Raw genomic sequence first — 57,671 nt, 5'->3', positions numbered from 1 at the left:
CAGCCCGTCATGTTGTAGGACTTGGAACAACTGTGGAACTCTACTGCTATATCTAATGCCCCTGGCACCTGTAAGACACTGGGGGGTTTGTAACCGTCGTAAGCCATCTCAGCGTAGGCGTGGTCGTGGCAGAGCAAAATTTCATAGCGACGGCAAAAATCTACCAACTCCTGGAAAAATGCCAAATCAGCGATCGCTCCCGTGGGGTTATTGGGATAATTGACCCACAGTAACTTGGCTTTCTGGGCTACTTCTAGGGGAATCCGATCGAGGTTGGGCAAAAAATTATGCTCTGGGAGGAGAGGCATGGTGTAGTATTCTCCCCCCGCAAAGATAGTGGAGGTGCGATAGACAGGGTAGGCGGGGTCAGGAATAAGGACGTAGTCCCCTGGTTCGACAAAAGCGAGAAAAATGTTGTGGATCGCCTCCTTAGAGCCAATGGAGGAAACTATTTGGGTATCGGGGTCTAAGCCTGTAACACCAAACCGCCTTGCCATGAATGCTGCTGCTGCTTCCCGATAGGCTCTTGTCCCTTGGTAGGGGGGATAGTTGTGGGTGCGGGGGTCTTGTACTGCCTTGATCATCGCCTGTACCACATGGTCGGGCGTGGGTTTGTCGGGGTCACCTACCCCCATGTTGATAATGTCTACACCCTTGGCGGTCAGTTCATTCCGCTTCCGATCGAGTTCTGCAAACAGGTAGGGGGGGATTTTGTCGAGGCGCTTGGCAAATTGCATACTCTCATTTTTTCACTAACCCTCCCATCATAACCCAGCCCTTAATTTTCAGTAATTAGCAGATCGATGTCTGGGGGGAACGGGCAATCTGGGGGAAAGTTGACAGAGGGATAGGCTTGTTTAACGATCGATAAAGCTACTTGATAACACTCTAAGATATTTTCTCTAGCAAAATTTCGCAGACTAGGAGAGTCTTGCAACAGAAGATATAGTTTTCTTTGCGTGCGCTTGATAGTTACTCGCCAACCATTACAGCATTCTGGTAGGTCAACGTAGCGGAGTTTGAGGAGATGTTCCAACAGGGTTGTCATGCGGTTGAGTAGTTCCCGTCTATCTCTTTTGCCCAAGGATGCTACCTCTTCGATTAAGTTACCTAGGTCTAGGTGGGAAAAGTCCTGGTTCTGCAGTTTAGCCACAGTGTCTTCTACCCAGAGGGCAAAATCTCTGTCGTAGAGGGTTTGTCTAGTCTCTCCCATGCGGCTTCCTTTACCTCTTTTTCTGGTGTGATAGTTTAGTGCTCCCCATCCCCCAAGACAATAGGGACAGAACTTTACTACCATCATAGAATTGGGGTGGGGTCATACGTAGCAGGATTGAGAAGATTTAGGGGGTCAAACTGTTGCTTAATCTTTGCCATCATTTGTCTAACCTGGGAATTGATAGAATCTCTCACTCTACCTTGCTCTGTGAGAAATCCCCCTAACCTGGTCAGTTGTTGTCGCCAGTAGCTAACTTCTGCCTGATCGGCAAGTAGCAGCAACCCTAGACCGCTACCTAGATGAATTTGCAGGGGATACCGATCGGCAATCTGGGCAAAAACTTCTATGGCTTGAGCACTGGGCACCCCCATCTTACAACGTCCGTTCCTTTCAAATATTTGACTGACCGATCGGTTAAAATCTCCCTCGATTATTTGCCGGGCAATGCCCAAATTGTTGACTATTTCCGTGAGTAGATTACTGGCAAATTCTGTTGCCACACCCGCTAATTCTATACCAATACCCCACTTAGCTGCATAGCCCAATTGTTGCAAGAGATAGGGGGAATATAAATCCAAACTAAGGGGAGTGAGAGGAGAACGGAGTAAGACCGATCGTAATTTTTGCATCTGTTCTGCTTCCCCCTGACAGAGGTAAAAAACACGGGGTGAGGGCAGAGGATAAAGACGAAAACAAACTTCCGTGATGATGCCCAAAGTACCGTAGGAGCCGGTCAGAAGTTTCATCAGGTCGTAACCCGCTACGTTTTTGACTACCCTGCCCCCCGCTTTCACGATTTCACCGTCCGATCGGATAAACTTAATCCCCAAAATTTGATCCCGCACGCTGTTGTAACGCTGTCGCCAGGAACCACTCTCTCCCGTTGCCACTACGCCGCCAATACTACAATGCTCCCTGTAGGGTGGGTCGATGCCCAAACACTGTTGGTACTGTGCCAAAAAAGATTGCAATTCGGCAAATTTGTAGCCCGCTTCTACAGTGATGGTCAAATCCCCCTGGGAGTGGTCGATTAAGCGATGGAGTTTCGCCGTACTCAGCACCAGGTCTGCACCCTGCAAAGAGTTGCCCCAGGCTAACTTGCTCCCCTGCCCTACAATCCCTATCTGCCAGCGCCGATCGTGACAGAGCTTGACTACTGCCGCCATCTGGGTTTGGCTAGGGGGGGTAACCCACAACTTGCTCTCTATTGTTTGGAGATTTTCAGTGCCAACGATCGGGGCTAGCAGTTCATGCATGGTCTTCCAACCAACTGGCTAAACTAGCTTCCAGCGCTTGCAGAGCATCATCGATGGTTTTGTATTTATCCAAATTTTCCCAGACCAGCCCTTCTGCAGCAAAAGCACGGACAAGGGACTCACTGTAGTCAGATTTACCGATCTCCACCCAACCGTAATTTGCTATCCAGCGGGCGATCGTGGGGTAAGTTTCGGCAAAGGATTTCGTCATCGGGGGTATGGAAAAATCGGGCAAATTGGCTTACGATCATCTTACAACTTCACGGCAGAAGCAAGTGCTAGGTACCCTAATTAACGACTTCCAAGTGATTTTTGACCGTGACCCTGCCGCTCGCAATTGGCTAGAGGTCTTGCTGTGCTATCCTGGACTACACGCCATTTGGTTGCATCGCTTTGCCCACTGGCTCCACAAGTTAGGCATTCCCGTTATCCCGCGGCTGATCTCCCAGTTTTCCCGCTTTCTGACAGGGATTGAGATTCACCCTGGGGCAGAGATTGGCAGTGGAGCATTTATTGACCACGGCATGGGCGTAGTTATAGGGGAGACCACAATTATAGGCAAGAATTGTCTTATCTATCAGGGCGTAACCCTAGGTGGTACAGGCAAAGAAACAGGCAAACGTCACCCGACCCTGGGCGATAACGTTGTGGTGGGAGCAGGGGCAAAAGTGTTGGGCAATATCACGATCGGGGACAATGTGCGTATCGGGGCTGGCTCAGTAGTCATCAAAGATGTTCCTTCCAATTGCACAGTTGTGGGTATTCCGGGGCGGATTGTCAAGCAGCGGGAGGAAAAAATCCAACCCCTAGAGCACAACCGTGTACCTGACCCAGAAGGGGAGACAATCAGAAGCCTAATTACCCGCGTGGAGCACCTAGAAAGTCTGATTCAGCGGCTACCGCCTACTACAGTCCTCATAGATGGCTCTCTGTTGGAGGAGGTGCGTCCCAAACATCTGCTGAAAAGTGAAATTGATGTCCCTCCTGAATACGAGGAATACGAAGGCTTTATAGGTGGAGCAGGCATTTAAGCATGGGGGCAATCGGGCTTGGTGGGCGCAGATAGCGGGAGTTTCTCCTCGGGATTTAGTGGATTTTTCGGCTAGCATTAACCCCCTTGGTCCCCCAGCCTCTGCCCTGGTAGCTCTGCAAGCGGCTCTGCCAGAAATAAGTCACTATCCTGACCCCCATTACCCAGAACTACGACAAGCTCTAGCCGATTTCTATGGCGTTGACCCCGCTCGTTTACTCCCTGGCAACGGTGCCGCAGAACTACTAACTTGGATTGCTAGAGATTTGGCAGAATTAGCAACTACAGTCATTTTACGCCCTGCTTTTGCTGATTACGATCGAGCTTTGCAGAGTTGTCATGCTCGGGTAAAAAATATCAGCATTTGGGAGACTGAATTTACAGCCCAGATATTAGGAATTAATCAACCCGATCGGCAGGGTTTGTTACTGAATAATCCCCACAATCCTACGGGTCAGTTGCTAGACAAAAGTTGGATTTTAGAGTGTCTCGATCGGTTTGCTCTGGTTGTAATTGATGAAGCATTTATGGATTTTTTACCCCCTGAGTTAAGTTGTGTGGACTTAGTGGAGAGGTATAGCAATCTGGTCATTCTGCGGTCTCTAACTAAATTTTTCAGCATAGCAGGACTGCGGTTAGGGTGTGTAATTGCCCATCCCGATCGGATTAGAAAATGGCAAGGCTGGCGTGACCCCTGGGCTGTCAACAATTTAGCAGCAGCCGTGGGAATAGCGGTAGTCAAAGATAGAGAATTTCAGGAGCAAACCAGGGCATGGCTAATACCGAGTCGTAGGGATTTAGAGGAGAGGCTATATCAATTTTCTGAATTGTCTCCCTTACCGAGTGTGGCGAATTTCCTGTTAGTCAAGACTGCTATTCCCTCTACACGCTTACAGTCACATCTAGCCAAGGAACACAAAATTTTAATTCGGGATTGTGCCACTTTCCTAGAACTGGGACAGAACTATATTCGTTTAGCAGTTTTGACGGCTAGAGAACACAAACTCTTACAGAATGCTCTACAATCTAGTGTTCATCTTCTACGGGCTTAGCTTATGTTACTGACTGACCTTATCGCTGTTACCCAAGGTACTTTTAATCAAGCAGAAATACCATCACAACCGATCGTTGCTATCAACACCGACAGCCGCACCCTGCAACCAGGGCAGGTATTTGTAGCTTTACGGGGGGCAAGATTTGATGGACATGATTTCGTCCCCCAAGCGATCGATAGGGGTGCAGTTGTGGCTATTGTGGAAAACGATTTACCAGGTTACCCCTGCTTAGTAGTAGAAAATACCCTGCTTGCCTATCAAAGAATTGCCAGGTGGTGGCGACAGAAAAGTAATATTACTGTGATTGGGGTAACGGGTTCGGCGGGCAAAACTACTACCAAAGAGCTAATCAGTAAACTATTAGGTTTTTACTGCCCCCCTGGTAAGACAGTACACTATAGCCATGCCAACTTCAATAATGATATTGGCGTAGCAAAAACTCTGCTGGAAATCAAGCCCGATCGCCATCAATTTGCTGTGATAGAAATGGCAATGCGAGGGCAGGGGGAAATCGATCGGTTATCATCTATTGCTCTACCTGATGTAGCTGTAATTACCAACATTGGCACAGCCCATATTGGTCGCCTAGGCTCCAAGGCAGCCATTGCCAAAGCTAAGTGTGAAATTCTCCAGCACCTGCAGGGTACAGCAGTATTAAATGGGGAAGATGAATTACTATTAAGCACAGCTAAGTCAACTTGGGGAGGAAAAACTATTACCTATGGCATCGATCGGGGAGATATACGGGGAGAAGTGCAGGGAGATTATATCACTGTTGATACCCTCACTTGGAAACTACCCTTACCAGGCAGACACAATGCCTTGAATTTCTTAGCAGGGATTTCTGTACTTTATGCCCTCAATTTAGACCCCCGAATTAGTACGACAGCCCCCCTAGAGTTAACCCTCCCCCAAGGGAGAACTAACCTAATTACTCTGAGCAACGGCATCAAAGTTTTGGATGAAACCTATAATGCTTCTCCTGAAGCAGTGGTTGCCTCCCTCCATCTCTTGCAATCAATACCTGGCAGACATTGGGCAGTCCTAGGCACTATGAAAGAACTAGGGGAATATAGCCCTCAGCTACACAGATGGGTAGGAGAAGAAATCAATAAATTGGGCATTTATGGTCTTGTCATTTTAGCAGATGAAGATACAAAGGAAATTTTCCACGCTGCCACCAACATACCCCAGAAATTTGCCTGCTCCACCCAAACAGAAATTCTTCAACTCCTCCACCAAGAAACTCAGCCAGGGGATGTAATTCTATGTAAGGCATCCCGATCGATCGGGTTAGACCAACTGGTAGCACAACTCCAGCAAAGTATGAATTAAATTAGTTGCCATTTCCCCCCAATTGCTACCTTTGTCCCCACGGGTAGAGGTGCACAGCGATTAGAAACACGGGCAATTAATTCTTGACTAGAGGGCAATTTGACATAGTAAACCCATTCCCTGCCCAGAAACACTCGATCGGTAATCACACAATCAGAATCCTGGTATACCTGCAGACAAATGTCTTCCTGTAGGATCATCAATTGTTTCTCCTTTGCGCCATTCGTAGCTGGTAATTCCTGTAAACCAGCAACCGCTGCAAGGGGCAAGGGCAATAAATTAGCCTGGGAAACAAACTGCGCGACAAAAGGAGTTTTGGGCTGGCAGTAAATCCCCTGGGGTGTATCTAATTGTTCCAACTTGCCCCCCTGCATCACGCCAATCCAATCCGCTACCGCCATTGCCTCTTCTTGGTCGTGGGTGACCCAAATCGAAGTCGTGCCCGCCTGTTGCAAAATCTCCCGCAATTCCCGCCTGAGACTGCTACGCAACTGCACATCAATATTACTAAGGGGTTCATCCAAGAGTACCAAAATAGGATTAGTAACCAAGACTCGCGCCAATGCTACCCGCTGTTGCTGTCCGCCAGAGAGTTGGTGAGGATACTGATCCTTGTAGTCCTGCAATCTCACTCGCTCTAGTACTTCCATCACTGCCCCTGCGGACTGGGAGCGCCGCAACCCAAAAGCCACGTTTTGATACACCGTCATATGGGGAAAGAGGGCAAAATCCTGGAAAACAATACCAATATTGCGCTGTTCTGGGGGAATACACCGATCGGGACTAGACAAAACCTGACCATTAACCACGATCGTGCCTACCTGAGGCAACTCAAACCCTGCAATCAAACGGAGCAAACTAGTCTTCCCACAGCCCGATGGACCTAGCAAAGCTAGAATCTCCCCCTGCTTGAGGCTAAAACTAACCCCATCTACTGCCCTACTTGCCTGCCCTGGATACTGCAGGGATACATCTCTAACCTCTAGTAGTGGCTGCACCTCTCCTTTCCACCAAAAATTACCATTTGTCAGTATAGCATTATTGCTAATATTTCTACTTAGCCAGCAATTTCCTTGGCTAGGATGTAAAGAGCCATAACAGCTACGAACCAACCAAACCCCTTTTTTAACCTTGCCCCAGGAATAAAGTTAGACAAGTAAGAACCAAAGAAAATACCCAAACAAGCAATGAAAGAAAAAGAAATGAGGAGATTCCAGTCAATTGTTTCTGTGGGACTCATTAAGTCACCTATAAAGCCAATGAGGGAATTAGTAGCAATAATAAGTAGGGAAGTACCAACTGCCTTTTTCATTGGTAAATGGGCAAAATTCACCAGCGCAGGAATGATCATAAAACCGCCTCCCGCCCCCACCAAACCAGTCACTCCCCCCACTAGTAAACCTGTAACACCAATTAAAGGCGAGTTCAGGGATAATACCTCCTCCTCCTTGCCATTTTTCCTATCCCTAATCATAGATACAGAGGCAAATATCATCAATAAGGCAAACACCACCATTAAGAAAATATCCTTAGTGAGAATGAAACTCCCTACTCTTAGAACTTCCCTGGGAATAGCTGGTATCAGATACTTGCGTACCACAAAAACAGAGGAAAAAGCGGGCAGAGAGAAAACCACAGCTGCCTGCCAACTGATCAAGCGCTTGCGGCAGTAATCTAATGAGCCCACCAAAGCGGTTATGCCAACAATAAATAGGGAATAGGCAGTAGCACGAGTAGCATTTACGCCCATGACATAGACCAAGACTGGCACCGTTAGGATCGAACCGCCACCGCCAATTAACCCCAGGGATATGCCAATCAGAGAAGCAAGAAAGTAGCCCCCAATCTGTCCCATCATTTACCCAGCAGAGTTTCCTTAGCAATAATATAAACGCCCATTACTGCCACAAACCAACCAAATGCCTGCTTCAACTTTGCTCCTGGGATAAAAGTAGACAGGTATGAGCCTATAAAAATTCCCACACAAGCAATGAAAGAGAAGGAAATCAATAACTCCCAATCGATCGTTAATTCAGGGTTAGTTACATCTCCAATAAAACCAATCAAGGATTTAGCAGCAATGATTAAGAGAGAAGTACCCACCGCCATCTTCATAGGCAGTCTAGCAAACAAAACCAGGGCAGGAATGATCATAAAACCACCCCCTGCTCCCACGAAACCAGTTAATCCTCCCACAACTACCCCCTCACCAAAAATGAGAGGCAAATTAAACTCTGGCTCATGTTCTTCCTCTGTTACTTCTGGTCCCTTACCTTTTTCATCTCTAATCATAGATACAGAAGCAAAGATCATCAAACCCGCAAACACCAACATCAATAGAATATCCCTAGTTAGTGTAAAACCATAAAGACTGAAAATTTCCTTAGGAATAGCAGGAATGACAAATCTACGCACCAAATAAACAGAAGTAAAAGCTGGAATGGAGAAAACAATAGCAGTTTTAATACTAACCAATTTCTTCTGGAAATAAGTGAGAGAACCCACCAAAGCTGTGATGCCCACAATAAAGAGGGAATAGGCTGTAGCCAGGGTAGCATTTACCCCCATTACATAAACCAACACAGGGACGGTTAATATAGACCCCCCTCCGCCGATTAGACCCAAAGAAATGCCAATCAGAGAAGCCAAAACATAACCCAAAATCTGTTGTTGTTCCATAAACTCTGGTTCCCCTAAAGTACAAAACAAGAAAAAGGGGCAATACGCCCCCTACAGCAATTGCACTAAACCTGTAGCAAACAATTTAAGAATTCCACGACTGACCCGCCCTCTGGTTGTAGGGCAATTTGGATAGAAGCATACCCAAAGCACAGGTATCAGTTACCCCTGCAAACACTAGACCTGCTCCCACAAAACCACTGAGGAAGAGGAAGCGGGGATTGACATAAGCGCCCAAAAGCGTGCCAGTTAGGACTAAGGAACCAGCCACAATTTGTACCTGGCGGATCAAACTAATGGGAGCATTGGCATCCTTGTCAATGGGTAAGCCTGCTTGCTTCCAACTGGTAATTCCTCCCTGTAAGTTCGTGACAGAATTCCAACCAGCTGCGAGAAGTTTTTGGGCTGCCATCTCCGATCGTTTGCCACTGCGACAGTAGAGCACCACTTCTTTGTCAGTTGCAGGGATGTGCTTGGGGTCGAATTTAGAAAGAGGGATCAATCTTGCCCCTGGAATTCTCTCAGCGCTAAACTCCCCTGGCTCCCGTACATCGATTAGGAGTACCTGATCTTGGTCAAGTTTTTCCTTTAGTTCTGCGGCTGTGACGAGATTTAAGTTTTGTTGTGTCGTTACCATATTTGTCCTCCTCTAGTTGGTTGTAAAATTAGGCAGCTACTTTACCGCACTGCATGTTAGCAGGCACAGCCTCTGCCATCTTCTTAGGATCAGGCAAATTCAAGTTAGCCATAAACTCAATGAATTGCTCCCTGGTACGTCCCTGGAAACGGGGATTGTACCTCTTTTCTTCCCCGATCGTGCTTACCGTATGCCCGCGATAGTCATGCCCAGGATAGACCAAAGTTTCATCGGGCAGGGTGAACAGGCGTTGCGTTACTACATCGTAGAGAGCACCCGCATCCCCACTTTGGAAATCTGTGCGCCCGCAGCCGCGAATAAACAAGGCATCCCCCGTGAGCAAATGGGTACCATTGACCAGATAAGCTACATGGCTATCCGTGTGACCAGGAGTAGCGATCGTCTCTAGGCGAATCGACCCCATCACCAACACATCCCCATCACCGAGGAAGCGATCGGCACAGGCTACATCCGCTCCCTTGGGCACTACACCCTGACAACCCGTTAACTCCCGCAAGCGCCCCGCCCCTGTAACATGGTCAGCATGAACATGGGTTTCCACTGCATAGCGCAACGTCAAACCTAACTCCTTGATTAGCTGCAAATCCCGATCGACCTGCTCCAATACACTGTCTACCAGCATCGCCTCCTGCGTCTGAGGGTCAGCAATCAAATAGGTATAGGTGTAGGTCTCATAGTCAAACAGCTGCCGGAACAACATCTCTTAACCTCCCATCACTATACTGCTACTCTCACTCAAGCCGTTAATTACTATATAGTAATATAGTGCAACTATCATATCATATGCTTGTCAAGAGGGGTGAGAAAAATTTAAGGATTTCTTTAGAAAGTGGGACAATATAACCATGTGGGAATATGGTACAAGGGGTATTACGTCCTTTAATGAACTAGTTTAGAAATGACCATAACATCAACGATCGAGCAAGCCCAAGCAGGGCAAACTCAGACCGAGACCAACAATCTGCCCCGCTTAAAGCATCAAATTGTCATCGTGGGGGGGGGAGCAGCGGGGATTAGTGCCGCAGCCCAGCTCCTCAAGCGTGACCGCCGTTTGGACATAGCCATCATTGAACCCTCGGACAAGCATTACTATCAGCCAGGTTGGACACTGGTGGGGGGTGGCATTGCCCCGATCGCTAACTTCATCCGCCCCCAAAGGGAAGTGTTGCCCAAGGGAACTAAGTGGATACAGGCACGGGTAGCTAAACTTGACCCCGATCGCAACTGTGTAATTACAGAGGCGGGTCAGGGAATTGAGTATGAATACTTGGTACTATGTCCAGGGATTCAGATTGATTGGCATTTGATCAAGGGGTTGAAGGAAGCGATCGGCAAAGGGGGAGTGACCAGTAACTACTCCAAGGACTATGCTCCCTACACCTGGGAAACCATTCGCCACTTCAAAGGAGGGAATGCCATTTTTACCTACCCTGCTACTCCCATTAAGTGTGGTGGTGCACCCCAAAAGATTATGTACATGGCAGACGACTGGTTCAAAAGCAAGAGTGGTGTGGGTGTAAACACTACCGTCATGTTTTGTACGGCAGGGGCGAGTATGTTTGCTGTTCCTGCTTACTCTGCTGCCTTGGATCGGATAGTAGCTCGGCGGGGCATAAAGGTTAAGTTCAAGCACAACCTCAAGGAGATCAAGGCAGATACCCAGGAAGCTATTTTTGATGTAACCACAGAAAATGGGGTAGAGGAAGTGAGCATCCACTACGACATGATCCATGTCACTCCCCCCATGAGCGCTCCTGATTTTATCAAGGAAAGCCCCTTAGCTGGTCCTGGGGGCTGGGTTGATGTCAATAAGCACACACTGCAACACAACCGCTACCCCAACGTTTTCTCCCTAGGAGATGCCTCCTCTCTACCTACTTCTAAGACTGCTGCTGCTGCCCGCAAACAATCCCCTGTCCTGGCGGAAAACTTACTGGCGGCAATGCGCGGGCGATCCCTACCTGCCCAGTACGATGGTTACACCTGCTGTCCTTTAATTACGGGCTATAACTCGGCGATTATGGCGGAATTCGCCTATGATGGCAAATTATCTCCTTCCTTTCCCCTCGATCCCACCAAGGAACGCTATTCTATGTACCTAGCCAAGGTACATATTTTGCCCTGGCTATATTGGAATCGGATGCTGAAGGGCGCTGCCTTTGAGGCGGACATCTTCAAACCCATTAATCGCCTAGTCCATCGTTACTAGAATCAAATTGGGGGAAAGGTTTCCCCCTGCTAATTTCTTTGTCCTAACTGGGATAATTCCTGCACCTGCTGACTGTGATGTTCTATCTGCAGACTGAGGGCTTTACAAACTAGGTCGCAGAGGTCAAACAAAAATGGGTTAGCAATTCGATAGTAAACACACACTCCCCGCTGTTCCCTGGCAACTATACCTGCTTGGGTAAGAATCTTCAGGTGCTTGGACACGTTCGCCTGTCCTAGCTCTGTCTCCTGCATAATTTCTGTGACGTTTTTTGCGCCGGGTTTGAGGGAACATATAATTTGCAGGCGACTGACTTCTGACAATACTTTGAAAAAGTCTGCCATCAGTCCCAGGGATTCAGGCGTAAGTTTAGATACCACACACTCCTCTGCTAAAGGGGCTGCACTGGACAAAGACCTGGGTTTACCTTCCATCTCAGCTGGTAAGCAATTCTCCTATATTACTATATTATCGATTGGTTCTAAAAGGTAGGGGGGAGTTTGTGTTTTGGCAGAAGCGGTAAAGTCCTGTAATGTTGCATGGGTTCTATGACGGTTCCCTCTGTGACGGTGGCTCCTTCCCTCCGCGAAAGCCTCCAGCGGGGTCACCCTTGGGTCTATCGTAATCATGTTCAGGGGGAAGCTAGTTTCCCTACTGGTACCTGGGTTAGGGTCAAATGTGGTAGCTGGCAGGGGTTTGGACTGTGGGATGAATCTAGCCCCATTGCTCTGCGGATTTTCTCCACCCAGCAGGTACCCGATCGGCAGTGGCTGCACCGCCAAATTGCCGGGGCTTGGTTCCTCAGGGGTGAAATTAGGCAGCAGGCGACTACTGCCTATCGCTGGCTTTACGGTGAGGGGGATGGGCTACCGGGTATTACAGTGGATGTATATGACCGCTATGCTGTGCTCCAAACTTACACGGCAGGCTTTAGGACACTCCAAGCAGATATAGTGGCTATTTTGCCCCAAATTGCTCCTCTGCGGGGTATTCTCTGGCGCGACCACCACCATCCACCCCAACTGCTCTGGGGAGAACTACCCCCTCGGGATTTGCTGGTGACGGAGTACGGTATCAAGTTTTGTGTGGACTTAACGATCGGGCAGAAGACAGGTCTCTTTTTGGACCATAGGGAAAACCGCAGGTATGTGGAAGGTTTGAGTGGGGGGCGGACTGTACTGAATTGTTTTGCCTATACGGGGGGATTTTCCCTCTACGCCCTACGGGGGGGAGCTAAGCACGTTACCAGTGTTGATATAGGGAAGGGGTTAGAGACAGCCATCGCCCAAAATATACAGGTGAACGGACTGGATGCTAAGCGCCATGAATTTGTCGCTGCTGATTGTTTTAGTCTTCTCCCCCACCTGGTCAGCCAGGGCAGGCAATTTGACCTTGTTATACTTGACCCCCCCAGTTTTGCTAAAACTAAACAGCAACGCTTTGCCGCCCTGAGGGCTTATACCAAGTTGAACACGATCGCTTTGCAACTGGTAAAACCAGGGGGTTTTTTGGTCTCTGCGAGTTGCACCAGTCAAGTTAGCCCTGCTGATTTTCAAACTATACTGGCAGATGCCTGTGGTCAAGCCCAGGTTAGGGGAAAGATTATCCATGAGGCGGGTCAGCCCCTTGATCACCCTGTGCCCGTAGGCTTTGTGGAGGGGCGCTATCTCAAATTTGTCGTTTTGCAGGTCACCCCCCTTGCCTAGATGCGACCCCTGAGCATCTGTGCCATTTCGTTAGGTTTGGGGGAGTGCTCGATCGCTGTTTCCTCAGTAATTCTCCCCTCTTCGTAGAGGCGGAATAGGGATTGGTTCATAGAGCACATCCCATCGAAGGAGCTGCGGGGAATAATTGCTTCGATTTCATCTACTGCTCCCCGTTTGATATAGTCCCGCACTGCATCCGTGTTGACCATGATTTCGTGGGCAGCTGTCCGTTTGCCGTCGGTGGTCCGCACCAGGGTTTGGGCAATTACTGCCACGAGGGTTTCTGCCAGCTGGTCCCGCATCGGTCCCTGTTGGTCCGGTTCGTAGAGGTTGAGGATACGTTCGATCGTCTTAATCGCACTATTGGTGTGCAAGGTACCAAACACCAAGTGACCTGTTTGACCGGCTTTGAGGGCAGTATTGACCGTTTCACGGTCACGCATTTCCCCAATCAGAATCACATCTGGGTCTTCCCGCAGGGCAGCTTTGAGAGCATTGTCAAACTTGAGGGTATGGATACCCACCTCCCGCTGCTTCACGATCGATTTTTTGCTGACGTGGACAAATTCAATGGGGTCTTCAATGGAGATGATATTTTTGGGCATTTCCGTATTGATGAAGTCCACCATAGCTGCCAGGGTCGTGGATTTACCGGAACCTGTGGGACCCGTGACCAGGATCAAGCCCTTAGGGGTATAGCACAGTTCACGGAACACCTCCGGTGCTCCTAATTGGTCGAGGGTGAGAATTTTGAGGGGAATAATCCGAATTACCAGGGAGGGACCACGCAAAGAGTCAAACACATTCAAGCGACAGCGACAGTAGTCATACTGAAACGCCCCGTCATATTCCAGAGTATCGCGGAATTTCTGTAAAGCTTTTTCGTCCATTGCCTCCCGCAGCCAGGAATAGAAGGTTGGCTCATCGGGGATGGGGTACTTATCCTGAATGACAATCAAACCCCGATTGCGGAAGCGCACGTGTTCCCCTACACCCAAGTGGAGGTCAGAGCAACCTTGGTCATAGGCATCCCTTACTAGTTCGGCAAGAGTTGGTTGATTCGGTCCTTTGACAGCGACAGGCGTTTGGGGTGTGGGGGGACCGGAACGCACAGGCGCTTTAGGGGGTGGGGGGACAGGGGGCTTTACCTTCTTGACTGCACCAGGGGGAGGAGCAACTGTAGCACTGTTGTCAGTAGGTTTTGTCAGTTCACTGGTACGGGGAGCAGGCTTAGCCCCAGGGGGAGGAGGAATTGGTGGTAAGGACATAGCTATCTATCTCTCTCTAGTAAGGCACCTGTCTACAATGTAGCGAAAAATTGACCCACCCAGGACGGAATTAGGCTAAAACTATATTAGCTTTACATTGGTTTACCCTATACATGAATATTCTCAGTGCCCTGACCTCAGAATCTCCGACGCGATCGCGCAGGCAACAGAAAGAAGACCGCCCTACCGCTAGCAAAGGTATTGAAATCAAGTCCAAGCGGGAAATTGAGTTGATGCGGGAGTCAGCACGGATTGTTGCCACTGTCTTGCATGAGATTTCCCAGATGATGCAACCGGGAATGACTACCCAGGAAGTGGATGCCTACGCAGAAAAGCGCATTCGGGAGATGGGGGCAGTGCCTAGCTTCAAGGGCTACCACGGCTTCCCCGCTAGCATTTGTATCAGCATCAATAACGAAGTAGTGCATGGCATTCCCAGCCCCCGCCGTGTCCTCAAACCAGGGGATGTAGTTAAAGTAGACACGGGTGCCTACAAAAATGGCTTCCATGGCGACTCCTGTATTACGGTGGCTTTGCCCCCTGTCTCGGAGCGGGCAGCGCGGTTAATCAAGGTGGCAGAAGAAGCTCTCTATGTCGGTATTGCTCAGGTGCGGGCGGGTGCCTATCTGCTGGACTTGGGCACAGCGATCGAAGAATTTGTCAAATCCCACGGTTACTCGGTGGTGGAGGATTTTACCGGGCACGGCGTAGGGCGCAATCTCCACGAAGAGCCGGCGGTATTTAATTTCCGCACTCACAAGCTCCCTAATGTCAAGCTGCGGGCAGGGATGACCTTAGCTATTGAACCGATTATCAATGAAGGGTCACGCCATGTGCGTATCCTCAAAGATAGGTGGACGGCGGTGACGGTAGACAATCAACTCTCTGCCCAGTTTGAACACACCGTTTTGGTCACGGAAACAGGCTACGAAATCTTGACCGATCGTACACTTGTCACTTCCTCTGTCTAAGGGCGGCGGAGCTGCGGTATCATGCTCTCCACAGATTATTTTTGCTTGCCGCTATGGACATCCCCACCTGTGAAAAGCTTGCCCTCACCAAAGTCAAGAGCTTGACAGCGGCACGGGGGGAATTGGTCTTTCCCTGTGTCCCCCATCTAGCGGATCATTTTTTTCAACAAGTGCACAGTCTACTGCTAGCACTGGGACAAAACCTCAAGCCCCAGGAATTAGAGTCTCTCCGTTCCACCCTCCACCAGCGCATTCAAGAAGGGTTCCAGCAATCGCCCCATGCCCGTCTGAGCTTCCAGTATGAACCCCCTGACCCCACAGTTGGTCTTACTAGCGGTCTACGTATCCGTTTCAGTACCCAAATTCTAACCATAGAAGACAAGTACGCCCGTTGGGTAAAAACTCGCCAGGGTCCCCTCTTCGGTAGTCATCCCGATGCCAAGGTGATGGCAGTCGTCCAGGAACTAGGGCAACCACCCCTGCGTATTCTGGACGTAGGAGCTGGTACAGGACGGAATACCCTACCCCTTGCCCGCCTGGGACACCAGGTAACAGCGATCGAGTTAGCTCCCGTCTTTGTGCAAAAACTAACCGAGAGTGCTCAGGCAGAAGGACTAACGATCGAGGTGCAATTAGCAGACATCTTAAAAACCCCCTTGCCCGCTAACACCTACGACCTAATCATAGTGGTGGAAGTAATTTCCCACTTCCGCTCCCTCTCCCAGGTTCGCCAACTCTTGGAAAACAGTAGCCAAGCCCTCAAACCGGGTGGCAAGATTTTGTTCAGCACTTTTTTGACGATAGATAACTTTGTACCCACTCCTATGATGCGGGAAGTAGCAGAGGTTGCCTGGTCGTTTTTGGTCACCCCAGGGGAGTTGCAGGAGTGCTTGGCGGGGTTACCCCTAGCAATTGAGAGTAATGAATCTGCCTACGACTATGAGCGCACCTTTTTGCCACCAGCAGCTTGGCCCCCTACCAAATGGTTTATCAATTGGGCAACGGGTAGGGATGTTTTCCCCACCACCGCTGAGCCCCCTATGTCCTTGCGCTGGATTCTAGCCCGTCGCCTTTAGGACTCCTTCTTTTCCTTTGCCAGAATCTGTTTGATTTCCTCAATATTGTTAGCAACCAACTCCTTGAAGGACTTGCCAGCGGAGAAAGCAGGGACAACAGTTTCAGGAATCTTCATTGCTTCCTTGGTCTTGGGATTGCGCCCGTCCCGCTCCTTGCGCACCCTGGGTTCAAAGGAACCAAACCCCACTAGGGTCACCTTTTGCCCAGATGTGACTGCATCCATGATGATCTGCATCGTCGCTGTCAATATCTTGTCTACTGTATTCTTGTTTTCCTTGGTACTCTTGGAAATAGCGTCTACCAGTTCACCCTTGTTCATAATTTCTCCTCATGGTAATTGACCGTAGCCATCGGTACTATGTAAAGAAATTTGACATAATCCTGATGGCGACTTGTTTCTAACCAACTATTCTAATAGGAACACCCCATTTGTAAATAGGGTGAAGCCAGAACTTACCAGGATTTCAGGAAATTTTTTCTCTGCTTTTGCTAACTGCCCTAAAGATGATAAGTAATTATACTTACAGTTAGAGATAGTTGCCTACTACGAAAAAATAACCCCCACCCCAACGGATGGGAGTTCAAACTGGAGGGCTAATTCTAGCGAGTTAGGTAGGAACCCCAGCCCTTTCTTTCCTGCGGTTCTGCCCTAGTGGGTGTCGCTGGTGCCTCTGCTAGGGACGTTTCTAGTGATTTTACCTGTTCCTTGGTCATAAGTTCGGCAATGAGGGCATCGATGGAAAATTTACCAGCCCCGATCACTGTTAAAAACAGAAAACAGGCGGCATAGACCATCGACAGCTCTAAATAGGGAATACTAAAGCCAGCCACTAGGACATGGTGATACATGGCAACAAACATTGTCGCCGCCAACCCCAGAGCTGCAGGCCGTGTAGCTAAACCAATCATCACTAGGGGTGCACCGATCGTTTCTGTCGTTGCTGCCACATAGGCAAAGAAGATGGGGAATGGCAATCCAATTGCTTCCACGTAGGCTTCTGCAAACCCAGGGATATCAGCAAATTTGTCCAGACCGTTGTGGATCATGGCAAATCCACAGACAACACGAAAGATTGTCCAAGCCAACTGAGTCAGGCTACCTTGGAGATCAGCGGGCAAAAAGACCAGACGAAGAACATTTTGGATAGGGGTGATCATGGCAGTTTGTACTATTGTTAAGGAATATTAGACAAATCACTTTCGATTATCTTTACAAACTTTAACATAATTCCATGCCCCAGTCAGGACTTGCCCCATAGGTTATACCGATCGGCATAAGGCAAAAGGGGGAGAGGGGGGAGCAGTGATTGATTAAAATTTGTAGGAGAAGGAGAGGGCAGGGGGATGAGCTGGGCAGTATTTTCCTTGGGGCTAGGGCTTGGTCTTGGCGTAGGTTTACTATTCAGTCGGCGTTACTCCAGCAGTAGTGTTAGTGCTAGGTTAAGTCCTTTTTTGGAAGAGCGAGTGGCTTTCGTGGTAGAGAATAAGTTGGAGGAATTTTACAGTAGGATAGCTGACGCTTTGCGCCAAGAGCTGTACGTAAATAGAATCAGCCCTGCAGAGCAGCAAAGGAGCAGGGGAGAGAACTTTGAGTATCTGTCAATGGGAAGTGCGTCCTCTGGGGAAGAAAGTACAGAACAAATTGCGATTAATGACACAACTAGGTTAGAGGGATTTTTAGGCAGGAGAAATATAGCGATTAAACATATCCCACCAATCAATCATATCACAACAGATAAGGATATTGTCCTTGATGATATAGCAATATTTATGGGGGACAGATACCCCGCTATCCAGAAACTATACGATCGGATTAAATCCAGCATGAATTTAGGTCATTCTGTTTCCCTTTGTCTGAAAGATGAACCCCAATCCCACATATCTGCTATGTGTCAGATGAGCCAGTCCTTGCACGAGATTGCCTTTTTAGAGGAATACAGATACCAAAAATCTCCTAAGTATATTTTATCAGTAAAGCCCAGTCGTATTCCTGAAGCCCTGAATTTTTTTGCTGGCAAATGGCTAGAAAGGTATATGAAGGCAAAGTTTATCAGGTTAGTTAAGGATCAATTAGGCACAGAAAGATATTCCTTTTTGATGAACCCACAAATAATTTTGCCAAATGGCGATGATTTTGAACTAGATTTACTATTAGAAATTGACCAAAAAGTATACTGGTTTGAGGGCAAGACAGGTAATTATCAAAAGCACATAGATAAGTATGCCCGTATGCTGCCTATCCTTGGTTTGGATACAGACCATGCTTTTATGTTACTCCCTGATGTCAATACAGATACCGCTCGCACTCTTAAGGATATTTTTCATCTGACGGTACTTAATCTCAATGATTTTCAAGATACCCTGACCCGAATTGTCACAATTCACAGTCCTCACCAGTTAAGTAGTACGGAAACAGGCGACGATTCAAGTATATAGTTCTCTCAATCTACTGGTTGATAACTATTACTGTCAAAGTAACTAGGATTTCTGCTGGTGAACACTAACGCAAGCATTGAAGACTTCTATCTCTGCTTCTAGGTTGTTCATTGTGACTACAAGCCTAATTTCTACGTTTTTGCTATTGGTTCGCACTGTGGCTATCTCAGCCTAGACAGCACTGGCATATGTTTGTTTAATTCAAGCCGCTGTTGCCTAGCAAGCGCTCTAGTAGGAGTTTGATCTGTCCCTGCATTACCCCGATCGTTTCGTCATAACGTCTGAGATGTTCTTCATGTCTTTCGACAATCTGGCGTAGAAGCTGAATTTCTTCTGCTTGTTGTTGTACGATCGTTGTCAACAGTTCTTGGTTGGATGCTAGTTCGCGTTGTGTCTGTGCCATGTACTGGATCAGTAGTTCGATGTTGTTAATCCTCGCTCCCAGATTTTCTTCTGCCATTGATTTTTCCCCTCAGTAGCTGTACTTCACATCCTAACACAGCACAGATTCATGTTTAGTTTAAGCCACTGTTGCCGAGTAAGCGCTCTAGTAGAAGTTTAATCTGTCCCTGCATTACCCCGATCGTTTCATCATGTCTCTGTAGAATTTGTCGTAGAAGCTGGATTTCTTCTGCTTGTTGTTGCACGATCGTTGTCAACAGTTCTTGGTTGGATGCCAGTTCGCGTTGTGTCTGTGCCATGTATTGGATTAGTAGTTCGATGTTGTTAATCCTTGCTCCCAGATTTTCTTCTGCCATTAATTTTTCCCCTCAGTAGCGACACATCACATCCTAACACGGCACAAATACTATGCCCAACTCAAGTCACTGTTACCCAGCAGGTGCTCCCGTAGAAGTTTAATCTGTCTCTGCATTATAAACTTGTAGATGTTCTTCATGATTTTCAACAATTGTTGTAAAAACTAGATTTTTCTGCCTGTTGTTGCATGGGTTTATCTTGGCGTTGCAGAATAGTTGTCAACAGTTCTTGGTCAGATACCAGTTCTCGTTGTGTCTATACCATGTACTGGATCATTATTGCCCAGGATTGGCTAGGTTCAAGCCTATCAGCAAAGGATCGTGGTCAGAAGAGCGGAAGGGCGTATTGGGATTAAACAGGTCAGGAGTATTACCCCCAGCTCCATTCTTGAACTCCAAGTTGTAATCCAGGAAACGAGGTTCATCAGCGTTGATATGCCATGCCTTTGCCCCTGTAGCTTGGGCTGCCAAGGAGGGACTGGCCAGAGCATGATCCAGCCGACCCGCCTGCCCTTGAAACACGAAAGAGTAGAGAGCTCTACCACCACTGAACCGACCAAGTAAATCCACATAACCATTGGCACGGAATAAATCGATCGGGTCTTCCTCACCGTAGGAATTCAGGTCACCAATCACCAAGACATCAGGATCACCGCTAGTAGGAATAACAACATTGTTGATGAAGTTAATGACTGCCTGAGCCTGTAATCGCCGCTGGAAGTTAAAAGCTCCTTGACCATCCAGTTTATCTGCGTTATCCCCTGTCCCTGTCCCACCCTTAGACTTGAAGTGATTGACAACAGCAGTAAAGACAGCTCTATTACGATTTAGCTGGAAAGTTTGCGCCAGAGGTGCCCGACCCAAACCAGCGAAAGAGGGATCATTGGTAGTCAGAGGTGCACCAATTGGTGTAACAACCTTGGGCTTGTAGATAAGGGCTACTTTGATAGCATCATCTCCCCCTGCTACAGCTGTGTAGTTTGCTGGTTCCACAATGAAGGCATAGACATTACTGCCCAACTTAGAGTTGACGGCATTGACCAAGTCAGCAATAGCCGTGATGCCGTTGTTCTCTACTTCCATCAGTCCCAGAATGTCAGCATCCAGTTGAGCAATGGCAGTTGCCAATTTCTGGCGCTGGCGATTGAACTCGGTAATGTTGTTAGCACCCCGCGGCTCAAGGTTGCTGTTGGGACCCGTTTTGTTGACACCATCATTCAGAGTAGTAAAGTAGTTGAGGATGTTGAAGCTACCAACTTTGACATTGGCATTACCCACGTTTGGTGGACTGGTGGGACGAGGATTAGCATCAACAAAAGTAACTGTACCTGTAGGTTGTAGGCGATAACTACCGAACCTTTGATCCAATACTCCCGTCAAGCCTGTAACTGTGTCACCTACTCGGCGAGTATTTTGGCTGTTGAGGTAGGGGACGGTAGCTGGATTTTGCATTCTGAAACCGTCATCAAGCATAATTGCCCGCCGATCGTTTAGGCTTTGTTGGGCAGTTACAGCGGCTACGTTGCTATTGCCAGTAAAACTGGTACCCGATGCTGGGTTGTCATTGGGGTCGATAAATTCTGTTGGTTGAAAACGACGACCATTAGCCGATAACTGCAATTCCCCAAACCGTGCCAAATTAAACACCTCTGATACAGTCAGTGTCTGAGGGAATGTTACTCGCATCCCTTCGAATCGCTCTAGGTTATTGATATTAGTAACAGGTAAGGTGACAGAGGCAGGTGTGGGTAAAGTGTTATTGGTGCTTAATATAGTGACATTGGTAACGGAAGCCAGTTGGGTAATTGTATTAGGAGCAGTGCCAAACTCAGCGACTGTACCTGTGACTTGTACTTTATCTCCGACATTGACAGGGGTACTGGAGAAAACTTGAATGCCCTCAGAAGTCAAGGGATTAGTGTCAACATCTTCTTCTTGGACAAAGAAGCCGCCAATTTGCCCTGTAGCTTGAAAGTCACCAACTACAATCCCCTCGATCGTGACCACATGACCTACAAGAGGACTAGTTAGACCCATACCTTGAATGGTGTGAATTTTAGTAATCTTTGGGCTGGGAGGAGGAGAAGCGGAGAAACTAAAGTAGTCGTTACCAGCATTATTGTTTCTGATCCACCGTGACCAGAGAGTATCACTAGAATTCCAAGTGAGATTGACTGTGCTACCACGACGGCTTACTGAAACTGTAGTATTTCCATATACTGTTGCACCAGCTCTACCTGTCACAGGGTTGTCCCAGTTAAAAACTTCCCCTAGGAGCTGTCCATGTAGGCACAGAAGTAATGCTACTACCAAAGTCATTCTCAAACACTGTTAGTTGTTGCGATCTATTACCACCATTGTGCCATTGTTCAGCATTGAAGCTAATACCACTGCCAGAAACAAGTAAGTACCACCTGTACCTAGTCTCCCCCAGGACAGGATCGCTACTGCTAGAAGCACCATGGCTGTAAATGCAATTGGCAGTGGTATGCCTCCTCAGGTCTCGGACTCTAAATGATAAAATAAAATTTAGTTAGTATTAGAGCAGACAAGTGCTTTACAATTACGGGCAGCCTTTGGTAAAGCTATGGTATGTTTAAGACAGCAATTGTTTATTTTTCGGGCACAGGGCACACCCACCTGATGGCAGAAGCAGTAGCGGAGGGAGTCAAGCAAGTAGAAAATTCCACAGCTCAGTTGATGCGGATCAAGGGGGAGCAGATTCAGAACGGACGGTTTCAAGATGAAGATTTTCTAACCGAGTTAGACACAGTTCATGCCATAGTATTTGGCTCACCAACCTACATGGGAGGAGTGGCAGCCCAGTTCAAAGCCTTTGCCGATGCCGCTAGCTCTCGCTGGTTCCAGCAGAAGTGGAAAAACAAGATTGCGGGAGGATTCACCCATTCTGCAGGTTTAAGTGGTGATAAACAGGGTACTTTGTTATATCTAGTCATCAATGCAGCCCAACACGGTATGATTTGGGTAGGGAACAGTGAATTAACTAATCCTGAAACAGGAGTGAATCGTCTTGGTTCCTATCTAGGCGTGATGGGACAGTCAGACTTAGATTTTTCAGGAAAACCACCTCAGATTACAGAAGGGGATCGATTGACTGCTATTCTGTATGGCAGACGAATTGCCGAAGCAGTGCAGAAATTTACTCAAGTTGTTTAATGCTCCTTTGTTAAGGTTTGATCAACTCTTCTCCCTTGTGATGGGATAGTTACACAGAATTTCAACTACCGTTCAACAGATTTATACTCTAACTCTTGACCCAATTTAAGTTCACTCATCGAGTGAGAAGAGATACCCCAAACTGGCTAGGGGGATTAACTTTCTTAGATAACAGGTGCCAGACCAATAATCCGAAGTTTGGTGGTATACTATTACTTACTGGTTTCTTCCTGAACGTGTAATGCACACCGCACTACAAATTAGTAGGTCTATGAAGATTGAGCGGGGGATTGCCCAGCAGGGTCTTGACGATCATTACGCTGTTTTGGGGGTACCAATCACTGCAACACCTTTACAGGTACGCGATCGCTATTTGACGATTGCTAAGAAACTACACCCCGACGTATCCAATCTTAGCCCTGAAGAAAGGGAGGTAGGAAACCGCTACTTTGCCCGTATGGTTAACCCTGCTTACTTTGCTCTCAACAAAGCTAGGGAGCGAGCAGAGTACTCCAACGTGATGAAGCTGGTGGCAAAGCGCATGATCAAGCGGGCACAGAAAGTAGTGGTGTATTCAGACGTAGCCAAGGCGTTAGTCAAATCGCCTACCCAAGAGAACTATGAGAAAGCTGTACGGATGGTTGCTGCTGTACAGTATCAGAAGATAGGGCGGATATTAGACCACGCAGGGGACATCAGTGAGCTAAACCTAGTATATCTCCTAGCCAAGGAGGGGTGCACTCATCTAATTGAGCGGGGGGATGATCAGACAAAATTACAGACCCCCTCCCCTCAACAACAGTGGCAAACTGTGAAAAGTAAAAGCGATGACACCAAAATCCAACCTCCAGAAACACGGATACAAAAAGCAATTCCTGCCCCTGCAGCTCCCATCAATCGGGGTGGTTTCGCTATGCATATGCAGACAGCAGAAGTAGCGATTAAAAGGAAGGAGTGGGCAATTGCCCTCAAGGAGCTAAAACAAGCCCTAAAGCTGAATAATCGTGACAGTCGTTGCCATGCTTTGCTGGGTCTAGTGTATCTCAATCAAAAATTGCCTGCTATGGCGAAAGCTAGTTTTGAGGAAGCTCTCAAGTGCAATCCCAGGGAACCGATCGCCCTAGAATATCTACCTCAGGTTTCCCGTATCAAGGAGGCAAAATCCCAGGAACAGAAGAAAAATATGCCAGGCTGGCTCAGTTGGTTAAGGGGCGGGAATTAAGACTTACGGGCTAAGTAGGTTTCCAGGCGAGCAAGAGCAGCAATTAGAGCAGGTGTAGGGTCTTTAACTACCCACTGTTCTCCTTCTTTTTCCCAGAGTTCGAAATGGAGGTGTGGTCCAGTAGAAAGACCTGTACTACCAACCAGCCCGATCGGTTGTCCTTGGCTTACTGTTTGTCCTGGTTCCACCAGGATGTGGGAGAGGTGACCATAGCGGGTTTCACGGTTACCGTTGTCGTGGGCAATGACTACAGCAAAACCAAGTCCTCCCAACCAACCAGCAATTTCCACTGTGCCTTCCCAAGCCGCTAGGACTGGGGTACCCGCTGGCGCAGCAATGTCTGTACCCTGGTGGAAACGTTCTTCCCCCGTAATGGGATGGATACGATAACCAAACACAGAACTAATCCAACCAGGAATCGGTAAAGGAAACTGCATTCCCCCTGGTACCTTGAATTCCCTGATTTCTTGGGGCGAGAGGGAACGAACAGCTACCTGCACAGAGGGGACATAAATATTTTCGTAGGTATAGGTAGGTGGCGGCACAGGTTCAAGAATTTGCTCCCCCCGCACGATCGTCGGCTCGCTGTAGTCGTTGGTTTCAATGATCACTTCTGTAGGTGGGACATAGCTCTCCTCTACCGTAGCAGCTGGGGCACACCATAGGGGCAACACCAGGGGTAACAATAATCCTGCCCGCCACACCATAGTCCTCCTCCAACACCAACTAGTTCATACTCAAGTATTTTACCTATACTCTGCACTACAGCTACAGAATGTGTAGGGGGTCAACATCAACTGTAATTCTGATATTTTTGTCTTTGACTTGATGGCGTAATTCTGACCAGGTGGGAAATGAAGTCGGAGAAGAGAAAGGACGCTTTAACATAATTTGCCACCGATAGCGATTTGCTACCCGTGGAATTTGGGCAGGGCTTGGTCCCAGCAGCTCCCAAGAATTAGGCTTGTACAAATATTCTGCTAATTTAGCAGCAATTCTTTCTACCCGATCGGGTTCTGTACTACTCAGATGAATGACCGCTATTTGGCACTGAGGGGGGTAGTTAAAAGACAGACGCTGTTGTATTTCTTCTGTCATGTAAGATCGATAGTCATAGCTGACAACTGCTTGTATAACAGGGCTGTCAGGGTTATAGGTCTGGATGATGACATTACCTGGGTCTTCGCCTCTACCTGCTCTGCCTGCCACTTGCAAAAGTAACTGCATTGCTCTTTCCCCTGCTCTAAAGTCAGATAGATACAGCAAGCTATCAGAAGCTAGAACGCCCACCAAAGTAACTTGAGGAATATCTAAACCCTTTGTTACCATCTGAGTTCCCACTAGGAGATCAGCTTCTCCTTGTTGAAATTTTGTCAACAGGTAGCGATGTTGGTCTTTATTCCTCGTGGTATCACTATCAAATCTTATTACGCGGAGAGTGGGAAACAGTTTTGTCAATTCCTCCATTATTTTTTGTGTACCAGTACCAAAATAGCGAAAGGCTTGAGAACCACATTGTGGGCATTCTTCGGTCTGATTTTGGCGATAGTTACAATAGTGACAGATCAACTGACCACGGGGAAATTCACTGTTTAAGTGATAGGACAAAGACACATCACAGTGGGGGCACATGACCACATAACCACAATTGCGACAGCTGACAAAAGTGCTATGACCCCGTCGAGGCACGAATAGGATTCCCTGTTTACCATTCCCTTGCATAGTCTGAATTTCTGTTTGTAACAAACGGCTAAAAACCGATCGGTTACCTGCACTAAATTCCTGTCGCATATCCACAATTTTTATGGGTGGTAATGGACGATGGTCAATTCTGTAGGGTAGCTGCAGAACGACTAAATCAGAGCGATGGAGAGTTTCGGCGCAGGGGGTTGCTGAACCCAAAATTAAAGGACAGTTTTCTTTCTGACTACGCCATTGGGCAATTGTGCGGGCGTGGTAACAGGGTTGGGGTTGGTCTTGTTTGAAACTGGGGTCATGCTCCTCATCCAAAATGATCATACCCAAATTAATTAGCGGCAGAAAAATTGCTGACCTAGTGCCAATGACAACCCTAGGTTCACCTACTAACAAATAGCGCCAGGTATCAAATCTCTCGCCATCCGACAGTTGACTGTGATAAATTAACACTTGTTCATTACCAAACCGTTGACAAAACCGATCGGTTAGTTGGGGAGTCAAGCCAATTTCTGGTACTAGGACAAGAGCAGATTTTCCCATTGCCAGAACCTTAGCTATGGCTTGTAAATAGACTTCCGTTTTCCCTGAACCCGTTACCCCCTCCAGCAAGATTGTTTGAGCTTGTTCCAGATAGGAACAGATTTTGTTTAAAGCTAGTTGTTGAGCTTCGTTTAACTGTTTAGGCTGGTCTCTATCTTGGTTAATTGAGTAAGCGAATCGCAACACATCTCTTTCTTCTATACTAATGTAACCTAGTTTTGCCAGTCGATTGATCATATTATCACTGGTTTGGGCAACTTTAATTAACTCAGTCTTTTTGACTTCTCCCCCTAATCTTTGTAAAACATGCATCACTTCAGCTTGTCTAGTAGTTAAGGTTACATCGGGCAACTTGAGCAGAGTAACAATTAATTCTGTACATGGTCTGATTTTTTCAGGTAGGGTTGGCAATACCTTAACTAACCGTTTTCTCTTGAGTTCATCTAATCCCTTAACCGCATGGTTAGATAATTTCTGCTGCAGATAACGCTTACTAACTCCCTGCGGGTATGACTTTAGAAAATAAAAAACTTGCAGAGCATTCTCTGAAAGGTTATCTTGTGCTACATTAGCAGTTAAGAGAACCCGATCGGATGGTGTTTGTAGTAGTTTAGGAGGCAGAGCAACACGTAATGTTTGCAACAGGGGAGTACAGTAATATTCGCTAGTAAATCGCAGCATTTCCCAATAGGAATCAGGAAGGATTGATGTGCTAACACAATCAACAATCGGTTTTAGGTTGGCTAGAGTTAAGTTTTCTGCTGCAGTTAATTCCATAACCAGACCGTTAACAAATCTCCTACCTAAAGGTACAGTAACAATATCACCAATATCGATCGCTAGATCATCAGGTATGGAGTAGCTGAGTAAATCTTCAATTCCAGGATAATTTACTAGAACTTGTGCTATTTTTGTTGCCATAGCTTTGCTGGTAGCGGGTTAATTTTATCCTGTACATTAAATTCTACATAATCATAACCTGTTAGACCACAAGCCCGATCGATGTGACAAGCTCTCGCCAATTCATATACACCCCACCTAGCAATTATCCCCTCCAATGTGCCCGTTAGTACTACTGGTAAGTTACTCTGCTGTGCTAATTCTATACCCTGCTGTGCTGATAATAGTCCTCCCCACAACATTGGTTTAATTACTACCATATCACAACAATTGTACTCGATCGCTTGTGTTAGTTCCTCACTACAAGTAACTGCTTCATCAATAGCTATGGGTATGGGACTGCTTGGCTTAACCATGGCTAGTTCTGTTATGGCCTTCACAGGCTGCTCAATGTAGGAAATGTCAAGCTTTGATAGGGAGTGAAGATTGTTTATTGCTTCTTTTACTGTCCAAGCACCGTTAGCATCTAGGTGAATTTTTATGTTCTGTCCTGCTATCTGTCGCACTACTTTGACACGATCAATGTCTTCGCTTATGTCAGGGCTACCGACTTTAATTTTGATAGTAGTGAAAGAACAATCAATTAGTTTCTTTGTCATTTCTTCAGCTTCTGCTGGCTTAACCCTCGGTATTAAACCATTTATGTCAACGTCTATTATCGGTTGATTTGGATAGGAAAGTAACTCTCCTAAAGTTCTGTCTTGTTGATTCGCTAGATGATGTAGAAGTGCTTGTTCTACCCCGCATTTAACATAGTTACCACAGGTCATGCTGCAGCTAAAATTCTTTACCTCAACTACAGAAATGTCAACGATCGGCTCTAATGCTTGTTGCCAGTATTCTAGCTCCTCATAAATCATTTTTTGGGTAGTAGTATGCATGTCCAATGGGGCAATTTCCCCCCAACCTGTAGCAATATTGACCAGGAAAACCAAACGATCGTTTGTCAGTCTTACAGGGTAGTAATTTAATCTCACGTTGTTAAAACTCCCATCAATAGCCAAAATAACAAACTGATACGCGGCTCATATAGTGTAATGTCCAATATACACGATAACAGGTAGAGTCCTATGCTACAGCGAAACATAAATCTTAAAGGTGATTCTTCCACCTTGGGCAATAGAGGCAATAATACTGATGTCAAAAATAGTAATAATCCAATTAAACCGCTGCCAGTAGCAATTGATAGATATAAATTGTGTTCATGGGGTAATCCCATCAAGTCTTTACCTTGGGTTGCTGCTACTACAGGAAAGTTGCGTAAGCCCCAACCTATAATCGGTCTTTGGGCAATTAAGTCTAGAGCAATCTGCCAGGCATTCCACCGACTAGCAGTTGAAAAGAAATCAGTTCTATTGGGGTCAAATGTACTAGCTAACCGCTCAATTAACCTACTAGGAAATAGCACTCTCAAACCCTCAGCAAAAGGTAGCCAAACTGCAGCAATCAATGCAATTGCTACACCTAGAATTACTATGACACCAAGCCAGAAACGATAGTAAAGACAAAGAGTTACAAATCCTACAATTGCCACCCCCCAAGCATTGCGTGAACCACTGAAATATAGGCAAATTAAACTGATTGGGAGAGCAACTAAACTAAGCCACTTATCCCTACCTCTGGCGTGCCTGATAAAGTAAGCCATTAAGGGAATAACCATCACTAAAAAGATTGCCAGTTCATTGAAGTGACCAAATAGGGAGAGAATCCTACCATCAGGACTCTTACCTAACGGAATAATATAGCTGGAAAACAAACGGGGTAGCTGTAGGTCAGGTCGATTAAATACCACCTGGAATAAGCCAAATAAACTGATAGGAATGCTGCTGATTACTAAATTTCTAGCTATTACTGTTTGCCTTTCCTCTCTCTTAGCTAAATAACTAACCACTACAGCAAATATCATAAATGGGATAAAATCCAGTAACCCCAACAGAGCAGTTAGACGATCGGGGGAAAAAAGGGCAGTAACTACAAACCATCCCGCCAAAACACACCAAACTCCATGGGCAGACTTTTCTACATGGTATAGTTCTGGCTTTCGACAGTAAATTACCATTCCTACCAATGCCCAAACACAAGATAAAACATTGTTTAGTGGTAGGAGCAAACAAATAATTTCTAACCAAACATTCAAGAATGATACAGCTGACATTAAGGTATTAATTATTTAATCATCCTTGGCAGTGAAAATAGGACCATCGAGAGACAGAAGATTTGGCTCTGATAACCAACCCTGACAACCTAGACGAAAAATACCCCCATTAGATAATTCCACGTTCAGTGTTTCAGTCTTCCTGCTCTTAACTAGAGGACTAGGGCTAATTGAATAGCTAACACCACCACTTTGTGGACTAATGTCTATATCACAATCTTTGCTAGCTTGATTACTTACTCTCATAGCAAACGAGGTTTTTAACTGCGTCTTAGACATATTAATGGTCTCATCTGTAACTGTAACTTCAACTATATCAACAGGGTTACTTCCTTTCGGGTCTCCCTCTCCAACTGTTACTTGCATTCTGGGAAACCATGTCGCAGCAGCGTAACCCATACCAATTAAAATTACAATTCCGTAAACGACTAGTAATCGGAATGGTTTCGGTGCAGTAATACTCTCAGCCCCACTACTCTCCTTCATGGAGGTCACTGCTCCTGCTACAATTAACCCTGTTAACCAGCCCAAAAACTCAATCCAAAGAATAATGAATCCAAAACCAAAGAATATCAAATAGAGCACCAATAATACTAAAGCTGCTGCAGTTCTAATTCCCTGATTTCCTAAGATACTGCCAACACCTGAAGCAATACCTGCAATCGCGGCAATCCAACCAAAGGGAGTAAGTGCTGCTGCTGTTCCCCACAAAAACCACCCGATCGCTCCAATTAGCAAACTACCACCTGCCATAAATACCAACTCATCAGGGGTAAAACGCTGCGCCCTCTTAGATACAACTTGCCTGCTAGACCGACTAGAAGTAGTAGCTGCACTACCCGATCGTTTACTAATAGTAGCAGTAGGGGCAATAGATTCAGGGGATGGCTCTAAGGTTTTATGTTTTTCCTGTTCTTGTTCTACTAGTTTCTCAAACAGGGCATTGACTTCCTCCATTGTTTTTTCGGGATTGTAACAGTAGCGACTCAACCAGATAGCTTGCGATCGGAACTCATCATCTTTAAGCTTCTTCAATTCCTCAAACCAACTCCGCAATTCTTTAGGGACAGAAACCAGTGATGTCTTGTCAGGGTTCTTGAAAAAGTCTTCTAAAACAGGGGCTAATTCTAGTTTTACTCTCTCACTCAGTTCATGGAAGAATTTGATGTGCTCAGCAACCTTTTGGGCAGGAGCTGGTAGTTCAGCTTTAACTAAGGCTTTGTTGCGAGTAAAACAAAAGTCTGAGAGCTGAGGTGGACTGACAACGATCGGTTCTGACTCTTTTATCTCTTCTTTGATGGGAGTAGGTGTTGGTTTTTCCTTGCGCTTTGGTTTATTAGGGGAAACTACCTGCGTCGGAACTGGTTTCTCTTCTGCTTGCAATACCGTTAGTTCTTCCTCGGCAGCTGTCGGTTTAGATACACCTGCTTTTTTGACTTTGACAATTTTATCCCAGTCAGGTTCTTCTTGCCCTAAAATACGGGAATAGAAGATTAATCGCTGAGGTGCTGGTACTTTTAGGTCTTGTAGTAATTTAACTGTCTGCTTAGTCATTTGATTATATTCTAGGTGATCGGCAGCTGGTCGATTGAATACCACTACTAAATCATCATCCTGCCACACTACCTGAATTTGTAACCCAGAAATACCGAAAAATTTCTCTAACTTAGCGGCAATTTCCATCTCATCCATACCCTACAGCCCCCAGGTGGATATAGCCATACCCTAGCACTATCAGTAATGCCTGTCAAGACAAGGTTGTGGTATCAAGTTATAAAAATAAGCTAAAGAAGTGGCTATATTTCTATCTGGATCAATGCTGGCAAAACAAATAATCTGCAAGGGAGGGGGGAAAATTAAATAATTCTTGGTATTTGGGCAATTTGTGGGAGATAATAGACCCGATCGGTCGGTTGAGGTCTGGTGTTACTAACAAAAGGGTTTGAGGTAGAAGTCTACACAGGTACGCCCCAGGGACAGGTGGTGGGTTTCTCCAGTTTGATTGTCAGTCGTTTGCCTGGGTTTGTACGGGAGCCTGATAATCGCAACGTGGAGTACACTACCCCCCCCCTAGGACGCTATGAACAGCTCTTACCAGCTTTGGTAATGCCTAGGCAACAGTTGCGGCAGTTTTTGGCGACCCAGGGGGATTACACTCTCCTTCCTGGTAGTACGATGGCTTTGGGGGGAAGTGACCACTTCGAACGATCGGACCCACAAAATCCTTATCACTCCTATATCGAACAGACCTACGGTACCAATGTCGTCACCACTAGTATTCACATCAACGTAGGGATTGAGGATGGGGAAACCTTGATGCGGGCAATAAGGGTGGTGCGGATGGAAGCAGCTTTATATTTGGCTTTGAGTGCATCTTCACCTTTTTTGGATAGCCAAGTGACGGGGTTTCATTCCACCCGTTGGCAAATTTTTCCCAAAACTCCTGCCTATGTGCCTTTGTTTACCAGCCACAACCATTTCATTAACTGGACGGAAGAACAACTGCGCCTGGGTACGATGCAAAATGTCCGCCATCTCTGGTGTGCCGTGCGCCCAAATGGCAATAGAAGACCCTACGACCTCAATCGTTTGGAATTACGAATCACGGATTTGGTGTCTGACCCGATCGCTCTCCTGGCTATTACGGCTCTGTTGGAAATGCGGCTGTGGATGGTGCTAACTAATGTTCATCTCGATCCCCTGGGTGGGAAATTTACACCGACAGAATTGATCGCTATTGCTGATGAAAACGAGAGGGCAGCAGCTCGATCGAGTTTGGCGGCGGAATTAGTGCACTGGGAAAGGGGAGGTAAAATCAGAGCCGAGGACTGGATTAGAGAGTTGTATGAACAGGTTTATCCTCTAGCCTGCGATCGGGGGGTAAATTGCTTTCTGTCACCGCTCTTGCAGATTTTGCACAAGGGCAATGAGGCACAAAGATGGCTACAGGCGTATCAGGCAGGGAAATCGACAACAGCGATTATGACGGAGGCAGTAGCAGCATGGACACAACAAGACCAGGAATTGGCACAGATGTTACTTTAGCGGCTTTAGGAGAGTTAATCACCATCGTGGCGCAATTACGTCATCCCCAAACAGGTTGCCCCTGGGATTTAGCCCAAACGCCCCAAACTTTGATGCCCTACATTGTTGAGGAGGCTTATGAAACGGTGGATGCTTTGCGATCGGGAGATAGTCGTGCCATTTGTGAAGAACTAGGCGATTTGTTATTGCAGGTGGTGTTACAGGCGCAGATTGCCCAGGAGAGGGGAGAGTTTTCCCTAACAGATGTGGCTAGGGGTATCAGTGAAAAATTGGTGCGCCGTCATCCCCATGTCTTTGGTAATTTGCAGGTAAATAATACAGCAGAAGTGACCGCAAACTGGGAAAAGATTAAAGATGAGGAAAACCAGCATCCACCCCTGAGTGAAAAGCTAAAGAAATATCAGCGCAGTTTACCGCCTCTGGAAGCAACTATGAAAATTTCTGGGAAGGTGGCAGCGCTGGGATTTGACTGGGAAAATATTGAGGGAGTCTGGGCTAAGTATGCCGAAGAAATGGAGGAATTTCGCCACGCTTTAGCAACAGAAAATCCCGATCGGCAGTCGGAAGAACTAGGAGATGTACTTTTTACTCTGTTACAGATCGCCCGCTGGTACAAGTTAGACCCCACGGCAGCGCTGATGGGTACAAATCAGAGGTTTATCGATCGGTGGTGTTTGTTAGAGAAACAGGCCCCCAAGCCGTTGCAGGAATGCACTTTAGCTGAGCTGGAACAACTGTGGCAAAATGCCAAAGAACAGCTGAGACAGAAAAATGGTTGACAGCATTGCTGAAGTAAGTGGCTATTACCCGCAAGCTATGGTGCTCACCGATCGCTCGGTGTTGTTGGCAAATGTTTTACTACAAAGTGAGACAAGCTCTGGTTCGACAAGCTCTGGTTCGACAAGCTCACCAGGCAGGGATGCGACCGTAGGACTGAGTTTATCGAAGTCAAGCTCTGGTTCGACAAGCTCTGGTTCGACAAGCTCACCAGGCAGGATATTAGTTAATCCTGGGAATTTACCAGGGGGAGTTGTGCAAAGGGAGCCTAATTCTTTGGTGGTTGTACCTGCTTTGGTTGACCTATTTAGTCGTAGTGGAGAACCAGGTTTTGAGGTAAGGGAAACTTTAGCTAGTCTGCAAAAATGCGCTCAGGGTGGTGGTTTTGGTCGAGTGGCTGTGATGCCCTATCAAGGAATTACTCATGTATCTGCTGTTGATTACTTTCTTAGTTATGTGCCCCATCCGTTTCTTTTGTGGGGTTCTCTCTACCACAGGGAAAATTTATGCGAGTACGCTGACCTACTGGAAAAAGTAGTAGGATTTGCTTATCCTGAACCGATCGGGAATTTACTACTCCTACGTCGGGCTTTGGAATATCTGGCTCCCTATCAAAAACCTGTGTTACTCGTGCCATTGCAAGCTCAATTAGCAGAAGGGGTGGTGAGGGAAGGTTTGCATGCCCTTAAATTGGGTTTAGGGGGTACACCAGATATAGCAGAAACGATCGCTGTTTTCAGCGTGTTAGAATTAGTGCGGTTAACTCGTTGCCCTGTACATTTGTTGGGCGTAAGTTGTCGGGGGAGTATCGCTCTTTTAGAACAGGCAAAAAATGAACATTTACCAATTACAGCTAGTGTGCTATGGACACATTTGATTTGGCATACGGGTCACCTTGATTCTTTTAGTCCCCATCTCCGTTTGTTACCTCCTTTACCCCATCCCCCAGACCAAGAGGAACTGATCAGAGCGGTTAAAAATGGCACGATCGATGCTATCGCTATTAACCACTACCCCTACACCTACGAGGAAACCATGCTCCCGATAGAAGTAGCACCATCAGGCACGATCGGTTTACAATTCGCCTTTCCTTTGTTGTGGCAGCAATTAGTGACCACTAAGAAATTAACTCCCCTAGAATTGCTACAAGCCCTGCGCATAAAGCCCTGTCAAATTTTAGGAATTACACCCCCCGATGGCATATTTGCTCTAGTCCCCGACTGCTCCTGGCAACTCAACAGCAAAACCTCCCTTTCTTTAGCACAAAATACTATTCTGTGGGGGCAAGAAATTAAGGGCTATACCACTCCCTTAACTACAAATTCATAACAAGCCTGAGCGATCGCCCAATCCTCCTGGGTGGGAATAACTAACACTTTGACCTTACTGTCAGCAGCAGAAATATCAACAGGACAGGGTCGACTTTGATTCCGATCGGGGTTAACCTTAATGCCAAAAAATTCCCAATTGGCACAGACATCTGCCCGCACTTTATAGCTGTTTTCGCCAATTCCTGCTGTAAATACAAGGGCATCCAATCCTCCCAAATCTGCCATGAGAGAACCGATCGCTCCCCGCAGGCGATGAATAAATATGTCATAAGCCAGTTTAGCTCGATCGTTATTTTCTACACTTAAAATTGCCCGCAAGTCATTACTAACTCCCGATACACCCAGTAAGCCCGATTCACGGTTGAGCAAACGATCGAGGTCCTCGGCAGTCATCCCCTCCCGTAGTAAGTAAATGAGAATACCAGGGTCAATATCTCCCGATCGTGTGCCCATCATCACCCCTGCTAACGGCGTAAAGCCCATCGTGGTATTGACACTAATTCCGCCTCGTACTGCCGTCAGAGAGCAACCATTACCCAAATGGCAGGTAATTAACCGCAGGTCAGCCAAGTCCCGCTGTAGAAATTTCGCTGCCTCCCCCGCCACGTACTGGTGACTGATGCCATGAAAACCATAGCGATAAATCCCCTGTGCAAAATAGCGATAGGGGAGGGGGTAAACCTTGGCAGGCAAAGGCATCTGACTATGGAAAGCTGTATCAAACACTGCTACCTGGGGCACCTGGGGCAACACCTGCTCCACTAATTCAATTCCTGCCAAATTAGCAGGATTATGGACAGGAGCAAATTTACTCATCTCTCTAATCGCCGCCTTCACTTGCTCATCGATCACAACTGGCTGCTGATAGACTCGACCCCCATGGACAACTCGATGCCCCACAACCCTGATTTCCTCTGCCCGCTCGAGTACCCGTCTTTCCCCCTGCCAAATTGTCCCTAAAAAATCCTGCAGTACAGAAGCGCGATCGGGAGCAGGTAGCTGCTGTTCCCATTTACCTTGATTAGTTTTTACCGTTACTACTGCTTGCCCCAGTTCTTTTGTCCAGTCCACTACACCTTGCCAGCAGGGGGTAGGGTCAGGTAGCTGGTACAGACAGGCTTTGTGACTACTAGAGCCAGCATTCATCACCAAAATCTTTACGGGCTTGCCCATGGGGATTGAACCTCTTGTCTAAGGTACTCTTTGCTACTAGGCTAAAGGAAAGCGTTGGCAAAACTATGCTCACATCAGTTCAGTTTACCCCTACTTCCACTCTGGAGTCATTGCCATCCTTCGCCTTTGAAGTAGATGGTGCGACTACCCAAGGGCGCGCCGTTGTGGAGAGATTTGCTAATAACCCTGAATTACCTGGTGTCTTGATTACCTTGGACAGCGTGCCCACTGCCGTGATTTCCCGCTTTCGCTTTGACTCCTTTATGAATCGCGCCTACAGCAAGGAGATTTATTCTAAACGTCCCCTTACGGTTCTCCTGGAAACTGTCAAGGCAGGGGTGCTGATTTTTCCCTCCTCTACTCTCATCAAAGAAGCCACACTAGAGGCTCTCAAACGGGAAGAGGAACTATTCTTTGACCCCATAGTTGTGCAACTGGGCGATGGTAGCCGCAAACTCGTGGATGTAAGAGAACTGCTGAGGGCTACCTTCCAAGCTCTCAATGGATGACCTAGCGTTTTTAGGTCTCACAGTAGCCTTTCTTGTGGGCATCCTCGCCAGTGGGGTCACCAGCCTAGAAGCGGGGCTTTGTTTGTTGCTGCTGGGGGTAGTCCTACCGATCGTGCTGCTGCGCCTACAGGAGAAGAACTTCAAGCCCTGGGTATGGCTCTTGTTTGTCCTGGTGGGAGTGGGAGCCTATTTCTACGCTAATTGGCGAGCCCCCCGTCCTGTGCCCAATGATGTAGCAAGCAAAGCACCAATCCAGCGAGCGGTCCTAACTGGCAAAGTTTTAGACACTCCTCGTCTTACCCGCAGTGGCAAAGCCCGCTTTACATTACAGGCGGAAACTCTCACCCTCCCTCAGGCAAAACAGGGGGAATTAGTCGGGGGGAAGTTATACACAACCGTTTCTGTCCTACAAGTCACTGGTGTCCGTCCGGGGCAGGTGGTTAAAATCCAGGGCAATTTGTACAAACCCAACGCACCCAAGAACCCCCATCAGTTCGACTTTCGCCAATTTTTACAACGGCAGGGTATATTCGCGGGTTTAGCGGGGCGTAACCTCCAAATAGTGCAACCACCTCCCTGGGGACTATGGCAAATTCGCGATCGTATGACCAAAGCCCACGTGTGGGGAGCAGGGATGCCAGAAGGCGTCCTTCTCAGCTCGTTGGTGTTAGGTAGCCGCGCGGTCGACTTACCCCCTCAAGTAAAAGATGATTTTGTTAAGGTAGGACTAGCCCATGCCCTGGCAGCTTCAGGGTTCCACGTCTCGATCGTTTTAGCCTTCGTCCTGGTTTTGTGTCAAGGGTTACCACCGCTCCCGCGTTTCCTTGTGGGTACGGGGGGTTTACTAGGGTATTTAGCGTTGACGGGGATCAGTCCTTCCATCCTGCGAGCAGTGGTGATGGGGATTGGTTTAATGACAGGGGAACTACTCGATCGGAAAAGTCGCCCCCTCAGTGGCCTAGCCCTGGCTGCTGTCTTGCTTCTGCTTTACAACCCTCTATGGCTATGGGATTTGGGGTTTCAGTTTAGCTTTTTAGCTACCCTGGGACTCCAGACTACAGCCACAAGCATTAGCAATAGGACTTTACAGAATTTGCCCCCCTTGTTAGCCAGTAGTATTGCTGTCCCCATTGCTGCTTTTGTCTGGACCTTGCCCTTGCAACTGTATGGCATTGGCGCATTCAGTGCTTATTCTTTGCTGGCCAATCTCCTAGCCTCTCCCCTATTTGTGGTCCTGATTTTGGGGGGAATTGTGAGTGGGATTGGGGGTGTAATTTATGTGCCCGCGGGAGCCGTACTAGCTTGGTTCCTCAAACCCATAGCAATCTTGGTAATGCAAATTGTCACAGTAGTGGGGAATCTACCAGGCAGTTTTAGGACAACAGGCACGATCGCTCTTTGGCAAATGACCTTAGCCTACGGTTTGATTATTCTAGTCTGGCTTTCTCCCTGGTGGCAGAGACAACAGCAGGTCTGGGAAATGAAGTTTCCCCGTTGGCTAATGGCGGGTTTGCTAGTGGCAGCAGTCCTGTTTATCCCCCAAGTTTGGCAACGCAGTCGTTTATTCCAGGCAATAGTATTTGATTCGGGGTCTGCTCCCGTGATGTTAATTCAGTCCCAGGGTAAAAACATCCTCATCAACACAGGTAACCGCTCCCACGCATCCTTGAATTTGGTCAGCTTTATGCAGAAGCAGGGCATAACCCGCTTAGATTGGGGCATTGCTACCCACAGCACCCCCGATGTAAGTGATGGTTGGCATGTCCTCCTTGATAAGGGTGTCAAGATTGAGCAGTTTGCTAGCATGCAGGACTTAAGTATGTCCCAAACCTATCGTCAATTGATTGCCGACCTTAACCGCGCTGGGATCACCCCCCAAAGCCTCGAACCAGGTAAGGTCATCACTCTTGATGACAAGGTCACGATCGAAGTAATCCAGTCGAACCCACCCGCTTTGGTCCTGACGATCGGAGACAATCGCTGGCTATTTATTGGCAATATGACTCTGCAGCAACAGCGGCAACTCCTAGAGCAGGGGGAGAAGATCAGAGCCACCGTCCTCTGGTGGTCAGGGGGAGAACTTTTACCAGAGTTAGTCAAGCAAGCAGGAATCACTACACTAGTTGCCTCCACTAACAGACTCCTTCCCCCTACCACTGCTAAGTTAGAAGAACTGAATATAACCACCTTCACTACAGGGAGAGAAGGAGCGATCGGTTGGAGTGATGATAGTGAAGTCAATCCCCTCTCCGAGCTAGATGAGAGGGGTACAGCTCTCTAGTCAATAAAGCCCATAAGGGTGTAGGAGTCTTCTGAGGTATTGGGAGCCACAGGGCGATTGCCGTAGTAAATTTCACTGATCTTTAAGCTGGTTGCCAGAACAGGACGATTCCCACCAATATACTCCACTATCTGCAAGTTGGCAGATGCCACAGGGCGATCGGAACCAGCAATGTGGTAAACATTCGCTATTTGCAGACCATTTGCCCCGATCGGGCGGTTACCTGGTAGTTTGGTAGAAGGTTTGAGGGCTGCTTCTTTTTCCTCCACCTTAACAATTCCTGCAGTCTCTGCTTCGCTCATAGCATCTCCCCTTAACTTTTCTTTCCATGTTACTCCTAAAATAGCACAGCTACCCATTAGAAATCCCAATAAGCACGATCAGTGTTATTTATTTTTCCTACTCCTTTCCCCGACCCAACGCAGCCGTAGTCCCAAAACACACCAACAAAATTCAGTCACCTAACCCCCCAGGAGAAATTTGACTAGGTAGGGAGGCGTTTGCCACTTTTGTTTCAACCATCTAATCCCCCCTGCCACTATCACTAGGAATACCATAAACCCTAGATAAACTAACAGAAACTGACCCATCGGTAAAGACTCCTCTGTTACCAACTTATCTAGTAAGTGATAAACCAAACTGTAGTGGAGGAGGTACATAAATAGGCTACATTGACCCAGTAGTTCTAGGGGTTTGTAGATAGATAGGCGGGGATTGCTATCTACCAAGGCAAATAGTAACAGAATCAACCCAAGAGCAATTAAGCAGTAACCAAGCGTAGGGGGATAGAACATTTCACTATAGTTTTCCGTGCCACTAGTTCTAGTGCCCAGGTTTTCAAAAGCAAAGAGGGAACCGGCAGCAGTAGCATTTGCTTGCAAATTTCTCAATTCCACAGACCAAGTAGCTAGACCCACCAAGAGAGCAGCCCCGCCTGCCATAAAAAAACGGGGGCGGGCAAAGTGAGTAAATTCTGTCCTTAGTTTGGCAAGTATGACACCGATAAAGCTGAAACTGAGCCAAGGGAAAATCGGAAACCAGCCGTCAATTAGCCAGTGTTTTACTACTTTAGTCAGCGAGAAGTCAATATTTTCTGCCCCAGAGGTTAGGGGAATAGCTGTGGGCATATCTATTGTGTAGCCCAGGAATTTTTGCAGCGGGGGAGTAAGAACAAGAATTGCAGTTATGATAATATATTGGGGAAATAATCTGAGCTGAAGAAACCAAAAAGCAAGGGGAGTAGCAATGCCGATTAAATATAAGACATCAAAACCTAGAAGGGGGTAGCTTCCAAAACAGATCATATCAAACAGGCAAGCAACTGATAACAATAACACACCCCGCTGCCAGTAATGGGAGAAACCATAATTTTTTCTCTCTTTGGTCAATGCCACCATTAAACCCGCTAACACAATAAATAATGGGGCAGCCCAAGTACCATACAGTCTAATACCCAAAGGATGGGGTTGCTGTAAAATATAAGCCGCGGAATTGGCACATACCATTGTTAAAATTGCTGTACCCCGTAAAATATCGATCGTGGCATCTCTAGGGGACTGGGGCTTCTCTGTTAAACTTACCTCCCTTGCCATCTCATCTCTCCTGCTACCCCCAAGCCAATTTTGCCACATAGGGGGACAAAAAAATCCCCCCGATCGTTAGGGGGGAAGGAGTTAGGGTTTAGTAGTCGAAGTCGCCACCCATGTTGCCCATGCCACCAGAGCCACTAGCAGGCTTGTCTTCAGGTTTGTCAGCCACAATACATTCAGTGGTAAGGATCATCCCCGCGATCGAAGCCGCATTTTGCAGTGCACAGCGTGCTACTTTGGCAGGATCGACAATGCCAGCGGCGAACATATCTTCATATTCCCCAGTCATGGCATTAAAGCCGACGTTGAATTCTTTCTCCTGAATCCGATCGGCAATGACTGCGCCATTGTAGCCGGCATTTTCGGCAATCCGCTTTACAGGAGCAGTGAGGGCTTTAGCCACAATCATCGCCCCTGTCAGTTGTTCTTCCTTGAGGTTGGCTTTTGCCCAGGCTTCCAGCTCAGGTACTAAGTGGGCATAAGTGGTACCACCGCCAGGAACAATCCCTTCTTCTACCGCTGCTTTGGTAGCATTGATGGCATCTTCCAGACGGAGTTTGCGGTCTTTCATTTCTGTTTCCGTGGCAGCGCCTACCTTGATGACTGCTACCCCACCTGCCAGCTTGGCTAGACGCTCTTGCAGTTTTTCCTTGTCGTAGGAAGAATCAGTTTCTTCAATCTGACGACGGATTTGTTCGCAACGAGCTTTGACAGCTTTTTCGTTCCCATCGGCAACGATCGTGGTGGTATCTTTGGTCACAGTGATACGGCGTGCCTTCCCTAGCTGGTCCATGCGCACGGAATCCAGACGGAACCCCGCATCTTCGCTGATCACTTGCCCCCCTGTAAGAATAGCAATGTCTTCTAGCATTGCCTTGCGGCGGTCACCAAAACCAGGCGCTTTCACAGCACAGACGTTCAACACACCCCGCAACTTGTTGACAACTAGGGTGGCTAGAGCCTCTTTTTCAATGTCCTCGGCAATAATCACTAAGGAACGACCAGCGCGGGCAACCTGCTCCAGAACAGGTACCAGGTCCTGTACCATTGTGATCTTTTTGTCGGTCAGCAAAACTAGGGGTTCCTCGATGGAAGCTTCCATGCGCTCACTGTCAGTGACAAAGTAGGGCGAGATGTAACCTTTGTCAAAACGCATCCCTTCCGTGACTTCCAGTTCCGTCGTCATGGACTTCCCTTCTTCCAGGGAGATGACACCCTCTTTGCCCACCTTGTCCATAGCATCGGCAATCATTTTACCGATGGCTTCGTCATTACCAGCAGAGATGGTGGCAACTTGCGCAATGGATTTGGAGTCTTCCACTGGGCGAGCATGAGCAGCGATCTTTTCTACTAAGAATTCTGTTGCCCGATCGATACCCCGCTTCAAGCCAATGGCGTTAGCACCTGCAGCAACGTTGCGCAAGCCTTCTTTCACCATGGAGTGAGCTAATACTGTAGCAGTGGTGGTACCATCCCCCGCCATGTCGTTGGTCTTGGAAGCCGCTTGACGAATGAGAGCTACACCCGTGTTCTCCACATGGTCTTCCAATTCAATCTCTTTGGCAATCGTTACACCATCATTGATGATTTGGGGAGCACCGAACTTTTTCTCTAGGACAACATTGCGTCCTTTGGGACCCAAAGTCACAGCCACTGCTTCGGCTAGAATGTCCATACCCCTTTCCAGGGCACGGCGGGCATCTTCGTTGTAGATAATTCGTTTTGCCATGGTTGTTATCTCCTGAATGTAAAATAACTAAGATAAAATTGCCAAGATGTCCTTCTCAGAAAGCAAGACGTATTCTTCGGTGCCAATTTTGACTTCCGTGCCAGCATACTTGGAGTAGAGAACTTTGTCCCCTACTTTTACTTCCATCGCTTGCCGGCTGCCATCATCATTGCGCTTGCCAGGACCAACTGCTGCTACTTCACCGATTTGGGGTTTCTCCTTCGCTGTATCAGGAAGATAGATGCCGCCTGCTGTCTTCTCTTCTCTCTCACTCAGTTTCACTAGTACCCGATCGCCCAAAGGCTTTACCGTAGATACATTCAGAGTGGTAGTTGCCATTGCTTCCCTTCCTCTCTATACTCACTGGAATGTCATGGTCAGTAGAGTGGTTGGCACTCTCTTAACCTGAGTGCTAATGTAGCGAATTGACTGAGGAATCTACAGGGCGGTTTTCCGAACCAGTAATTTAGGGCAGACCAATTAGGTCCTGCACTGCTTGAATAAGGGAATTATCGTGAAAACTACTCTTGGTGAGATAAAAATTAGCGCCGACTTCCAAGCCCCGTAAACGATCTTCTTCACGGTCTTTGTAGGAGACTATTACCACTGGTAAAGTTTTGAAATTGGGGTGATTGCGAATACGACTAACCAATTCTATACCGCTCATACGTGGCATGTCTATATCGGTAACTACTAAATCAAAGTTGGCATCTATAGTGAGGATATTCCAACCATCCGCCCCATCAATTCCTGCTACTACTTCGTACCCATGATTTTCTAGTAGTTTCTTCTCTACCTCCCTAACAGTCAAGGAATCATCTACTACTAAAACACGTTTTTTCCTGGTCGCTAGCTTTTCGTCATAGGTAATGTGTTCAACACTATTAGTATTTAACAACTTGTCAATCGATCTCACTAAATCTTCCACATCTACAATCAAAGTCGGTGACCCATCCTCCATCAGGGCAGCAGCACTAATATTAGGTACTTTACCAAGGCGGTGATCGAGGGGGCGCACAACTAATTCCTTTTCACCTAAGAACTTATCTACGACCAAGCCATAGGTACTAAACCGATCGCTAATCACAATCACGGGGATTTCGTCTGTTAGCTGGGAGTGGGTGGGCAGTTGCAGAACCTGGGCAGCAGAAATAATGCCAATTTGTTGATTGTTAAATGTAAAATATTCCCGTGTTTCTAGGGTGTGAATTTGGTGGCGGTGTACGATTGTAATAAAATCAATACGGGACAGAGGAAAGGCGTAGGTCTCTTGGCTGATCACAACTAATAGGGTGCGAATTACTGAGAGTGTCAGGGGCAGTTGGAGATGAAAGGTAGTGCCCTTACCCAGTTGCGATGTGGCTTTGACTGTTCCCCCTACCTCCTGCACCATGCTCTGCACAATGTCTAACCCCACACCCCGTCCCGAAATTTCTGTCACTTGCTGTGCTGTAGAAAACCCAGGCAGAAAGAGGAAATCAATTAGTTCTGCCTCTGTCATCTGGTTGACCATTGCTGGTGTGGATAGCCCTTTACTAATAATTCTTTCTTTCAATTTTTCTATATCAATTCCCCGCCCGTCATCTGTTACACTGATCATCAACATACCAGCACGATGGCTTGCTTCTAAACGAATGGTGCCCACTGGTGGTTTGCCCTTACTAATTCTTTCGGCGGGTGTTTCAATACCATGATCAATAGCATTTCTTAAAATATGAGTGAGGGGTGCTTCCAGTTTGTCTAAAATGTCCCGATCGACCTGGGTGGACTTGCCCACAATTTCTAAATGTACTTGTTTGTCTAACTTTCTGGCTACATCTCTGACCATACGGGGAAAAGCTTGAATGCCATCAGCAAAAGGGCGCATGTGACTAGCAATTACTTCCCGATATAGACGATCGGATAAGTTAGCGGACTGGCGGGCAAATAGTTCTAACTCGTTCAACCGATCGGTCAATAGTTGTCGACATTGTTCCGCTTTTAAGATGGCAGAGCGTAAAAACCTTAACTCATATTCCCCTATAGCTTTGTTACTCCTCAGTTCATCATTAGCTCTTTCTAATAAACGGGAAAGTTCTGTTTGGGTTGTCTTCAGTTTTAAGAGGGAGTCAGCAAAGGGTTGTAACCAGTTCGCAGATACTAGAGATTCCCCCGCCAAGCCCATCAAGCGATTGAGATTTTCTTTACTAACCCGCACCACCCTTTCCGCACTGGGTATGTCTGTTTTTTCCTCAGCTTTTCGATCGATTTTAACCTCTGGACTTTTCTCTGGTGTTTGTTTAATTTCTATCCTTTGCAAGCCCGCTATTTCCTGAGAAGGTGTGTCTGTTTGGGTATAAATAGCATGTAATTGACTCACTATTGTTTGAATTTCTGTCTGCAGACCATCGAGGGATGCTGGTAAAGTTTTAGCAATTGTACTAATTAGATCAACAGCAGCAAATAGGGTATCTAAGTGATGGGTTGTCAAACTTAACTTACCTTCCTTGGCACTAATGAAGCAGTCCTCCATAATGTGGGCAAGCTGCACGACGGCTTCAACTTGGATAATTCTTGCTGCTCCCTTGATTGAATGAGCCGACCGCATTAAGGTATCAATTTGGTCAATGTCTTGCAGATTGCTTTCTAACTTCAGTAAGCCTTCATTCAAAGTATTAACCTGATTTTCTACCTCCAGCTTAAATAATTCGAGCATGGACAGATCACTCAAATCAGGGGTAGAAGTTTCCACTATTGGTTCCCTGGGAATAGTAGTGACTGCCTTTTCAATCCCATTTGGGGGGGAAATAATATCCAGATGGATTTTCGCAATCCTATGAATTTCAGGCAACAGCTGATGCAATTGCGTAGAGGAAACATAACCGACAGTGCGCAAAAAATTGATAGATGCCCCTAGAGTTTCTAAGTCAAATCCTACCTTTGCTTCCACGTAGTTTTCTATAGCACCAGCCAGTTGCGCAATGTCTTCTAAACCCACAATTTTTGCCGCGCCTCGAATAGAATGGGCTGCCCGCATGATGACCTCTGGATCAGGTTCACCTTTAATAAATAGTTCTTCTACTAATAGGTGCGTATAATTCTGTACTTCTACAAAAAATAAATCCAGCAGAGAATCATCGATTAGCATAGTAACCTCCGACTGAGACTCCGAAATAGTAACTCTGGCTCCAATAATCCTACTTGCCGATCGTGCCAGCTAAAGACTTTATAGTTATAGGTCTCCGATCTTTTACTGACCGTAGTGGGAGGATTAAATAATCTGGCTTGCAGGCGATAGATACCCTGCATCTCGTCAACTATGAATACCCATCGATCGCTGCCCTTGGCAATAACGACCATGCGTCGGTGTTCTAAGGTTTTCCTTTTCCCAGTTTCCCTATCACTACTAGTTATCCCCAACAAATTGTGCAGGGAGACACATAGTTGAATTTCCCCCCTGATATTGACCATACCCAACAAAATTGCATTAGTGCGATGGGGAATAGTATGAATTGGTAAAACATCCGTTACTTCCGCAAACAAGTGAGAAGAGAGGGCAAAATATTCCTGCCCCAGGCGAAAAATACCTACCGACAGAGTATCGATCGTTTTGTCAGATTGCTCGATGCTAATTTTGCTAAAAAACTCTGTCCACTCAGCCTGATAGTCTTCAGGGACAGCCCGCTCTAATAATTCTCTGCCAGCACTAGCATAGACGGGACAATTGTGACAGTGAATGTGCAGAGTTAGTTTGGTACAAGAACGATCGCCCCAAATACCAATTACCCGCCAACAATTCGGTGGTAAAGTGACAATGCTCATAGTAAGCGGGATTGTTGTAATTGAAACCGTGAAATTTCTCGCCTTAGTTCTTTCCCAGCCTCATTCAATTGCTCAATTGCCCGATTGATTTCCCGTAAAGCGGCGGCTGTTTGATTGGCTGCTTCACTCAATTGAATCATGGCTTCACTAATTTGGTTGGCTCCAATGGCTTGGGCTTCCATCCCCTGATTGACCGCTTCAAAACGGGGGGCTAATTCCTGCACCTGGGTAATTACTTGGGTTAGTTTTCCCCCTACATTACGGATGTCTTCGACCGCCCGTTCCACTTCTTTGGTGAATTTATCCATTTCCATGACACCACTAGCCACTGCTGATTGCATTTCTTGTACCATATTTTCAATGTCTAAAGTAGCAATGGCTGTCTGGTCAGCAAGCCGACGAATTTCCCGTGCCACTACCGCAAAGCCTAAACCATATTCCCCTGCTTTTTCTGCCTCAATTGCCGCATTGAGAGATAATAAGTTGGTTTGGTCGGCAACTTTGGTGATAGTAGTCACGATCGTGTTAATATTATTTGCCTTTTCACTAATTACCCCCAACCGCACAGAAATAGAAGCTGTAGCATCTGCTAATTGCCGCATAGTTTTTTCCATAACAGCCAGGTCTTTTTGCCCCGTGGCTGCGGCATTAGTTGTGGTATCCGCCAAGTGGGAAACTTCCCGCATCACTCTCGACAGTTCTGTAGATGTGGCAGCAATTTCTTTAGCAGTGGCGACTACTTGATTAGTCGAGGCGACTTGCTCATTAACGGTAGCTTCTAACTGTTTGCCCGATGCAGCAATCTGCGTAGCAGAAGATGTAATTTTGACTCCTGATTGATTGACCTGGGCAATTAAATTGTTGAGACTAATAGTCATTAAGCGAAAGGCATCCAGCAAGCGCCCAATTTCATCTTTGATCTCTGCTTCTTGTACCTGGGAAGTTAAATCACCCTCGGCTATTTTTTCTGCTACTGCTACCACTGTAGCAATTTTAGCTCCCAGGGGCTTGGCAATAGTATTGCTGAATACTATACCAAACACTATCGCGGTAATTGGACCAATTACAGTCCAGACTACAATCCAAAAGTTAGCTGCTTTCACACTTCGTTCTGCCTGCTGGAAGGTCTTTTGTGCAAACCCCTTGCTGTAACTGACTAATTCCTCTAGTGCTTGTTCTGCCTCTGTAAATGCTCGATCGCTTTCCAGTCTTTTAATCTCCAAAATCTTATCTAGGATTTCTACCGATCGTTGTGCTTTGGCAAATTCAACTGTGTTAGTGCGTCCTGCTAACCGCAATTCTACCAATGTTCTACGGGGGTCAAGCACTCCCAACTCTTTGTATTCATCCAACAAACTCTTGATATTACCTAGTAGCCTTTCCCAATTAGCCCACTTGGCTTTGAAGTTCTGGAACATTTTATCCTCTACCTGATCACGGGGTAAAACATCATACTCTTGAATAGCTTTGGGGGCCTCTTCTAGTGCCCTGGTTAGTTCTCTATCTCCTTTGCGTCTTTCCTCTAGGGTGGCATTACTACGGAGGAGGAGACGCACAGCAGCGCGCTGGGCTATGTGTTCTTGCTGTAGGCGCAATAAAACGATCGCGGTGGGGTAGGAGTTGGTTCTAATAATCTCAATCTGTTGAGCGAGGGAACGGATTCCCCAGACACCCACAGAGGCAACCACAATTACTAGCACTGCCATAAATAAAAATGCGGTGACAATCCGTGCTTGCAGTGTCATGTTTTTGAACATCCCCACCTCCCTCTCATGTTACAGGTTTGATTTTATCTTACAGGAGGTACATAGTGCTAGGGATGTTGATAACTGCAATTTTTAATGATCTGTTTTACCTCCTCGAACCAAAAAAATTCTGCTTCACCTCATCAAAAACGTATTTTGTCTGCAAGCTAGAACTTTAAGTCCAAAAATTCCAACTGTCAGCCCTCGGTAAGGCTAACATTCAGCGATCTGGCCCCAGCTCCTCAAGGGTCTGTCATTATTCCTTTGGCTCTTGTCACTGCTTACATCTTATGATAGTTAAAACTCAGAAGGAAAAGGCGTATGATTTATTTTGACCAGAAACAAGTTAAATTATTTACCCTCAATAGGGAGTTGTTTATTCTAAAACTTACCTGCCAATGATTACCCCAAACTTAACCCTTCTCTATTCATCAGAACTTGGCTAGTTTCATTATCAATTCATGACATCCTTTCTAAACTTCAATTTGTGAACATCAAAAATCTATGCCAACAAGACTAATTAGAGCTTGCTTTACAGTCGCCAACAAATGGCTCAAGTGAATATTTGGGGGAAGCAGAGAAATGTCAAGTTTTGTATCAAGGTTTACGGCCATACCAGCCACGGTAGAATGATGGGGCTGAGTACTACAGCGTTCCATGGCAACTATCACTAATTTTGAATGGCGTAACCGTCCTGTTTTAGGCAGAACCGCAGGTACTAATCCCTCTAACCCCGCCCAAACTACTACCCCCCAGGAAATTTTCTTAGGGGGTTTTTCAGGGCTATTTTTTGAAGGTCGCACACCTCAGGGGAATTTGCGCTTTGTCACTCACCCCGATCGGGGTCCCAACGGCGAACCCACTGACTTACTCCGGGATGTGGCAGGCAATGAACGCCCCTTCGCTTTACCCAACTTTCAGGCAGAAGTCATCAGGTTTGAGTTAAATCCCACCACGGGCGCATTCACAATCCTTAACCGTATTCCCCTTACGCGCCAGGATGGGCGGACTCCCATTACAGGGTTGCCCAATTTGCAAGCAGGTGCTCAGGGTAGCCCCTACACGGATGAAGTGCCTATTGACCTCTGGGGCAATCGTTTGAATAATGACCCCCTAGGGGCGGATTTGGAAGGGATTGTGGTTGCCAGGGACGGCACCTTCTGGTTGGTGGATGAGTATCGCCCTGCTATCTACCAATTCAGTGCCACAGGCACATTGATCGATCGCTTCGTTCCCCAGGGCACAGCAGCAGCGGTGAATGCCGCACCAGGTACTTTTGGGACAGAGGCTCTACCAGCGGTTTATGCCCAACGGCGGGCGAATCGTGGGTTTGAAGCTGTCGCCTTGGAAGGCAATAAGCTCTATGCTTTTATCCAAAGTGCTATTGATAATCCCAGCGCCGCCAATAACAATACATCTCGTAACTCCCGCAATCTGCGCATTGTAGAGTTTGATATTGTCAGCAAAAGGGTGACAGGGGAATATATCTACGTCCTGGACAGCATCGCTGCCTCTGGTAATGCGCGGACAGATAAGATCGGGGATGCGGTATCTTTGGGCAATGGTAAGTTTGTCGTTGTCGAAAGGGATGACCTAGATACCACTGCTTCTAACAAATTGGTCTACCAAATTGACATTTCCCAAGCGACTAATATCAATAATCCGGCTAATTTGACAAGGCTACCCGCCAATACCACGATCGAGCAAGCTACCTACGCTCAGTTGGACAGCGCGGGGATTCAACCCGTCAGCAAACGCCTATTGTTTAATGCCGCCCAGATTGGCTATGTAGGGGTTGACAAGTTGGAGGGTCTAGCTTTAGTGGATAGCCGCACCCTGGCGCTGTTAAATGACAATGACTTTGGTCTAGAACCAGTGCAGATTCGCGGCAATGGTACGGTGCCCCTCGATCCTACCCCCACACCCGTCCTTTTGGGTTTGGTCAGACTCGATCGGGATTTGCCTTTCCCTGAGGAGTTCACTGGCACTGCTGGCAATGACACCATCCAGGCTTTGGGGGGTAACAACCGCATTCTGGGCTTAGGGGGCAATGACCTCATTTTTGGCAACATGGGTAATGATACGATCGATGGCGGCGACGGCAATGATACCCTCTACGGCGGGCGTGACCGTGATTCAGTCCTCGGTGGGGCGGGTAATGATTTGCTCCTGGGCGATCGGGACAATGACACAGTCAACGGCGGCGACGGCAATGATACCCTGATAGGAGTCAGTCTCACCTCCGATAATTTTGGTACAGGGGAGATTGATACTTTAATCGGGGGTAGTGGCAGTGATACCTTTGTCCTGGCAAATGCTACCCGCACCTTCTACCTGGGACAGAGGTTGGGTGATTATGCCCTCATCCAGGATTTTGACCCCGCCACAGATTTTCTGCAACTGCGCCGTGCCGATACCTATGTGACTGGCAGTGCTCCCAGCGGTTTACCCAGTGGTACTGCTGTCTTTTTAGACAACGACGGTACGCCAGGGCTAAGCGCTAATGATGACCTGCTAGCTGTGTTAGTGGGAGTAGCGACTACCGTCAATCTCAGCAGCCGCTTTACCCTCGTCTAACTGAGGAACGCTTCCCCCCGTCGGTAAATCTCCTGGGCATACTCTGTCCAGGTACCCTGTCCCCAGTAACGAAAACAACTGGTCTGCAATAACAGGTTATAAAGTAGGGCTTGCTTGTAGTCCGACCGATCGGTGATGGTGGGGTCTTTTGCCAAGAGAGGGTCAAACTTGGCATGGAACTTAGCACTGAGGCGGTTCATGGGTTCTAGCACGTTTTCATAGCCCCGCACCCAGCTGATGTTGTTTGTCCAGGATGCCCCTTCCATGTGGAAACGGTGGTCACTGGCTTTTAGCTCGGCGATCGCTGCTTCCACTTTCTCTGGCGTAGCACTGTTGGGGTCAACCTTTGTCCAGATTTTATGTTGGTGGATAGCTTGACAGGGGGGTAAATCCTGTTCCCGTACCCCCAAACTAAACACGACTTCCAGATATTCCGTTCCGTTGAGACCAATCACATCAGGGTTTTGTTTAACCTGCTCCCACACGGGGAAAAAGTCGCGGGGAAATTCATTCATCATCACACCACCGTTTTCACCGTCGGCAATCTGGGTGACGCAGCTGGGAATCTCTATCCCCCCCACTGTTTGTCTCCCCCTGCCCTTAGCCTCGTGGTAGGGTTGCATCTGGGCTACTAGTTTGGTGTCCGAACCTTGGGTTTTGATGAGGGCTAAAATCTCGATCGTTTCCCCCCTGGAATTACGGGCAACTAGGCGATTAGGCACATATTTTTGCGCCGTTGGCAGACCATGTCCCTCTAAGGTTTCCACAGAATGCTCTTGTACCAATAGCCAGCGGTAGCCGCATTCCTTCAGTGCTCTGATGTACTCATAGAGGGTATCAGGATGGTTAGGCAAGTGCATCTCGGGTGGGGAGAATCCTTGGACACGGGCGAGGGCTGCTTCCCCAAATAGTGCTAAGAAATGTTGTTGCCAGGCACGAATATGCAAAATGATGTCAGGGATGGGAGTAGAGGGAACTACAGCGTGACTCCACATCGTCCCTAACCACTCTACGTAGGGGGAATAGCGCTCATCTAGGGTAATGCGGCGCAGTTTTTCTAAAATGTCTTCCCTGCCCATCTGTTCCAAGCCCCAGAGCAAGTTGCCTGAGTAGTCCAGCATGATGCGGGGGCTTAAACCCCTATCTACCAGTTCGGGAATAAAATCCCCCATCCGCTGATAGCACCAAGCAAAGGTAGAAGCATTGTGGTTGTCCCCCTCGTAGGGATGCTCAAACATATACTGCAAGTTGGAAATTAACTCCCCATCCTTACCCGCAGGAATTGTCGGTTGGTGCATATGGAGAGCGCAGGCAAAAGCCGATCGAATTTGCCTAGGGTCTACCTTAGTACGGGGCAGGTAGATAAATTCGTTCCCCCTGGTTATTGCTGAGATTTGGTTTTCCTTGCCACTAATGGGGGGCAGAGTGGTTAAAAGGGGAATCGTGCTTGCCATAGGTCAACTTCCATCAAATTTTGCTGTTTAAGATGATAGGGGAGTTACTAGAAGAAATACTTAAACAATGCAAGTCTTAACAAAGATGAAAGTAGCAGCCCAGCACACTTTGGCAGCAGTAGCAAATTTAACAGAATCAGATTGCTTGATAAATCTCTAACAAAATTGCCCGCCAAGCGTTGACTAAAGTCGTCAGTATCTTCTCCCCTTTCTCCCGACTAGCAGGGGTGGGGTCACCGATCGTGCCTGTTGCTGATAAATCCTTCGTCACCCAGGGTATGGGCAAATTACCTTCAATAGACAAATACTTGTAATCAATTTGGGGGTAGGAACTGTGGGCACGGTCGAGATAGACCCACTCAGGTAGGATTGCCAGCATTAAACTGGTCTCAGCATCCCCCGCGTGAATTCCCAGTAAATTTTCCGTTTCTGTAAATAGTTCTTTAGCTAAAACTCCCATCTGGGGTACACGCCAGGTAAAGAAAGGAAATACCCAAAAGTCGCGATATTTATCCCGTAAATCCCGTGCTACTAACTCTAAAATTTGCGGCTGCCCCCCATGGGAATTCCATAGAACCAGTTTGCGAAACCCCGATCGGTAGACACTCTCTCCTATCTCCCACAAAATATTGGTCATGGTCTGGGTAGATAGGGAAATAGTCCCTGGAAAATCCCCATGCTCCGTCGCTTTGCCATAGGGCAGAGGTGGCAGACTGTAGATTGGTACCTCAGGGGGCAGAGTTTCTAGGGTCTTGGCAATAACCGCTGTACTGATTGCTATGTCCACTACCAGAGGGAGATGGTAGCCGTGCTGCTCGATCGAGCCTAGGGGCTGCAGTAGTACCGCCTTTGACCTGTCAGGCATTTGGGCTACCTGTTCCCAGGTGAGGTAGGGGAAAAACCGATGGGGGGGAAGCCAACCGTGCATCCCTTAGGTCTACACCTTCAGGGCTTGCTTGTATTCAACAATTGCCTCCTTGAGAAGGGTTTCCGCCTCATCTGTGAGTTTCTTCTCCGTGTTGATGATTTCCGCATAGCGGGGCTTGGCAGTGTTCAAGTAGTTGCGCAGACCGCGGGTGAACTCCCCTACTTTTTCCACCGCAATATCGTCAAGGTAACCATTGGTGACAGAGTAGATAATTGCCACCTGCTCTGCCACGGGGATAGGGGAGAATTGGGGTTGTTTGAGAATTTCCCGTACTCTTTGGCCCCTAGCTAGTTGGGCTTGGGTCGCCTTATCCAAGTCAGAAGCAAACTGGGCAAATGCCACTAGGTCATCGTACTGGGCTAGCTCCAGCTTGATCTTCCCTGCCACTTGCTTCATGGCTTTGATCTGAGCGGCAGAACCCACCCGCGATACGGAAATACCTGGGTTGATAGCAGGTCGAACACCCGCATTGAACAGGTCGGCGGAGAGGAAAATCTGACCGTCGGTAATAGAAATAACGTTGGTGGGAATGTAAGCAGATACGTCCCCTGCCTGAGTCTCAATGATGGGGAGTGCTGTCATGGAACCACCACCCAGGGTGTCATTCAATTTAGCTGCCCGCTCCAGCAAGCGCGAGTGGAGATAGAACACATCCCCAGGATAGGCTTCCCGTCCAGGGGGGCGACGCAGTAACAAAGACATCTGGCGATAGGCTTGGGCATGCTTGGATAGATCGTCGTAAATCACCAAAGTCGCCTTGCCCCTGTACATAAAGTATTCCGCCAAAGTAGCACCCGCATAGGGAGCCAGGTATTGCAAAGTCGCAGGGTCAGAGGCATTCGCCGCCACCACGATCGTATATTCCATTGCCCCCCGTTCCTGCAATACGTTCACTACATTAGCTACCGTCGAAGCTTTCTGGCCAATGGCGACATAAATACAGATACAATCTTGCCCCTTTTGATTGATGATGGTATCCATAGCGATCGTGGTTTTCCCCGTCTGGCGGTCACCGATGATTAGCTCCCGCTGCCCACGACCGATCGGGATCATGGCATCAATAGCAGTAATCCCAGTCTGCAGGGGTTCATACACAGAGCGGCGGGCAATGATCCCAGGAGCAGGAGATTCGATCAAGCGAGTTTCCGTGGCGTTAATTTCTCCTTTGCCATCGATCGGACGGGCCAAGGCATCTACTACCCGTCCAATAAAGGCTTCCCCCACAGGAATCTGGGCAATTCGCCCCGTCGCTTTCACCGTACTGCCCTCGGCGATGTTGCGCCCCGTACCCATCAACACAGCACCGACATTGTCCTCCTCCAGGTTGAGAGCAATACCAACGGTACCATCTTCAAATTCCAGCAACTCCGATGCCATTACCTGGTCTAAGCCGTAGATGCGGGCGATACCGTCCCCTACCTGTAGAACAGTCCCCACATTCGACACCTGGAGTTCCTGGTCGTACTGAGCTATTTGCTGTTTGATAATGCTGCTGATTTCATCAGGACGAATGCTAATCATGGTCAGTCTCCTCTATACAAGTTTGCTACACACTGGCAAGTAAACGGTTAGTTAGGCGGCGCAGTTCTCCCCGCACACTGGTATCGATCACCTGGGAGCCGATTTTAATTACTAACCCCCCAATCAGGTCAGGATTGACAGATAGGGCTAGCTCTACCCGACTGGCTTGGGTCATAGCTTGAATTTTTTGCCGTAGTTGTTCCTGTTGTTGCTCGTTGAGGGGTACAGCTGAGGTCACCTCTGCCAAAGCTACCTGATACTTCTGGCGCAGCAATTTTTGAAAAGCACGGCAGATTTGACTCAGGAAAGCAATCCGCTTCCGATCGACCAACAGCAGGAGAAAGTTGAGAGTCAAGTTATGTACCTTACCCGCTAAGACCTGGCGCACTACGTTCTTCTTTGCCTCTGCCTTGATGAGGGGTATGCCCAAAAATTTTCGCCACTCCTCAACACTAGATAGAGTAGCTAAAATTAACTGGACATCGTTCTCTAGGGTGTCTAGTATGTTCTGCTCTTCCCCCAGAGCTAGCAGGGCTTCCGCATAGGGTTCTGCCAGGGCTTCCCCCAAAGTAGTCACTCTCATAGTTTAGCAATGCTCCGATCGATGAGTTGCTGGTGTTGTTGTGCCGATAGACCCCGATCGAGATAAGCTCTCACCTCTGCCAGGGCACGTTCCACCAGTTCCTGTTTCAGTTGCAGCTGTACTTTGGCTTGCTCGGCAGCAATTTCCTGTTGAGTTTGGGCTTGCAGGCGTTGGATTTCCGCCTGGGTAGTGGCAAGAATAGCTTCCTTAGCAGCTAGAGCATCCGCCTCTGCCTTCTTCTTAATGGCTTCACAGGTAGCCTGAGCTTCTGCCAGCTTCTGTTGTGCCTCAGTCAACTGTGCCATCGCTGCTTGTTTCCTCTGTTCTGCCTCAGTAATTTGGCTTTCAATACTCTGACGGCGCTCACTCAAAATTTTCGCTACTATATCCCGTCCCAGGTAAATCAGCACCCCCACAAAAATAACTATATTAAACAGATTTGTTTCCCACAGGTTGGGATTGATGCCAAAGCTCCTTGTTTCTGCTGTTGCCAAAATCACTAAGTCTGCCATAGACTAAACTGTCCCTACTAAACGTTCTAAAATCTGGCGGCTGAGACTACTGACTTCCCCTGCCAATTGGGCGCGGGCTTGCTCTTTTTGTTGCTCTAGCTCAGCCTTGGCTTGGGCAATTTGGGCTTCCGCTGCCGCCATAGCCTGGGCAATTGCTTCTGACCTCAATTTGGTTGCCTCTGCCTGGGCATTGAGAACCATCTCCTGGGCTAGCTTTAGAGTTTCCGCAGTTTCCCGTTCGTAATCCAAAGCCAGCTGTTGTGCTTTAGCCAGATGCTCCTTCGCCGCGTTGTTAGTCTCACGGATATAGTCATTGCGACTATCGATCGCCTGCAGGAGGGGTTGAAAGAAGGTGTTATTAAGGATTGCCACCAACAGTAGGAATTGACCCGCCATCAGGGGCAACGTCGCGTCAAAATCGAATAGACCGCCGCTTTTTTCTGTTACCTCTACCGCAAATAGGAATACAGAATGAATCATGCTTACCTCGCTATTTAGAAAGGCTGTCAGGGGGAGAGACAGCCCTGTGGTTACTGAATTAGCCAGCAAAAGGATTGGCAAATAGCAATACAAGTGCTACTACCAAGCCATAGATAGTTAAAGCTTCCATAAATGCCAAGCTGAGCAGAAGTGTGCCGCGGATTTTGCCATCGGCTTCCGGTTGACGAGCAATTCCTTCCACAGCTCGGCTAGCGGCGATACCCTGACCGAAACCAGGTCCTAGGGAACCTAGACCCACCGCTAAACCAGCAGCAATTACAGAAGCAGCAGCAATTGTTGGATTCATATATACGTTTCCTTTCGTAAGTGACCTAAACAGACAGTATAGTGATCAACATCTGGACAATTAATGCCCATGCTCTTCTTCCCCGTGCCCTTCTAGGGCTTCCCCAATGTAGGTAGCTGCCAGAGTCGCAAAAATTAACGCCTGAATTGACCCCGCAAACAATCCCAACGCCATCATAGGGAGAGGAACAAATACTGGTACTAAGAACACCAACACTCCCACCACCAGTTCATCTGCAAGAATATTCCCAAACAGACGGAAGCTGAGGGAGAGGGGTTTAGTAAAGTCTTCCAGGATGTTAATAGGCAAGAGAATGGGGCTAGGCTGCACATATTTGGCAAAATAGCCCAATCCCTTCTTGCTGATCCCTGCCCAGAAATACAGGACGGATACAGTCAATGCTAGGGCTACCGTCGTGTTGATGTCACTGGTGGGAGCAGCTAGTTCTCCTTCAGGCAGGGTGATTAGTTTCCAGGGGATGAGAGCACCCAGCCAATTGGAGACCAATATAAATAGGAAAAAGGAACCGATAAACGGCAACCAACGGCGGTACTCATGTTCCCCGATCGCTGTTTTGGCAATTTCCTGCACAAATTCCAGGGCATATTCCATAAAATTTTGCAGTCCCCCAGGAATGCGCTGCAGGTTACGAGTTGCCAGACTAGAGACAATCACCAGTACTGCCATGACAATCCAGGTGACAATCATAACCTGACCATGCACCTCAAGTTTGCCAATATGCCAGTAAAAGTGCTTGCCCACTTCCAGGGCGGCGAAATGTATCATCATGGACTACCTGTACGAGACGATCGGATGAAATCGTAAATAGCGTAGAGCAAAATGGCACCCTTGTAGGTGAGAAAGCCCAAAAAAACAGGAAGAACTGCTAGTTTATCCCAGCGCAATGCCACAATCATGACAGCGACAAACACTGCCAAGCGAGGGGAACCAAACTGCCAACCCTTAGGTTCTTTGCTCAAGCGGTCAACACTGCGCTCTAGCATCCGCCAGTACACTACACCGCTACAAGCCCCTACCCCATAACTCAGTCCCATATCTATTCCATAGACCAGAACTAGAGTGATGGTGACAATCCCACTGAGGACAAGCATAATCCCCAGGATGTGTGCCTTGAGGACTGCATAGCTCCTCTCCTCATCGATAGCCTCTAAGGGTCGGTAGGGTTTAGCTGGAATGACGCGCAAGGATGACTAGTTCGTTCACCGTTTTTCAGGATAGCACTAAGTGATCCCCGCTACATACTTTTTAGACAATGCGGTAACTAAAACCGATCGTTGCCCATCTTTGCAGGGGTAGCACCCACTGGTCTTCACTTTCTCCTTGGTGGAGGTCTTGTAGCAGAGAGAGTACCACCCCTAGAGGATTGCTGTATATCACCATGCCGTTGGTGGATTGTCCTCCCTGTTCTATGCCATTGCTGAAGGGCTTACGGCTAACCACTAGTAGAATCTCAAAATAGCCCTGGGGAGAGGAAACTGCCCATGTGATCGGTGCCGTGGGCGGGGGGATAGTAATTGTTTGTTGGGGTGGTATGACGTTATTGCTAGCGTAGGGAGGAATAACGAAGGAGGGACTCATCAGCCGGTAGCGACTGTCTATACAAAACAGACGTAAGTACAGGGGTACATCCGTCAAACTTTGGACGTGACAGGTGAGCTGATCACCGATCGCAAGCGTATGTCCCACAATTTGCTTGTCTGGAGTAAAACTAATAGCAGGTTGGGGGTTTACCCTTGCCCGAAAGCTAAGGTAGGAGGAATTAGGGGTGAGGGTAAGGTGGAGCAATTTTACCGCTAGCAGACTTTCGAAACAGGGACGGAGTCGCTTGAGGGCTGCCGTAACTGATTCCCCCGCTGCCCCAAAGGAGTCAACTATGGGGAATCGCCCCAGATTAAATAGACCGTAACGCCCCTCTTCTTTGCCAAAGACACAGTCGGCGTATTGCTCCCCAGCCGTGACTCC

At 47.5% G+C, this 57,671-nt stretch carries 55 protein-coding genes (2 of these 55 cut by a window edge); 16 read left to right on the top strand and 39 right to left on the bottom strand.

All coding sequences use genetic code 11. The features are described 5' to 3' along the window. The 4 genes from NZM01_00865 to NZM01_00850 all read right to left on the bottom strand — a co-directional run. On the bottom strand, positions 1 to 737 hold the 5' portion of the coding sequence (locus NZM01_00865; protein ID MCS6958588.1) for an LL-diaminopimelate aminotransferase. Its footprint begins 436 nt before the window's first position; 737 of the gene's 1,173 nt are visible here — the first part of the coding sequence; the start codon lies at positions 735 to 737; the stop codon falls past the left edge of the window. 41 nt (positions 738 to 778) lie between these two features. Next, on the bottom strand, positions 779 to 1,213 hold the full coding sequence (locus tag NZM01_00860) for a DUF29 domain-containing protein (protein ID MCS6958587.1): 435 nt from the start codon (positions 1,211 to 1,213) through the stop codon (positions 779 to 781). An 83-nt stretch (positions 1,214 to 1,296) separates the two neighbouring features. Continuing rightward, complete coding sequence (locus tag NZM01_00855) at positions 1,297 to 2,472, bottom strand: FAD-binding oxidoreductase (GenBank protein MCS6958586.1); 1,176 nt, start codon at positions 2,470 to 2,472, stop codon at positions 1,297 to 1,299. After that, entirely contained in the window at positions 2,465 to 2,683 is a 219-nt protein-coding gene (locus NZM01_00850) for a hypothetical protein (GenBank protein MCS6958585.1), read from the bottom strand. The genes NZM01_00855 and NZM01_00850 overlap by 8 nt, the downstream gene beginning before the upstream one ends. Positions 2,684 to 2,747: 64 nt before the next feature. Between NZM01_00850 and cysE the strand changes: the two genes are divergently transcribed. The 3 genes from cysE to murF are packed head-to-tail and all read left to right on the top strand — an operon-like array spanning position 2,748 to position 5,892. Then, the gene (gene cysE, locus NZM01_00845; GenBank protein ID MCS6958584.1) at positions 2,748 to 3,503 is read left to right on the top strand and encodes a serine O-acetyltransferase; all 756 of its coding nucleotides are present in this window, start codon (positions 2,748 to 2,750) and stop codon (positions 3,501 to 3,503) included. Then, positions 3,487 to 4,554, top strand: a complete 1,068-nt coding sequence (cobD, locus tag NZM01_00840) for a threonine-phosphate decarboxylase CobD (protein MCS6958583.1) — start codon at positions 3,487 to 3,489, stop codon at positions 4,552 to 4,554. The genes cysE and cobD overlap by 17 nt, the downstream gene beginning before the upstream one ends. A gap of 3 nt (positions 4,555 to 4,557) precedes the next feature. Beyond that, entirely contained in the window at positions 4,558 to 5,892 is a 1,335-nt protein-coding gene (murF, locus tag NZM01_00835; GenBank protein ID MCS6958582.1) for a UDP-N-acetylmuramoyl-tripeptide--D-alanyl-D-alanine ligase, read from the top strand. Here murF and NZM01_00830 read toward each other — a convergent pair. From NZM01_00830 to NZM01_00810, 5 genes are all read right to left on the bottom strand, one after another. Then, positions 5,889 to 6,890: an ABC transporter ATP-binding protein gene (locus tag NZM01_00830; GenBank protein MCS6958581.1), complete on the bottom strand. Its 1,002-nt coding sequence runs from the start codon at positions 6,888 to 6,890 to the stop codon at positions 5,889 to 5,891. The genes murF and NZM01_00830 overlap by 4 nt on opposite strands. Positions 6,891 to 6,949: 59 nt before the next feature. After that, positions 6,950 to 7,750 (bottom strand): sulfite exporter TauE/SafE family protein, encoded by an 801-nt coding sequence (locus NZM01_00825; protein MCS6958580.1) that lies wholly within the window; start codon positions 7,748 to 7,750, stop codon positions 6,950 to 6,952. After that, positions 7,747 to 8,571, bottom strand: a complete 825-nt coding sequence (locus NZM01_00820; GenBank protein MCS6958579.1) for a sulfite exporter TauE/SafE family protein — start codon at positions 8,569 to 8,571, stop codon at positions 7,747 to 7,749. The genes NZM01_00825 and NZM01_00820 overlap by 4 nt, the downstream gene beginning before the upstream one ends. 85 nt (positions 8,572 to 8,656) lie before the next feature. Continuing rightward, positions 8,657 to 9,208, bottom strand: a complete 552-nt coding sequence (locus tag NZM01_00815) for a rhodanese-like domain-containing protein (GenBank protein ID MCS6958578.1) — start codon at positions 9,206 to 9,208, stop codon at positions 8,657 to 8,659. Between the two features lie 28 nt (positions 9,209 to 9,236). Beyond that, positions 9,237 to 9,929, bottom strand: a complete 693-nt coding sequence (locus NZM01_00810) for an MBL fold metallo-hydrolase (protein MCS6958577.1) — start codon at positions 9,927 to 9,929, stop codon at positions 9,237 to 9,239. A gap of 198 nt (positions 9,930 to 10,127) precedes the next feature. Between NZM01_00810 and NZM01_00805 the strand changes: the two genes are divergently transcribed. Then, complete coding sequence (locus tag NZM01_00805; protein MCS6958576.1) at positions 10,128 to 11,438, top strand: NAD(P)/FAD-dependent oxidoreductase; 1,311 nt, start codon at positions 10,128 to 10,130, stop codon at positions 11,436 to 11,438. A gap of 29 nt (positions 11,439 to 11,467) precedes the next feature. Here NZM01_00805 and NZM01_00800 read toward each other — a convergent pair whose 3' ends face one another. Further along, positions 11,468 to 11,872: a metalloregulator ArsR/SmtB family transcription factor gene (locus tag NZM01_00800; protein ID MCS6958575.1), complete on the bottom strand. Its 405-nt coding sequence runs from the start codon at positions 11,870 to 11,872 to the stop codon at positions 11,468 to 11,470. Positions 11,873 to 11,986: 114 nt separating this feature from the next. Here NZM01_00800 and NZM01_00795 point away from each other — a divergent pair, with 114 nt between their 5' ends. Continuing rightward, positions 11,987 to 13,144 (top strand): class I SAM-dependent rRNA methyltransferase, encoded by a 1,158-nt coding sequence (locus tag NZM01_00795; protein MCS6958574.1) that lies wholly within the window; start codon positions 11,987 to 11,989, stop codon positions 13,142 to 13,144. Here NZM01_00795 and NZM01_00790 read toward each other — a convergent pair. Further along, positions 13,141 to 14,412 carry a type IV pilus twitching motility protein PilT gene (locus NZM01_00790; GenBank protein MCS6958573.1) on the bottom strand — a complete coding sequence of 424 codons (1,272 nt, stop codon included), beginning with the start codon at positions 14,410 to 14,412 and terminating at the stop codon, positions 13,141 to 13,143. The genes NZM01_00795 and NZM01_00790 overlap by 4 nt on opposite strands. Before the next feature lie 113 nt (positions 14,413 to 14,525). Here NZM01_00790 and map point away from each other — a divergent pair, with 113 nt between their 5' ends. Further along, complete coding sequence (gene map, locus NZM01_00785; protein ID MCS6958572.1) at positions 14,526 to 15,383, top strand: type I methionyl aminopeptidase; 858 nt, start codon at positions 14,526 to 14,528, stop codon at positions 15,381 to 15,383. Between the two features lie 53 nt (positions 15,384 to 15,436). Then, complete coding sequence (locus NZM01_00780) at positions 15,437 to 16,459, top strand: class I SAM-dependent methyltransferase (GenBank protein MCS6958571.1); 1,023 nt, start codon at positions 15,437 to 15,439, stop codon at positions 16,457 to 16,459. Here NZM01_00780 and NZM01_00775 read toward each other — a convergent pair. Together NZM01_00775 and NZM01_00770 are read right to left on the bottom strand one after the other, a co-directional pair. Further along, positions 16,456 to 16,779, bottom strand: a complete 324-nt coding sequence (locus NZM01_00775; protein MCS6958570.1) for an HU family DNA-binding protein — start codon at positions 16,777 to 16,779, stop codon at positions 16,456 to 16,458. The two genes, NZM01_00780 and NZM01_00775, sit on opposite strands and share 4 nt — an antisense overlap. Before the next feature lie 281 nt (positions 16,780 to 17,060). After that, complete coding sequence (locus tag NZM01_00770) at positions 17,061 to 17,618, bottom strand: DoxX family protein (protein ID MCS6958569.1); 558 nt, start codon at positions 17,616 to 17,618, stop codon at positions 17,061 to 17,063. A 186-nt stretch (positions 17,619 to 17,804) separates the two neighbouring features. On the opposite strand from NZM01_00770, the gene NZM01_00765 reads away from it, so the two are divergent. Continuing rightward, positions 17,805 to 18,896, top strand: a complete 1,092-nt coding sequence (locus NZM01_00765; protein ID MCS6958568.1) for a hypothetical protein — start codon at positions 17,805 to 17,807, stop codon at positions 18,894 to 18,896. A 196-nt stretch (positions 18,897 to 19,092) separates the two neighbouring features. Here the strand turns inward: NZM01_00765 and NZM01_00760 are convergent, their stop codons facing one another. The 3 genes from NZM01_00760 to NZM01_00750 form a co-directional block, all read right to left on the bottom strand. Beyond that, positions 19,093 to 19,356: a hypothetical protein gene (locus NZM01_00760; protein ID MCS6958567.1), complete on the bottom strand. Its 264-nt coding sequence runs from the start codon at positions 19,354 to 19,356 to the stop codon at positions 19,093 to 19,095. Between the two features lie 55 nt (positions 19,357 to 19,411). Further along, positions 19,412 to 19,654, bottom strand: coding sequence for a hypothetical protein (locus NZM01_00755; protein ID MCS6958566.1), 243 nt, complete (start codon positions 19,652 to 19,654; stop codon positions 19,412 to 19,414). Between the two features lie 276 nt (positions 19,655 to 19,930). Next, on the bottom strand, positions 19,931 to 21,973 hold the full coding sequence (locus NZM01_00750; GenBank protein ID MCS6958565.1) for an ExeM/NucH family extracellular endonuclease: 2,043 nt from the start codon (positions 21,971 to 21,973) through the stop codon (positions 19,931 to 19,933). A 273-nt stretch (positions 21,974 to 22,246) separates the two neighbouring features. Between NZM01_00750 and NZM01_00745 the strand changes: the two genes are divergently transcribed. Both NZM01_00745 and NZM01_00740 read left to right on the top strand, forming a co-directional pair. Further along, positions 22,247 to 22,831 (top strand): flavodoxin family protein, encoded by a 585-nt coding sequence (locus NZM01_00745; protein ID MCS6958564.1) that lies wholly within the window; start codon positions 22,247 to 22,249, stop codon positions 22,829 to 22,831. Between the two features lie 241 nt (positions 22,832 to 23,072). Further along, positions 23,073 to 24,053, top strand: coding sequence for a DnaJ domain-containing protein (locus tag NZM01_00740; protein MCS6958563.1), 981 nt, complete (start codon positions 23,073 to 23,075; stop codon positions 24,051 to 24,053). On the opposite strand, the gene NZM01_00735 is transcribed toward NZM01_00740, so the two are convergent. The 5 genes from NZM01_00735 to NZM01_00715 all read right to left on the bottom strand — a co-directional run bounded on the left by NZM01_00735 (position 24,050) and on the right by NZM01_00715 (position 31,038). Continuing rightward, positions 24,050 to 24,760, bottom strand: coding sequence for a M23 family metallopeptidase (locus NZM01_00735; protein ID MCS6958562.1), 711 nt, complete (start codon positions 24,758 to 24,760; stop codon positions 24,050 to 24,052). The genes NZM01_00740 and NZM01_00735 overlap by 4 nt on opposite strands. Positions 24,761 to 24,821: 61 nt before the next feature. Further along, positions 24,822 to 27,212 (bottom strand): primosomal protein N', encoded by a 2,391-nt coding sequence (priA, locus tag NZM01_00730; protein ID MCS6958561.1) that lies wholly within the window; start codon positions 27,210 to 27,212, stop codon positions 24,822 to 24,824. Beyond that, positions 27,197 to 28,168, bottom strand: a complete 972-nt coding sequence (locus NZM01_00725) for a hypothetical protein (protein MCS6958560.1) — start codon at positions 28,166 to 28,168, stop codon at positions 27,197 to 27,199. Before NZM01_00725 ends, priA begins: the two co-directional genes overlap by 16 nt. Further along, positions 28,165 to 29,181, bottom strand: a complete 1,017-nt coding sequence (locus NZM01_00720) for an O-antigen ligase family protein (GenBank protein MCS6958559.1) — start codon at positions 29,179 to 29,181, stop codon at positions 28,165 to 28,167. The genes NZM01_00725 and NZM01_00720 overlap by 4 nt, the downstream gene beginning before the upstream one ends. A 180-nt stretch (positions 29,182 to 29,361) precedes the next feature. Beyond that, a complete protein-coding gene (locus NZM01_00715; protein MCS6958558.1) occupies positions 29,362 to 31,038 on the bottom strand; it encodes a hypothetical protein in 1,677 nt (558 codons plus the stop codon). A 231-nt stretch (positions 31,039 to 31,269) separates the two neighbouring features. Between NZM01_00715 and gshA the strand changes: the two genes are divergently transcribed. From gshA to NZM01_00700, 3 genes are read left to right on the top strand one after another with little or no spacing between them, the layout of a single operon-like run. Then, on the top strand, positions 31,270 to 32,391 hold the full coding sequence (gshA, locus tag NZM01_00710) for a glutamate--cysteine ligase (protein MCS6958557.1): 1,122 nt from the start codon (positions 31,270 to 31,272) through the stop codon (positions 32,389 to 32,391). Next, on the top strand, positions 32,349 to 33,170 hold the full coding sequence (gene mazG / locus NZM01_00705; protein ID MCS6958556.1) for a nucleoside triphosphate pyrophosphohydrolase: 822 nt from the start codon (positions 32,349 to 32,351) through the stop codon (positions 33,168 to 33,170). The genes gshA and mazG overlap by 43 nt, the downstream gene beginning before the upstream one ends. Next, a complete protein-coding gene (locus NZM01_00700; protein MCS6958555.1) occupies positions 33,163 to 34,497 on the top strand; it encodes a dihydroorotase in 1,335 nt (444 codons plus the stop codon). The genes mazG and NZM01_00700 overlap by 8 nt, the downstream gene beginning before the upstream one ends. Here NZM01_00700 and NZM01_00695 read toward each other — a convergent pair. Then, entirely contained in the window at positions 34,467 to 35,672 is a 1,206-nt protein-coding gene (locus NZM01_00695) for an acetate kinase (GenBank protein ID MCS6958554.1), read from the bottom strand. The two genes, NZM01_00700 and NZM01_00695, sit on opposite strands and share 31 nt — an antisense overlap. Before the next feature lie 65 nt (positions 35,673 to 35,737). On the opposite strand from NZM01_00695, the gene NZM01_00690 reads away from it, so the two are divergent. Beyond that, entirely contained in the window at positions 35,738 to 36,181 is a 444-nt protein-coding gene (locus NZM01_00690; GenBank protein ID MCS6958553.1) for a hypothetical protein, read from the top strand. Further along, entirely contained in the window at positions 36,174 to 38,462 is a 2,289-nt protein-coding gene (locus NZM01_00685) for a ComEC/Rec2 family competence protein (protein ID MCS6958552.1), read from the top strand. The genes NZM01_00690 and NZM01_00685 overlap by 8 nt, the downstream gene beginning before the upstream one ends. On the opposite strand, the gene NZM01_00680 is transcribed toward NZM01_00685, so the two are convergent. The 7 genes from NZM01_00680 to NZM01_00650 all read right to left on the bottom strand — a co-directional run bounded on the left by NZM01_00680 (position 38,459) and on the right by NZM01_00650 (position 47,326). Next, positions 38,459 to 38,764 (bottom strand): hypothetical protein, encoded by a 306-nt coding sequence (locus tag NZM01_00680; GenBank protein MCS6958551.1) that lies wholly within the window; start codon positions 38,762 to 38,764, stop codon positions 38,459 to 38,461. The two genes, NZM01_00685 and NZM01_00680, sit on opposite strands and share 4 nt — an antisense overlap. Positions 38,765 to 38,923: 159 nt before the next feature. After that, the gene (locus NZM01_00675) at positions 38,924 to 40,054 is read right to left on the bottom strand and encodes a heparan-alpha-glucosaminide N-acetyltransferase domain-containing protein (GenBank protein MCS6958550.1); all 1,131 of its coding nucleotides are present in this window, start codon (positions 40,052 to 40,054) and stop codon (positions 38,924 to 38,926) included. 88 nt (positions 40,055 to 40,142) lie between these two features. Further along, entirely contained in the window at positions 40,143 to 41,780 is a 1,638-nt protein-coding gene (gene groL / locus NZM01_00670; protein MCS6958549.1) for a chaperonin GroEL, read from the bottom strand. Positions 41,781 to 41,807: 27 nt separating this feature from the next. Further along, complete coding sequence (groES, locus tag NZM01_00665) at positions 41,808 to 42,119, bottom strand: co-chaperone GroES (protein ID MCS6958548.1); 312 nt, start codon at positions 42,117 to 42,119, stop codon at positions 41,808 to 41,810. A 127-nt stretch (positions 42,120 to 42,246) separates the two neighbouring features. After that, the gene (locus NZM01_00660; protein MCS6958547.1) at positions 42,247 to 44,907 is read right to left on the bottom strand and encodes an Hpt domain-containing protein; all 2,661 of its coding nucleotides are present in this window, start codon (positions 44,905 to 44,907) and stop codon (positions 42,247 to 42,249) included. Then, the gene (locus NZM01_00655; GenBank protein MCS6958546.1) at positions 44,901 to 45,581 is read right to left on the bottom strand and encodes a chemotaxis protein CheW; all 681 of its coding nucleotides are present in this window, start codon (positions 45,579 to 45,581) and stop codon (positions 44,901 to 44,903) included. The genes NZM01_00660 and NZM01_00655 overlap by 7 nt, the downstream gene beginning before the upstream one ends. Continuing rightward, positions 45,578 to 47,326, bottom strand: coding sequence for a methyl-accepting chemotaxis protein (locus tag NZM01_00650; protein ID MCS6958545.1), 1,749 nt, complete (start codon positions 47,324 to 47,326; stop codon positions 45,578 to 45,580). The genes NZM01_00655 and NZM01_00650 overlap by 4 nt, the downstream gene beginning before the upstream one ends. A gap of 657 nt (positions 47,327 to 47,983) precedes the next feature. Here NZM01_00650 and NZM01_00645 point away from each other — a divergent pair. Continuing rightward, positions 47,984 to 49,903, top strand: coding sequence for an esterase-like activity of phytase family protein (locus tag NZM01_00645; protein MCS6958544.1), 1,920 nt, complete (start codon positions 47,984 to 47,986; stop codon positions 49,901 to 49,903). On the opposite strand, the gene NZM01_00640 is transcribed toward NZM01_00645, so the two are convergent. The 10 genes from NZM01_00640 to NZM01_00595 form a co-directional block, all read right to left on the bottom strand. Continuing rightward, positions 49,900 to 51,357 (bottom strand): glycosyl hydrolase family 57, encoded by a 1,458-nt coding sequence (locus NZM01_00640; protein MCS6958543.1) that lies wholly within the window; start codon positions 51,355 to 51,357, stop codon positions 49,900 to 49,902. The two genes, NZM01_00645 and NZM01_00640, sit on opposite strands and share 4 nt — an antisense overlap. Positions 51,358 to 51,493: 136 nt before the next feature. Continuing rightward, positions 51,494 to 52,285 (bottom strand): creatininase family protein, encoded by a 792-nt coding sequence (locus tag NZM01_00635; GenBank protein MCS6958542.1) that lies wholly within the window; start codon positions 52,283 to 52,285, stop codon positions 51,494 to 51,496. 9 nt (positions 52,286 to 52,294) lie between these two features. Next, on the bottom strand, positions 52,295 to 53,806 hold the full coding sequence (gene atpA, locus NZM01_00630; protein MCS6958541.1) for a F0F1 ATP synthase subunit alpha: 1,512 nt from the start codon (positions 53,804 to 53,806) through the stop codon (positions 52,295 to 52,297). Positions 53,807 to 53,831: 25 nt separating this feature from the next. After that, entirely contained in the window at positions 53,832 to 54,389 is a 558-nt protein-coding gene (atpH, locus tag NZM01_00625; protein MCS6958540.1) for an ATP synthase F1 subunit delta, read from the bottom strand. Beyond that, a complete protein-coding gene (locus tag NZM01_00620; protein ID MCS6958539.1) occupies positions 54,386 to 54,901 on the bottom strand; it encodes a F0F1 ATP synthase subunit B in 516 nt (171 codons plus the stop codon). The genes atpH and NZM01_00620 overlap by 4 nt, the downstream gene beginning before the upstream one ends. Positions 54,902 to 54,904: 3 nt before the next feature. Further along, on the bottom strand, positions 54,905 to 55,381 hold the full coding sequence (locus tag NZM01_00615) for a F0F1 ATP synthase subunit B' (protein MCS6958538.1): 477 nt from the start codon (positions 55,379 to 55,381) through the stop codon (positions 54,905 to 54,907). 58 nt (positions 55,382 to 55,439) lie between these two features. Beyond that, on the bottom strand, positions 55,440 to 55,688 hold the full coding sequence (atpE, locus tag NZM01_00610) for an ATP synthase F0 subunit C (protein MCS6958537.1): 249 nt from the start codon (positions 55,686 to 55,688) through the stop codon (positions 55,440 to 55,442). A 60-nt stretch (positions 55,689 to 55,748) separates the two neighbouring features. Further along, complete coding sequence (atpB, locus tag NZM01_00605) at positions 55,749 to 56,477, bottom strand: F0F1 ATP synthase subunit A (GenBank protein ID MCS6958536.1); 729 nt, start codon at positions 56,475 to 56,477, stop codon at positions 55,749 to 55,751. Next, positions 56,474 to 56,893 carry an ATP synthase subunit I gene (locus tag NZM01_00600; GenBank protein ID MCS6958535.1) on the bottom strand — a complete coding sequence of 140 codons (420 nt, stop codon included), beginning with the start codon at positions 56,891 to 56,893 and terminating at the stop codon, positions 56,474 to 56,476. The genes atpB and NZM01_00600 overlap by 4 nt, the downstream gene beginning before the upstream one ends. Before the next feature lie 61 nt (positions 56,894 to 56,954). After that, positions 56,955 to 57,671, bottom strand: partial view of a caspase family protein gene (locus NZM01_00595; GenBank protein ID MCS6958534.1) — the 3' end only. 1,137 nt of this gene lie beyond the right edge of the window; the window shows 717 of its 1,854 coding nt (coding positions 1,138-1,854); its start codon lies beyond the right edge, outside the window; it ends in the stop codon at positions 56,955 to 56,957.

The organism is Pseudanabaenaceae cyanobacterium SKYG29 (genome assembly GCA_025055675.1).
Lineage (GTDB): Bacteria > Cyanobacteriota > Cyanobacteriia > Pseudanabaenales > Pseudanabaenaceae > M5B4.
Note: the sequence above shows the minus strand (reverse complement) of the source record. Positions and strands in the feature narration are given on the sequence as shown.

Coding starts and splice junctions, on each gene's coding strand:
- NZM01_00860 (MCS6958587.1), bottom strand. CDS start 1,213: ATGGGAGAGACTAGACAAACCCTCTACGACAGAGATTTTGCCCTCTGG.
- NZM01_00855 (MCS6958586.1), bottom strand. CDS start 2,472: ATGCATGAACTGCTAGCCCCGATCGTTGGCACTGAAAATCTCCAAACA.
- NZM01_00850 (MCS6958585.1), bottom strand. CDS start 2,683: ATGACGAAATCCTTTGCCGAAACTTACCCCACGATCGCCCGCTGGATA.
- murF (MCS6958582.1), top strand. CDS start 4,558: ATGTTACTGACTGACCTTATCGCTGTTACCCAAGGTACTTTTAATCAA.
- NZM01_00825 (MCS6958580.1), bottom strand. CDS start 7,750: ATGATGGGACAGATTGGGGGCTACTTTCTTGCTTCTCTGATTGGCATA.
- NZM01_00820 (MCS6958579.1), bottom strand. CDS start 8,571: ATGGAACAACAACAGATTTTGGGTTATGTTTTGGCTTCTCTGATTGGC.
- NZM01_00815 (MCS6958578.1), bottom strand. CDS start 9,208: ATGGTAACGACACAACAAAACTTAAATCTCGTCACAGCCGCAGAACTA.
- NZM01_00810 (MCS6958577.1), bottom strand. CDS start 9,929: ATGTTGTTCCGGCAGCTGTTTGACTATGAGACCTACACCTATACCTAT.
- NZM01_00805 (MCS6958576.1), top strand. CDS start 10,128: ATGACCATAACATCAACGATCGAGCAAGCCCAAGCAGGGCAAACTCAG.
- NZM01_00800 (MCS6958575.1), bottom strand. CDS start 11,872: ATGGAAGGTAAACCCAGGTCTTTGTCCAGTGCAGCCCCTTTAGCAGAG.
- NZM01_00795 (MCS6958574.1), top strand. CDS start 11,987: ATGACGGTTCCCTCTGTGACGGTGGCTCCTTCCCTCCGCGAAAGCCTC.
- NZM01_00790 (MCS6958573.1), bottom strand. CDS start 14,412: ATGTCCTTACCACCAATTCCTCCTCCCCCTGGGGCTAAGCCTGCTCCC.
- map (MCS6958572.1), top strand. CDS start 14,526: ATGAATATTCTCAGTGCCCTGACCTCAGAATCTCCGACGCGATCGCGC.
- NZM01_00780 (MCS6958571.1), top strand. CDS start 15,437: ATGGACATCCCCACCTGTGAAAAGCTTGCCCTCACCAAAGTCAAGAGC.
- NZM01_00775 (MCS6958570.1), bottom strand. CDS start 16,779: ATGAACAAGGGTGAACTGGTAGACGCTATTTCCAAGAGTACCAAGGAA.
- NZM01_00770 (MCS6958569.1), bottom strand. CDS start 17,618: ATGATCACCCCTATCCAAAATGTTCTTCGTCTGGTCTTTTTGCCCGCT.
- NZM01_00765 (MCS6958568.1), top strand. CDS start 17,805: ATGAGCTGGGCAGTATTTTCCTTGGGGCTAGGGCTTGGTCTTGGCGTA.
- NZM01_00760 (MCS6958567.1), bottom strand. CDS start 19,356: ATGGCAGAAGAAAATCTGGGAGCGAGGATTAACAACATCGAACTACTG.
- NZM01_00755 (MCS6958566.1), bottom strand. CDS start 19,654: ATGGCAGAAGAAAATCTGGGAGCAAGGATTAACAACATCGAACTACTA.
- NZM01_00750 (MCS6958565.1), bottom strand. CDS start 21,973: ATGACTTTGGTAGTAGCATTACTTCTGTGCCTACATGGACAGCTCCTA.
- NZM01_00745 (MCS6958564.1), top strand. CDS start 22,247: ATGTTTAAGACAGCAATTGTTTATTTTTCGGGCACAGGGCACACCCAC.
- NZM01_00740 (MCS6958563.1), top strand. CDS start 23,073: ATGCACACCGCACTACAAATTAGTAGGTCTATGAAGATTGAGCGGGGG.
- NZM01_00735 (MCS6958562.1), bottom strand. CDS start 24,760: ATGGTGTGGCGGGCAGGATTATTGTTACCCCTGGTGTTGCCCCTATGG.
- priA (MCS6958561.1), bottom strand. CDS start 27,212: ATGGCAACAAAAATAGCACAAGTTCTAGTAAATTATCCTGGAATTGAA.
- NZM01_00715 (MCS6958558.1), bottom strand. CDS start 31,038: ATGGATGAGATGGAAATTGCCGCTAAGTTAGAGAAATTTTTCGGTATT.
- mazG (MCS6958556.1), top strand. CDS start 32,349: ATGGACACAACAAGACCAGGAATTGGCACAGATGTTACTTTAGCGGCT.
- NZM01_00700 (MCS6958555.1), top strand. CDS start 33,163: ATGGTTGACAGCATTGCTGAAGTAAGTGGCTATTACCCGCAAGCTATG.
- NZM01_00695 (MCS6958554.1), bottom strand. CDS start 35,672: ATGGGCAAGCCCGTAAAGATTTTGGTGATGAATGCTGGCTCTAGTAGT.
- NZM01_00690 (MCS6958553.1), top strand. CDS start 35,738: ATGCTCACATCAGTTCAGTTTACCCCTACTTCCACTCTGGAGTCATTG.
- NZM01_00685 (MCS6958552.1), top strand. CDS start 36,174: ATGGATGACCTAGCGTTTTTAGGTCTCACAGTAGCCTTTCTTGTGGGC.
- NZM01_00680 (MCS6958551.1), bottom strand. CDS start 38,764: ATGAGCGAAGCAGAGACTGCAGGAATTGTTAAGGTGGAGGAAAAAGAA.
- NZM01_00675 (MCS6958550.1), bottom strand. CDS start 40,054: ATGGCAAGGGAGGTAAGTTTAACAGAGAAGCCCCAGTCCCCTAGAGAT.
- groL (MCS6958549.1), bottom strand. CDS start 41,780: ATGGCAAAACGAATTATCTACAACGAAGATGCCCGCCGTGCCCTGGAA.
- groES (MCS6958548.1), bottom strand. CDS start 42,119: ATGGCAACTACCACTCTGAATGTATCTACGGTAAAGCCTTTGGGCGAT.
- NZM01_00660 (MCS6958547.1), bottom strand. CDS start 44,907: ATGCTAATCGATGATTCTCTGCTGGATTTATTTTTTGTAGAAGTACAG.
- NZM01_00655 (MCS6958546.1), bottom strand. CDS start 45,581: ATGAGCATTGTCACTTTACCACCGAATTGTTGGCGGGTAATTGGTATT.
- NZM01_00650 (MCS6958545.1), bottom strand. CDS start 47,326: ATGACACTGCAAGCACGGATTGTCACCGCATTTTTATTTATGGCAGTG.
- NZM01_00645 (MCS6958544.1), top strand. CDS start 47,984: ATGGCAACTATCACTAATTTTGAATGGCGTAACCGTCCTGTTTTAGGC.
- NZM01_00640 (MCS6958543.1), bottom strand. CDS start 51,357: ATGGCAAGCACGATTCCCCTTTTAACCACTCTGCCCCCCATTAGTGGC.
- NZM01_00635 (MCS6958542.1), bottom strand. CDS start 52,285: ATGCACGGTTGGCTTCCCCCCCATCGGTTTTTCCCCTACCTCACCTGG.
- atpA (MCS6958541.1), bottom strand. CDS start 53,806: ATGATTAGCATTCGTCCTGATGAAATCAGCAGCATTATCAAACAGCAA.
- atpH (MCS6958540.1), bottom strand. CDS start 54,389: ATGAGAGTGACTACTTTGGGGGAAGCCCTGGCAGAACCCTATGCGGAA.
- NZM01_00620 (MCS6958539.1), bottom strand. CDS start 54,901: ATGGCAGACTTAGTGATTTTGGCAACAGCAGAAACAAGGAGCTTTGGC.
- NZM01_00615 (MCS6958538.1), bottom strand. CDS start 55,381: ATGATTCATTCTGTATTCCTATTTGCGGTAGAGGTAACAGAAAAAAGC.
- atpE (MCS6958537.1), bottom strand. CDS start 55,688: ATGAATCCAACAATTGCTGCTGCTTCTGTAATTGCTGCTGGTTTAGCG.
- atpB (MCS6958536.1), bottom strand. CDS start 56,477: ATGATGATACATTTCGCCGCCCTGGAAGTGGGCAAGCACTTTTACTGG.